Annotated in this window: 52 protein-coding genes and 2 pseudogenes (1 of these 54 cut by a window edge); 49 read left to right on the top strand and 5 right to left on the bottom strand. The window is 60.2% G+C overall.

Annotated features, from left to right (window positions below):
* The 15 genes from bamA to ispD all read left to right on the top strand — a co-directional run.
* On the top strand, positions 1 to 1,227 hold a 1,227-nt coding region (gene bamA / locus F7R20_RS24495), incomplete at its 5' end, for an outer membrane protein assembly factor BamA (RefSeq protein ID WP_151180617.1).
* A gap of 45 nt (positions 1,228 to 1,272) precedes the next feature.
* On the top strand, positions 1,273 to 1,776 hold the full coding sequence (locus tag F7R20_RS24490) for an OmpH family outer membrane protein (protein ID WP_003184901.1): 504 nt from the start codon (positions 1,273 to 1,275) through the stop codon (positions 1,774 to 1,776).
* A gap of 3 nt (positions 1,777 to 1,779) precedes the next feature.
* Positions 1,780 to 2,835 (top strand): UDP-3-O-(3-hydroxymyristoyl)glucosamine N-acyltransferase, encoded by a 1,056-nt coding sequence (gene lpxD, locus F7R20_RS24485; protein ID WP_003198250.1) that lies wholly within the window; start codon positions 1,780 to 1,782, stop codon positions 2,833 to 2,835.
* A gap of 105 nt (positions 2,836 to 2,940) precedes the next feature.
* Positions 2,941 to 3,381, top strand: coding sequence for a 3-hydroxyacyl-ACP dehydratase FabZ (fabZ, locus tag F7R20_RS24480; protein WP_003184897.1), 441 nt, complete (start codon positions 2,941 to 2,943; stop codon positions 3,379 to 3,381).
* Positions 3,378 to 4,154, top strand: a complete 777-nt coding sequence (gene lpxA, locus F7R20_RS24475) for an acyl-ACP--UDP-N-acetylglucosamine O-acyltransferase (RefSeq protein ID WP_003198252.1) — start codon at positions 3,378 to 3,380, stop codon at positions 4,152 to 4,154. Before fabZ ends, lpxA begins: the two co-directional genes overlap by 4 nt.
* Before the next feature lie 2 nt (positions 4,155 to 4,156).
* Positions 4,157 to 5,287 (top strand): lipid-A-disaccharide synthase, encoded by a 1,131-nt coding sequence (gene lpxB / locus F7R20_RS24470; protein ID WP_003198254.1) that lies wholly within the window; start codon positions 4,157 to 4,159, stop codon positions 5,285 to 5,287.
* Positions 5,284 to 5,928 carry a ribonuclease HII gene (gene rnhB, locus F7R20_RS24465; protein ID WP_081352617.1) on the top strand — a complete coding sequence of 215 codons (645 nt, stop codon included), beginning with the start codon at positions 5,284 to 5,286 and terminating at the stop codon, positions 5,926 to 5,928. The genes lpxB and rnhB overlap by 4 nt, the downstream gene beginning before the upstream one ends.
* 183 nt (positions 5,929 to 6,111) lie before the next feature.
* Complete coding sequence (dnaE, locus tag F7R20_RS24460; RefSeq protein WP_003198259.1) at positions 6,112 to 9,633, top strand: DNA polymerase III subunit alpha; 3,522 nt, start codon at positions 6,112 to 6,114, stop codon at positions 9,631 to 9,633.
* A gap of 149 nt (positions 9,634 to 9,782) precedes the next feature.
* Positions 9,783 to 10,730, top strand: a complete 948-nt coding sequence (locus tag F7R20_RS24455; RefSeq protein ID WP_003198261.1) for an acetyl-CoA carboxylase carboxyltransferase subunit alpha — start codon at positions 9,783 to 9,785, stop codon at positions 10,728 to 10,730.
* A 133-nt stretch (positions 10,731 to 10,863) separates the two neighbouring features.
* Positions 10,864 to 12,192 (top strand): tRNA lysidine(34) synthetase TilS, encoded by a 1,329-nt coding sequence (tilS, locus tag F7R20_RS24450; protein ID WP_003198262.1) that lies wholly within the window; start codon positions 10,864 to 10,866, stop codon positions 12,190 to 12,192.
* A 274-nt stretch (positions 12,193 to 12,466) separates the two neighbouring features.
* Positions 12,467 to 14,098: a CTP synthase gene (locus tag F7R20_RS24445; protein WP_003198266.1), complete on the top strand. Its 1,632-nt coding sequence runs from the start codon at positions 12,467 to 12,469 to the stop codon at positions 14,096 to 14,098.
* 4 nt (positions 14,099 to 14,102) lie between these two features.
* Positions 14,103 to 14,948 (top strand): 3-deoxy-8-phosphooctulonate synthase, encoded by an 846-nt coding sequence (gene kdsA / locus F7R20_RS24440; RefSeq protein WP_003198268.1) that lies wholly within the window; start codon positions 14,103 to 14,105, stop codon positions 14,946 to 14,948.
* A 162-nt stretch (positions 14,949 to 15,110) separates the two neighbouring features.
* Positions 15,111 to 16,400: a phosphopyruvate hydratase gene (eno, locus tag F7R20_RS24435; protein WP_013692387.1), complete on the top strand. Its 1,290-nt coding sequence runs from the start codon at positions 15,111 to 15,113 to the stop codon at positions 16,398 to 16,400.
* Between the two features lie 171 nt (positions 16,401 to 16,571).
* Positions 16,572 to 16,850 carry a cell division protein FtsB gene (ftsB, locus tag F7R20_RS24430; RefSeq protein ID WP_003184873.1) on the top strand — a complete coding sequence of 93 codons (279 nt, stop codon included), beginning with the start codon at positions 16,572 to 16,574 and terminating at the stop codon, positions 16,848 to 16,850.
* Positions 16,847 to 17,554 (top strand): 2-C-methyl-D-erythritol 4-phosphate cytidylyltransferase, encoded by a 708-nt coding sequence (gene ispD, locus F7R20_RS24425; RefSeq protein WP_003198271.1) that lies wholly within the window; start codon positions 16,847 to 16,849, stop codon positions 17,552 to 17,554. The genes ftsB and ispD overlap by 4 nt, the downstream gene beginning before the upstream one ends.
* 167 nt (positions 17,555 to 17,721) lie before the next feature.
* Here ispD and F7R20_RS24420 read toward each other — a convergent pair whose 3' ends face one another.
* Positions 17,722 to 18,618 (bottom strand): LysR substrate-binding domain-containing protein, encoded by an 897-nt coding sequence (locus tag F7R20_RS24420; protein ID WP_003198274.1) that lies wholly within the window; start codon positions 18,616 to 18,618, stop codon positions 17,722 to 17,724.
* Positions 18,619 to 18,725: 107 nt separating this feature from the next.
* Between F7R20_RS24420 and F7R20_RS24415 the strand changes: the two genes are divergently transcribed.
* The 8 genes from F7R20_RS24415 (at position 18,726) to rpoS (ending at position 25,849) form a co-directional block, all read left to right on the top strand.
* On the top strand, positions 18,726 to 19,838 hold the full coding sequence (locus tag F7R20_RS24415) for an S-(hydroxymethyl)glutathione dehydrogenase/class III alcohol dehydrogenase (RefSeq protein ID WP_003198276.1): 1,113 nt from the start codon (positions 18,726 to 18,728) through the stop codon (positions 19,836 to 19,838).
* An 8-nt stretch (positions 19,839 to 19,846) separates the two neighbouring features.
* A complete protein-coding gene (fghA, locus tag F7R20_RS24410) occupies positions 19,847 to 20,692 on the top strand; it encodes an S-formylglutathione hydrolase (protein WP_003198277.1) in 846 nt (281 codons plus the stop codon).
* Between the two features lie 43 nt (positions 20,693 to 20,735).
* Positions 20,736 to 21,209, top strand: coding sequence for a 2-C-methyl-D-erythritol 2,4-cyclodiphosphate synthase (gene ispF / locus F7R20_RS24405; protein ID WP_003184863.1), 474 nt, complete (start codon positions 20,736 to 20,738; stop codon positions 21,207 to 21,209).
* Positions 21,206 to 22,264 (top strand): tRNA pseudouridine(13) synthase TruD, encoded by a 1,059-nt coding sequence (gene truD, locus F7R20_RS24400; RefSeq protein WP_003198280.1) that lies wholly within the window; start codon positions 21,206 to 21,208, stop codon positions 22,262 to 22,264. The genes ispF and truD overlap by 4 nt, the downstream gene beginning before the upstream one ends.
* Complete coding sequence (gene surE / locus F7R20_RS24395) at positions 22,252 to 23,001, top strand: 5'/3'-nucleotidase SurE (protein ID WP_003198282.1); 750 nt, start codon at positions 22,252 to 22,254, stop codon at positions 22,999 to 23,001. Before truD ends, surE begins: the two co-directional genes overlap by 13 nt.
* A 41-nt stretch (positions 23,002 to 23,042) precedes the next feature.
* The gene (locus F7R20_RS24390) at positions 23,043 to 23,678 is read left to right on the top strand and encodes a protein-L-isoaspartate(D-aspartate) O-methyltransferase (RefSeq protein WP_170862085.1); all 636 of its coding nucleotides are present in this window, start codon (positions 23,043 to 23,045) and stop codon (positions 23,676 to 23,678) included.
* A 211-nt stretch (positions 23,679 to 23,889) separates the two neighbouring features.
* Complete coding sequence (locus tag F7R20_RS24385; protein ID WP_003198287.1) at positions 23,890 to 24,735, top strand: peptidoglycan DD-metalloendopeptidase family protein; 846 nt, start codon at positions 23,890 to 23,892, stop codon at positions 24,733 to 24,735.
* Between the two features lie 106 nt (positions 24,736 to 24,841).
* Entirely contained in the window at positions 24,842 to 25,849 is a 1,008-nt protein-coding gene (gene rpoS, locus F7R20_RS24380) for an RNA polymerase sigma factor RpoS (RefSeq protein ID WP_003198289.1), read from the top strand.
* 1,422 nt (positions 25,850 to 27,271) lie between these two features.
* Here rpoS and fdxA read toward each other — a convergent pair.
* From fdxA to F7R20_RS24355, 3 genes are all read right to left on the bottom strand, one after another.
* On the bottom strand, positions 27,272 to 27,595 hold the full coding sequence (gene fdxA, locus F7R20_RS24365; protein ID WP_003198291.1) for a ferredoxin FdxA: 324 nt from the start codon (positions 27,593 to 27,595) through the stop codon (positions 27,272 to 27,274).
* Positions 27,596 to 27,737: 142 nt separating this feature from the next.
* On the bottom strand, positions 27,738 to 30,305 hold the full coding sequence (mutS, locus tag F7R20_RS24360) for a DNA mismatch repair protein MutS (RefSeq protein ID WP_167331288.1): 2,568 nt from the start codon (positions 30,303 to 30,305) through the stop codon (positions 27,738 to 27,740).
* Positions 30,306 to 30,988: 683 nt separating this feature from the next.
* Positions 30,989 to 31,342: a DUF6124 family protein gene (locus F7R20_RS24355; RefSeq protein ID WP_003198296.1), complete on the bottom strand. Its 354-nt coding sequence runs from the start codon at positions 31,340 to 31,342 to the stop codon at positions 30,989 to 30,991.
* 548 nt (positions 31,343 to 31,890) lie between these two features.
* Between F7R20_RS24355 and F7R20_RS24350 the strand changes: the two genes are divergently transcribed.
* Positions 31,891 to 32,625, top strand: coding sequence for a LexA family transcriptional regulator (locus F7R20_RS24350; protein WP_003198297.1), 735 nt, complete (start codon positions 31,891 to 31,893; stop codon positions 32,623 to 32,625).
* Between the two features lie 376 nt (positions 32,626 to 33,001).
* On the opposite strand, the gene F7R20_RS32405 is transcribed toward F7R20_RS24350, so the two are convergent.
* Positions 33,002 to 33,190: a hypothetical protein gene (locus F7R20_RS32405; protein ID WP_377589016.1), complete on the bottom strand. Its 189-nt coding sequence runs from the start codon at positions 33,188 to 33,190 to the stop codon at positions 33,002 to 33,004.
* Between F7R20_RS32405 and F7R20_RS24345 the strand changes: the two genes are divergently transcribed.
* The 25 genes and pseudogenes from F7R20_RS24345 to F7R20_RS24215 all read left to right on the top strand — a co-directional run.
* Positions 33,134 to 33,268 carry a Com family DNA-binding transcriptional regulator gene (locus tag F7R20_RS24345; RefSeq protein ID WP_377589014.1) on the top strand — a complete coding sequence of 45 codons (135 nt, stop codon included), beginning with the start codon at positions 33,134 to 33,136 and terminating at the stop codon, positions 33,266 to 33,268. The genes F7R20_RS32405 and F7R20_RS24345 overlap by 57 nt on opposite strands.
* A gap of 20 nt (positions 33,269 to 33,288) precedes the next feature.
* Positions 33,289 to 33,933, top strand: a complete 645-nt coding sequence (locus F7R20_RS24340; RefSeq protein ID WP_003198300.1) for a hypothetical protein — start codon at positions 33,289 to 33,291, stop codon at positions 33,931 to 33,933.
* Positions 33,934 to 33,980: 47 nt separating this feature from the next.
* A complete protein-coding gene (locus tag F7R20_RS24335; RefSeq protein WP_003198302.1) occupies positions 33,981 to 34,331 on the top strand; it encodes a phage holin family protein in 351 nt (116 codons plus the stop codon).
* A 43-nt stretch (positions 34,332 to 34,374) separates the two neighbouring features.
* Complete coding sequence (locus F7R20_RS31990) at positions 34,375 to 34,554, top strand: Com family DNA-binding transcriptional regulator (protein WP_230494429.1); 180 nt, start codon at positions 34,375 to 34,377, stop codon at positions 34,552 to 34,554.
* Position 34,555: 1 nt separating this feature from the next.
* On the top strand, positions 34,556 to 35,371 hold the full coding sequence (locus F7R20_RS24325) for a lipid II-degrading bacteriocin (protein WP_003198305.1): 816 nt from the start codon (positions 34,556 to 34,558) through the stop codon (positions 35,369 to 35,371).
* A 140-nt stretch (positions 35,372 to 35,511) separates the two neighbouring features.
* On the top strand, positions 35,512 to 35,925 hold the full coding sequence (locus tag F7R20_RS24320) for a hypothetical protein (protein WP_147282110.1): 414 nt from the start codon (positions 35,512 to 35,514) through the stop codon (positions 35,923 to 35,925).
* A gap of 417 nt (positions 35,926 to 36,342) precedes the next feature.
* Positions 36,343 to 36,754 (top strand): annotated as a pseudogene (locus F7R20_RS24315) (group II intron maturase-specific domain-containing protein); the annotation flags it as partial.
* A 101-nt stretch (positions 36,755 to 36,855) separates the two neighbouring features.
* Positions 36,856 to 36,960 (top strand): annotated as a pseudogene (locus F7R20_RS24310) (phage late control D family protein); the annotation flags it as partial.
* Between the two features lie 269 nt (positions 36,961 to 37,229).
* The gene (locus tag F7R20_RS24300; protein WP_003198309.1) at positions 37,230 to 37,814 is read left to right on the top strand and encodes a phage tail terminator protein; all 585 of its coding nucleotides are present in this window, start codon (positions 37,230 to 37,232) and stop codon (positions 37,812 to 37,814) included.
* Complete coding sequence (locus F7R20_RS24295) at positions 37,811 to 37,993, top strand: DUF2635 domain-containing protein (RefSeq protein ID WP_003198311.1); 183 nt, start codon at positions 37,811 to 37,813, stop codon at positions 37,991 to 37,993. The genes F7R20_RS24300 and F7R20_RS24295 overlap by 4 nt, the downstream gene beginning before the upstream one ends.
* The gene (locus F7R20_RS24290; protein WP_003198312.1) at positions 37,993 to 39,489 is read left to right on the top strand and encodes a phage tail sheath subtilisin-like domain-containing protein; all 1,497 of its coding nucleotides are present in this window, start codon (positions 37,993 to 37,995) and stop codon (positions 39,487 to 39,489) included. Before F7R20_RS24295 ends, F7R20_RS24290 begins: the two co-directional genes overlap by 1 nt.
* Before the next feature lie 66 nt (positions 39,490 to 39,555).
* The gene (locus F7R20_RS24285) at positions 39,556 to 39,903 is read left to right on the top strand and encodes a phage tail tube protein (protein ID WP_003198314.1); all 348 of its coding nucleotides are present in this window, start codon (positions 39,556 to 39,558) and stop codon (positions 39,901 to 39,903) included.
* Positions 39,900 to 40,196 carry a phage tail assembly protein gene (locus F7R20_RS24280; protein WP_003198316.1) on the top strand — a complete coding sequence of 99 codons (297 nt, stop codon included), beginning with the start codon at positions 39,900 to 39,902 and terminating at the stop codon, positions 40,194 to 40,196. Before F7R20_RS24285 ends, F7R20_RS24280 begins: the two co-directional genes overlap by 4 nt.
* Before the next feature lie 130 nt (positions 40,197 to 40,326).
* The gene (locus F7R20_RS24275; protein ID WP_003198318.1) at positions 40,327 to 41,901 is read left to right on the top strand and encodes a phage tail tape measure protein; all 1,575 of its coding nucleotides are present in this window, start codon (positions 40,327 to 40,329) and stop codon (positions 41,899 to 41,901) included.
* The gene (locus F7R20_RS24270; RefSeq protein ID WP_003198319.1) at positions 41,888 to 43,126 is read left to right on the top strand and encodes a DNA circularization protein; all 1,239 of its coding nucleotides are present in this window, start codon (positions 41,888 to 41,890) and stop codon (positions 43,124 to 43,126) included. Before F7R20_RS24275 ends, F7R20_RS24270 begins: the two co-directional genes overlap by 14 nt.
* A 3-nt stretch (positions 43,127 to 43,129) precedes the next feature.
* Entirely contained in the window at positions 43,130 to 44,170 is a 1,041-nt protein-coding gene (locus tag F7R20_RS24265; protein ID WP_013692396.1) for a phage baseplate assembly protein, read from the top strand.
* Between the two features lie 399 nt (positions 44,171 to 44,569).
* Positions 44,570 to 45,079: a phage baseplate assembly protein V gene (locus tag F7R20_RS24255; protein WP_003198323.1), complete on the top strand. Its 510-nt coding sequence runs from the start codon at positions 44,570 to 44,572 to the stop codon at positions 45,077 to 45,079.
* Entirely contained in the window at positions 45,079 to 45,477 is a 399-nt protein-coding gene (locus F7R20_RS24250; RefSeq protein WP_003198324.1) for a phage GP46 family protein, read from the top strand. Before F7R20_RS24255 ends, F7R20_RS24250 begins: the two co-directional genes overlap by 1 nt.
* Positions 45,467 to 46,507, top strand: a complete 1,041-nt coding sequence (locus F7R20_RS24245) for a baseplate J/gp47 family protein (RefSeq protein ID WP_003198326.1) — start codon at positions 45,467 to 45,469, stop codon at positions 46,505 to 46,507. The genes F7R20_RS24250 and F7R20_RS24245 overlap by 11 nt, the downstream gene beginning before the upstream one ends.
* Entirely contained in the window at positions 46,495 to 47,094 is a 600-nt protein-coding gene (locus F7R20_RS24240) for a YmfQ family protein (RefSeq protein ID WP_003198328.1), read from the top strand. Before F7R20_RS24245 ends, F7R20_RS24240 begins: the two co-directional genes overlap by 13 nt.
* 11 nt (positions 47,095 to 47,105) lie before the next feature.
* Entirely contained in the window at positions 47,106 to 48,260 is a 1,155-nt protein-coding gene (locus F7R20_RS24235) for a hypothetical protein (protein ID WP_003198329.1), read from the top strand.
* A complete protein-coding gene (locus F7R20_RS24230) occupies positions 48,257 to 48,766 on the top strand; it encodes a hypothetical protein (protein ID WP_003198332.1) in 510 nt (169 codons plus the stop codon). The genes F7R20_RS24235 and F7R20_RS24230 overlap by 4 nt, the downstream gene beginning before the upstream one ends.
* Before the next feature lie 27 nt (positions 48,767 to 48,793).
* Entirely contained in the window at positions 48,794 to 49,888 is a 1,095-nt protein-coding gene (locus F7R20_RS24225) for a hypothetical protein (protein ID WP_003198334.1), read from the top strand.
* A gap of 7 nt (positions 49,889 to 49,895) precedes the next feature.
* The gene (locus F7R20_RS24220) at positions 49,896 to 50,456 is read left to right on the top strand and encodes a tail fiber assembly protein (protein ID WP_028237193.1); all 561 of its coding nucleotides are present in this window, start codon (positions 49,896 to 49,898) and stop codon (positions 50,454 to 50,456) included.
* 111 nt (positions 50,457 to 50,567) lie between these two features.
* Positions 50,568 to 50,720: the 5' end (the start) of a gp53-like domain-containing protein gene (locus F7R20_RS24215; protein ID WP_003198340.1), read on the top strand. The gene runs 759 nt beyond the window's last position; 153 of the gene's 912 nt are visible here — the first part of the coding sequence; it begins with the start codon at positions 50,568 to 50,570; its stop codon lies beyond the right edge, outside the window.

Here is a 50,720-nt window from a genome sequence, read left to right as displayed (position 1 = left end):
TCCAAGACCCGCCTGGAGCGCCTGGGCTTCTTCAAGGAAGTCAACGTCGAGACCCCGGCCGTACCGGGCGTCGATGACCAGGTCGATGTGAACTACAGCGTCGAAGAGCAGGCTTCCGGCTCGATCACCGCCAGCGTCGGTTTCGCCCAGAGCGCCGGTCTGATCCTCGGTGGCTCGATCACCCAGAACAACTTCCTGGGTACCGGTAACAAGGTCAGCATCGGCTTGACCCGCAGCGAATACCAGACTCGCTACAACTTCGGTTATGTGGACCCCTACTGGACCGCTGATGGTGTGAGCCTGGGCTACAACGCCTTCTACCGCACCACCGACTATGACGAGCTCGATTCCGATATCTCCAGCTATGCGGTGGACAGCTTCGGTGTTGGCGCCAACGTGGGTTACCCGATCAGCGAGACTTCGCGCCTGACCTTCGGCCTCACCGCCCAGCAGGACAAGATCAACACCGGTAAGTACACCGTTGACGAGATTTTTGACTTCGTTAAGAAGGAAGGCGATAGCTACCTGAACTTCAAGGCGTCTGCCGGTTGGTCCGAGTCGACCCTGAACAAGGGCGTACTGGCGACCCGTGGCCATTCCCAGAGCCTGGTTCTGGAAACGACGACGCCTGGCAGCGACCTGTCGTTCTTCAAGCTTGACTACCGTGGCCAGCTGTTCCAGCCGTTGACCGACAACTACACCATGCGCCTGCACACCGAGCTGGGCTACGGTGACGGCTACGGTTCGACCGACGGCCTGCCGTTCTACGAGAACTACTACGCTGGTGGTTTCAACTCGGTGCGTGGCTTCAAGGACAGTACTCTTGGTCCTCGCAGTACTCCAAGTAAAGGCACCAACCCGGGCACAATTGCCGACCCAGACCAGGATCCACTGCCATTTGGTGGCAACGTCCTGATCCAGGGCGGTGCCGAAATCCTGTTCCCGATGCCGTTCGTCAAGGATCAACGCTCCCTGCGTACCTCGGTATTCTGGGACGTGGGTAACGTATTCGACTCCTCGTGCAGTGACACCACCAACGCCAACGGTACTAGCTCCAACACCAAGTGCAACGACATCAGCCTGAGCAACATGGCCAGTTCCGTCGGCGTGGGTGTGACCTGGGTCACCGCGCTGGGTCCTTTGAGCTTCGCATTGGCGATGCCGATCAAGAAACCGGATGACGCTGAAACCCAAGTGTTCCAATTCTCCCTCGGCCAGACGTTCTAAGCGTCTGACCCATGACAACGACAATGGATTTTGTAGGAGTACATCGTGCGTAAGTTGACTCAATTGGTTCTCCTGGCGACCGTACTGGTCGCTGGTCCGGCTTTTGCCGACATGAAGATCGCCGTGCTGAATTATCAGATGGCCCTGCTGGAATCCGACGCGGCGAAGAAGTACGCCGTGGATGCCGAGAAAAAATTCGGCCCGCAACTGACCAAGCTCAAGGGCCTGGAAAGCAGCGCCAAGGGCATTCAGGATCGTCTGGTGGCCGGTGGCGACAAGATGGCCCAGGGCGAGCGCGAGCGTCTGGAGCTTGAATTCAAGCAAAAGGCCCGTGACTTCCAGTTCCAGTCCAAGGAACTGAACGAAGCGAAAGCTGTTGCCGACCGCGAAATGCTCAAGCAACTCAAGCCGAAACTCGACAGCGCCGTGGAAGAAGTCATCAAGAAAGGTGGTTTTGACCTGGTGTTCGAGCGTGGCGCAGTGATCGATGTCAAGCCTCAATACGACATCACGCGCCAAGTGATCGAGCGCATGAATCAGCTGAAGTAATCCATGACCGCGACCATCAAGCTCGGCCAATTGGCCGAGTTCCTCGGCGCCACCCTGCGTGGCGACCCGGAGAAGGCAATTACTGGGCTAGCCACTTTGCAAGAGGCTGGCCCAGCTCAGTTGAGCTTTCTGGCAAATCCTCAATACCGCAAGTACCTGGCCGACAGCCGGGCAGCCGCGCTGTTGCTCAAGGCTGCTGATGCCGATGGGTTTGCCGGCGATGCCCTGATCGTGCCCGATCCGTACTTGGCGTATGCCCGTATTTCCCATCTGTTCGATCCCAAGCCGAAAGCGGTTGCCGGTATTCATCCCAGCGCCGTGATCGCTGCTGATGCCGTGGTTGACCCCACGGCCAGCATCGGCCCATTCGTGGTCGTCGAAAGCGCGGCCCGAATCGGTGCCGGCGTCACGCTGGGTGCCCATTGTGTCATTGGCGCGCGCAGCGAGATCGGCGAAGGCGGTTGGCTGGCACCACGGGTCACCCTGTATCACGATGTGCGCATCGGCAAGCGGGTCGTGATTCAGTCTGGCGCAGTACTGGGCGGCGAAGGGTTCGGGTTTGCCAACGAGAAAGGCATCTGGCAGAAAATTGCCCAGATCGGCGGCGTCACCGTTGGTGATGACGTGGAGATTGGCGTCAACACCGCGATCGACCGTGGTGCCCTGGCCGACACGGTCATCGGCAATGGCGTCAAGCTCGACAACCAGATCCAGATCGCCCACAACGTCCAGGTCGGTGACCACACCGCCATGGCCGCCTGCGTGGGCATCTCCGGCAGCACCAAGATCGGCAAGCACTGCATGCTCGCCGGTGGCGTGGGGCTGGTGGGTCATATCGATATCTGTGACAACGTATTCCTGACCGGGATGACCATGGTGACCCACTCGATTACCGAGCCAGGTGCCTACTCTTCCGGTACGGCCATGCAGCCGGCAGCCGAATGGCGCAAGAGCGCGGCGCGTATCCGCCAGCTCGACGACATCGCGCGGCGCCTCAAGCAGGTGGAAAAGCGTGTAGGGGACGTGACCCCTGGCGGTAATGCTTCATCAGATGGCTGATACCATTTCCATATCAAGTGTGCACAGCCGTTAGGGCATCTTGATTTGCTAGCGGAGTGCGCGTCACTCGTGCGCTTCCAATCTTTACATAGGCTTCCCCCCGAAATGATGGACATCAACGAGATTCGCGAATACCTGCCTCACCGTTACCCGTTCCTGCTGGTGGATCGGGTGGTGGACCTGGACGTTGAAGGCAAGCGCATTCGCGCCTACAAGAATGTCAGCATCAACGAGCCGTTCTTCAATGGTCACTTCCCTGCGCATCCAATCATGCCGGGTGTATTGATCATCGAGGCAATGGCTCAGGCTGCCGGGATCCTTGGCTTCAAAATGCTCGACGTAAAACCTGCCGACGGCACGCTCTATTACTTCGTCGGTTCCGACAAGCTGCGTTTCCGCCAGCCAGTCACCCCGGGCGATCAGTTGATCCTCGAAGCCAAGTTCATCAGTTGCAAGCGCCAGATCTGGAAATTCGAATGCCAGGCTTCGGTCGACGGCAAGCCAGTCTGCTCCGCTGAAATCATCTGTGCGGAACGCAAACTATGAGTTTGATTGACCCTCGCGCAATCATCGATCCGACGGCCGTTCTGGCCGCCGATGTCGAGGTCGGCCCGTGGTCGATTGTCGGCGCAGGTGTGGAAATCGGCGAGGGTACGGTGATCGGTCCCCACGTAATTCTCAAGGGGCCGACCCGGATTGGTCGGCACAATCGCATCTACCAGTTTTCTTCGGTAGGCGAGGACACGCCCGATCTCAAGTACAAAGGTGAAGAAACCCGTCTGGTCATCGGCGATCACAACGTGATCCGCGAAGGCGTGACGATTCACCGTGGCACCGTTCAGGATCGTTCCGAAACGACCTTGGGCGACCACAACCTGATCATGGCCTACGCGCACATCGGCCATGACAGCGTGATTGGCAACCATTGCATCCTGGTCAACAACACCGCGCTGGCCGGTCATGTGCACGTGGATGATTGGGCGATCCTGTCCGGGTTTACCCTGGTGCACCAGTATTGCCATATCGGCGCCCACAGCTTCTCTGGCATGGGCACTGCCATTGGCAAGGACGTCCCGGCCTATGTCACGGTGTTTGGCAACCCGGCCGAAGCCCGCAGCATGAACTTCGAAGGCATGCGCCGTCGTGGCTTCAGCGAAGAGGCGATTACGGCGCTGCGTCGCGCCTACAAGGTCGTGTATCGCCAGGGCCTGACGGTCGAGCAGGCGCTCGCCGAATTGGCCGAGGCTTCGGCGCAACACCCGGAAGTCGCGATTTTCCGTGACTCCATCCAGTCTTCGACCCGCGGCATCACTCGCTGACCATGGCTAATTTGCGTATTGCACTGGTGGCGGGAGAGGCTTCCGGTGACATTCTGGGCGCCGGTCTGATGCGCGCGCTCAAGGTGCAGCATCCCGCTGTCGAATTCATTGGTGTTGGCGGGCCGTTGATGGAGGCCGAAGGCCTGGCGTCCTATTTCCCGATGGAACGCCTGTCGGTGATGGGCCTGGTGGAAGTACTCGGTCGCCTGCGCGAGCTGCTGGCCCGGCGCAAGAAGCTGATCCAGACCCTGATCGACGAAAAACCGGATGTGTTCATCGGCATTGATGCGCCGGATTTCACCCTCAATATCGAACTCAAGTTACGTCAGGCCGGTATCAAGACCGTGCATTACGTCAGCCCGTCGGTCTGGGCCTGGCGGCAGAAGCGGGTGCTCAAGATTCGCGAAGGTTGCGACCTGATGCTGACGCTGCTGCCGTTCGAAGCCCGGTTCTACGAAGAGAAGGGCGTGCCGGTGCGGTTTGTCGGGCACACCCTGGCCGATACCATTCCCCTGGAAGCCGATCGCGATGCGGCCCGCCAGGCGTTGGGCCTGCCCGAGGGGCCACTGGTGGCCTTGATGCCCGGCAGCCGGGGCGGCGAAGTGAGTCGCTTGGGCGGTCTGTTTTTCGACGCCGCCGAACGCCTTCGGGCGCTGCGACCCGGTGTACGTTTTGTCCTGCCGTGTGCCAGTGCGCAGCGTCGCGTCCAGTTGGAAGCGCTGCTGGTCGGCCGCGATTTGCCGGTGATGCTGCTCGACGGTCGTTCCCATGAAGCGTTGGCGGCCTGCGATGCCGTGTTGATTGCCTCCGGCACTGCTACCCTTGAGGCGCTGTTGTATAAGCGCCCGATGGTGGTCGCCTATCGCCTGGCGCCGCTGACGTTCTGGATTCTCAAGCGCATGGTCAAGAGCCCCTACGTGTCCTTGCCGAACCTGTTGGCCCAGCGCTTGCTGGTGCCGGAGCTGTTGCAGGACGATGCGACCGCCGAGGCGCTGGCTACCACGCTGTCGCCCTTGATCGATGGCGGCGAGGAACAGACCCGGGGCTTTGATGAAATCCATCGTACGTTGCGTCGTGATGCTTCCAACCAGGCGGCTGACGCGGTACTGACCCTGATTGGCGCAAAACCATGAGCAACTCAAAGCTACAGATGGGCCTGGACTTCAACCTGGTCGCCGAAGTGGAAGAGCTGGTGGCCGGTGTCGATGAAGTGGGGCGTGGCCCGTTGTGCGGCGCGGTGGTGACGGCGGCGGTGATTCTTGACCCGAAGCGGCCGATCCTTGGCCTCAACGATTCGAAGAAACTCACTGAAGCCCGTCGCGAAAAGCTCTACGACGAGATCTGCGAGAAAGCCTTGAGCTGGTGCATCGCCCGGGCCGAAGTCGAAGAAATCGATGAACTCAATATCCTGCACGCCACCATGCTTGCCATGCAGCGTGCCGTGCAGGGCCTGCACATCACGCCGAAACTGGCGATGATCGATGGCAATCGCTGCCCGAAACTGTCGATGCGCGCCAAAGCGGTGATCCAGGGCGACGGCAAAGTGCCGGCCATCGCGGCGGCCTCGATTCTGGCGAAGGTCAGCCGTGACCGGGAAATGGCCGCTTTCGAATTGATTTACCCGGGCTACGGCATCGGCGGCCACAAGGGTTATCCGACCCCCGTTCATCTCGAAGCCCTGGCGCGCCTTGGGCCAACGCCGATCCATCGGCGTTCGTTCGCCCCGGTGCGGCTGGCTTATGAAGCTCGTGATGGCTTGATCGAAAGGATCTAGCGAAAGCGTCGCAATGCCCCGTCGTGCCCTGTAGGAGCTGTCGAGCGAAGCGAGGCTGCGATCTTTCCACTGCCGATTGAGTCGAGAGTGAAAGATCGCAGGCTTCGCCAGCTCCTACATGTTTTACCCAAGGCCCGGTACAATCCGGGCCTTGTTGTTTTCATGACTTAACGCAGGATCACTATGCCGGCTTCATTCGTTCATCTACGCCTGCACACTGAATACTCCCTGGTCGACGGTCTGGTGCGGATCAAGCCCCTGGTCAAGACCCTGGTGGGCATGAACATGCCTGCCGTGGCGGTCACCGACCAGAACAACATGTGTTCGCTGGTCAAGTTCTACAAGGCCGCCATGGGCGCCGGGATCAAGCCGATCTGTGGTGCCGACCTGTGGCTGTCGAACAAGGATCCGGACGCTCCGCTGAGCCGTATCAGCCTGTTGGTGATGAACGCTCTGGGTTATCGCAACCTCACCGAGCTGATCTCCCGTGGTTTTATCGACGGCCAGCGCAACGGCTCGATCATCATCGAGCGCGAGTGGGTGGCCGAGGCCAGCGAAGGGCTGATCATGCTGTCGGCGGCCAAGGAAGGTGAAATCGGCCTGGCGCTGCTCAGTGGCAACCCCGAGGAAGCCGAGACCCTGGCTCGTGACTGGATGTCGGTGTTCCCGGATCGCTTCTACATCGAAGTGCAGCGCACCAATCGTCCGAATGACGAAGAGCACCTGCACGCCGCCGTGGCCCTGGCCGACAAGATCGGCGCGCCGCTGGTGGCGACCAACGATGTGCGGTTCATCAAGCAGGACGATTTCGAAGCTCACGAAACCCGCGTTTGCATCGGTGAGGGCCGTGCCCTCGATGATCCGCGGCGGTCGAAGAACTACAGTAACCAGCAATACCTCAAGAGCGCCGAGGAAATGGCCGAGTTGTTCAGCGACCTGCCCGAGGCGCTGGAAAACACCGTCGAGATCGCCAAGCGCTGCAACATCGACGTGAAGCTGGGCAAACACTTCCTGCCCAACTTCCCGATCCCCGATGGCATGACCATCGACGAGTATTTCCGCAAGGTGTCCTTCGACGGCCTTGAGGAGCGCCTCAGCGTCCTGTTGCCCAAGGACACCACCGAAGATTACGAAGCCAAGCGCCAGGTCTATGTCGACCGGTTGAATTTCGAGCTGGATATCATTATCCAGATGGGCTTTCCCGGCTATTTCCTGATCGTGATGGACTTTATCCAGTGGGCCAAGAACAACGGCGTGCCGGTGGGCCCAGGCCGTGGGTCGGGTGCCGGGTCGCTGGTGGCCTATGTGCAGAAGATCACCGACCTCGACCCGCTGGAATATGACCTGCTGTTCGAACGTTTCCTCAACCCGGAACGGGTATCCATGCCCGACTTCGACGTCGACTTCTGCATGGACGGTCGCGACCGGGTGATCGACTACGTGGCCGAGAAGTATGGCCGCAACGCGGTGAGCCAGATCATCACCTTCGGTTCCATGGCCGCCAAGGCTGTGGTGCGCGACGTGGCGCGGGTGCAGGGCAAGTCCTACGGCTTGGCGGATCGTCTGTCGAAGATGATTCCGTTCGAAGTCGGCATGACCCTGGAAAAAGCCTACGAGCAGGAAGAAATCCTGCGGGACTTCATCAAGGTCGATGAAGAAGCCGCGGAAATCTGGGAGATGGCCCGCAAGCTTGAAGGCGTGGTGCGTAACGTCGGCAAGCACGCCGGGGGCGTGGTGATCGCGCCGACCAAGCTGACTGACTTCTCGCCGATCTATTGCGACGAAGAAGGCGACGGCCTGGTGACCCAGTTCGACAAGGATGACGTCGAGGCGGCGGGCCTGGTGAAGTTCGACTTCCTCGGCCTGCGCACCCTGACCATCATCGACTGGGCGCTGAAAACCATCAACCGTGACCGGGCCAAGGTCGGTGAAGAACCGCTGGACATCGCCTTCATCCCGCTGGATGACAAGCCGACCTACAGCCTGTTGCAAAAAGCCGAAACCACGGCGGTGTTCCAGCTTGAATCCCGGGGCATGAAGGAGCTGATCAAAAAGCTCAAGCCCGACTGCCTGGAAGACCTGATCGCACTGGTGGCGCTGTTTCGTCCGGGCCCGTTGCAATCGGGCATGGTGGATGACTTCATCAACCGTAAGCATGGCCGCGCCGAGCTGGCGTACCCGCACTCGGACTATCAGTACGAAGGCTTGAAACCGGTGCTCGCACCGACCTACGGCATCATCCTGTATCAGGAACAGGTGATGCAGATTGCCCAGGTCATGGCCGGTTACACCCTCGGCGGCGCGGACATGCTGCGTCGGGCGATGGGTAAGAAAAAACCCGAGGAAATGGCCAAGCAGCGCGGCGGTTTCATCGAGGGTTGCGCCACCAACGGCATCGACCCTGACCTGGCCGGTAACATTTTCGACCTGGTGGAAAAGTTCGCCGGCTACGGCTTCAACAAATCCCACTCCGCCGCCTATGGCCTGGTGTCGTACCAGACCGCGTGGCTGAAGGCGCACTATCCGGCGCCGTTCATGGCCGCGGTACTGTCGGCGGATATGCACAACACCGACAAGGTCGTGACCTTGATCGAAGAAGTGCGGACCATGAAGTTGCGCCTCGACGCACCGGACGTGAACGCTTCGGAGTTCAAGTTCACGGTGAACGACGAAGGCCGCATCATTTACGGCCTGGGCGCGATCAAGGGTGTGGGCGAGGGGCCGGTGGAAGCCATTACCGAAGCGCGCCAGGACGGGCCATTCAAGGACCTGTTCGATTTCTGCGCCCGGGTTGACCTCAAGCGCATCAACAAGCGCACCCTCGACGGATTGATCCGCAGTGGTGCCCTGGACCGGCTGGGACCTTACTTCCAGGATGAGCCCAAGGCCTACCAGGCCAACATCGACCGCAACCGCGCGGTGTTGCTGGCGGCGATGGAGGAGGCGATCAAGGCCGCCGAACAGACCGCCCGTACCCATGACAGCGGCCACGCCGACCTGTTTGGCGGGCTGTTCGTCGAAGAAGACGCCGATGTCTATGGCAACCATCGCAAGGCCAAGGAGCTGACCCTCAAGGAACGCCTCAAGGGTGAGAAAGACACCTTGGGCCTGTACCTCACCGGTCACCCGATCGACGAATACGAAGGCGAGATCCGCCGCTTCGCCCGTCAGCGCATCATCGACCTCAAGCCGGCACGCGACACGCAGACCGTCGCCGGCATGATCATCGCCCTGCGGGTGATGAAGAACAAAAAGGGCGACAAGATGGGCTTCATCACCCTCGACGACCGCTCCGGGCGCATCGAGGCCTCATTGTTCGCCGATGCGTTCCACTCGGCGCAGTCGCTGTTGCAGACTGACGCGATGGTGGTGGTGGAAGGCGAGGTCAGCAACGATGACTTTTCCGGTGGCCTGCGCCTGCGGGTCAAGCGGGTGATGAGCATGGAAGATGCCCGTACCAACCTGGCTGAAAGCCTGCGCCTGAAGTTGCAGACCCAGGATCTCAAGGGCGATCAGCTACGCTGGTTGGGCGAATTGTTCAAGCGCCATCGCGGTGCCTGCCCGATCACCATGGAGTATGTACGCCCCGACGCCAAGGCTGTGTTGCAGTTCGGCGAAGGCTGGCGGATCGATCCGGCGGATGCGTTGATTCAAGCCTTGCGTGACCAGTTCGGCAAAGACAACGTCTTCCTCCAATACCGTTGACGGCCAGGGGCCATTCTCGAAACCGGAATACCCCTGATCTCGACCCGAATTTTTAATCTCGACCTGAACGCGCCTCTCCCTTAAGGTAGGCGCGAATAGACAACCGGCCGGCCCAAGCTCTCTTGGACGTCGACCCAAGACGGACGCCTATGAACCCGAATTTTCTAGATTTCGAACAGCCGATCGCCGACCTGCAAGCCAAGATCGAAGAGTTGCGCTTGGTCGGTAATGACAATTCGCTGAATATCGGCGATGAAATCTCTCGTCTGCAGGACAAAAGTCGCACGCTGACCGAAGACATCTTCGGCAAGCTGACCAGCTGGCAGATCGCCCGCCTGGCGCGTCATCCACGTCGTCCCTATACCCTGGACTACATCGACCACATCTTCACCGAGTTCGATGAGCTGCATGGCGACCGCCACTTCTCCGACGACGCCGCGATCGTCGGCGGTGTCGCCCGCCTGGACGACCAGCCGGTGATGGTTATCGGTCATCAGAAAGGCCGTGAAGTGCGCGAGAAGGTGCGCCGCAACTTCGGCATGCCGCGTCCGGAAGGCTACCGCAAGGCCTGCCGCCTGATGGAAATGGCCGAGCGCTTCAAGATGCCGATCCTGACCTTCATCGACACGCCGGGCGCCTACCCGGGCATCGACGCCGAAGAGCGCAACCAGAGCGAGGCGATTGCCTGGAACCTGCGCGTCATGGCGCGCCTGAAAACCCCGATCATCGCCACTGTAATTGGCGAAGGTGGTTCCGGCGGTGCACTGGCCATCGGTGTCTGCGACCAGTTGAACATGCTGCAATATTCCACCTATGCGGTGATCTCGCCGGAAGGCTGCGCCTCGATCCTGTGGAAAACCGCCGAGAAGGCGCCGGATGCCGCTGAGGCCATGGGCATTACCGCCGAACGTCTCAAAGGCCTGGGCATCGTCGACAAAGTGATCAACGAGCCAGTCGGCGGCGCTCACCGCGACCCGGCTGCGGCTGCGGCACTGATCCGCGCCGAGCTGAGCTCGCAATTGTCGATGCTCAAGAAGTTCGACAACGAAGCGCTGCTGGCTCGTCGCTACGAGCGGTTGATGAGCTACGGTCTCTGATTCAGCGCTGTACCCCTGTGTGGGAGCGAGCTTGCTCGCGATGACGGGTTAACATTCAACAGATAAGTTGACTGAGATACCGCTATCGCGAGCAAGCTCGCTCCCACATTTGATTTGTGTGAAGGCAGTTGCGATGAATCAGCCCACGATTGATCTGCCAACCCGGCTCCTCAAACACATGCTCCCCTGGCGCAACGCCGCCACCTGGCGCATCGCCTTCTCCGGCGGCCTCGACTCCACCGTCCTGCTGCACCTGCTCGTAACCCTTTCGCAACGCCAACCCTTGCCCGCGCTGAGCGCTATTCATGTGCATCACGGCCTCCAGGCTGTAGCTGAGGCGTGGCCGGACCATTGTCGTTCGGTCTGCGCGGCCCTGGGCGTGCCGCTGGACGTGGTAACTGTGCAAGTGCGCCCTGGCGCCAGTGTCGAGCGCGCCGCGCGGGAAGCGCGTTACGCGGCCTTTGTAGCGGCGATCCACAGCGATGAAGTGCTGCTTACCGCCCAGCATCGCGATGATCAGGCCGAAACCCTGCTGTTTCGCCTGCTAAGGGGGGCGGGGGTGAAGGGCTTGGCGGCGATGCCGCCGCAGCGTCCGTTGGGCCAAGGGCATTTGCTGCGGCCCTTGCTCGATGTGTCCCGTGTGGAGCTGGAAGCCTATGCGAGGCAGCAGGGCTTGAGCTGGATCGAAGATCCCTCCAACGACGATCACCGGCATGCGCGCAATTACCTGCGCCAGCGGGTTTTTCCAGTGTTGGCCGAGCAATGGCCCCAAGCTTCGACGACCCTGGCTCGCAGCGCTGCGCACATGGGTGAAGCCCAAACTTTGCTGGACGATTTGGCGCGGATCGACCTGGCCCGGGCCGCGACCCCGGGCGTGTTCGACTGGCTCGGGCTGCAATCCCTGGCGCTGGCGCCTTTGTGGGCGTTGTCGCCGGCCCGTCAGCGCAACGCCTTGAGCCACTGGCTGGCACCGATGACCCTGCTGCCCGACACCGATCACTGGTCGGGCTGGGACTCGTTGCGCGATGCCGCCGACGATGCCCGACCGATCTGGCGCCTGGCCGGTGGCGAGCTGCATCGGGCCGCCGGGCGGGTCTGGTGGTTATCCGACCACTGGCTATGTTCGCTGCCAGGCACCGTCGACTGGGCCGATCCGGCGGTTGCGCTGCGGCTGCCGGGCAATGGTCGGGTGGTGCTCGACGGCACGCCGCCTGCGGGGCCGCTCAGCGTGCGCTATCGTCAGGGCGGCGAGGTAATGGCGTTAGCGGGTCGTGGTCACCGTGACCTCAAGCGTTTGCTCAATGAAAAGGCAGTGCCGGCGTTCGTTCGAGGTCGATTGCCGCTGCTCTATCAGGGCGAGCAATTGCTGGCGGTAGCCAACCTGGCCGGGCTCGATGCACAGGCTGATGGCAGTTGGCAATTGATCTGGACGCCAGGAAGCCAAGATCTGGGTTTGAGCTGAAAGGGGCTTTCCGGTAGACTACGCTCCCTTCTTGATACAACTTCTGTGGATTCGCCTGAATTGCAGGAGTTGCCGATTACCAAGCAGTCTTTGCTGGGCGATTCCAAAAAATGTGTAGCGAGCAACGTACCGGTGATTTCACTTCCGGTCTGTCCCAACGCGGCGGTTTTTTTGAAAGGTGCACTGTGATTAATGCAGGTGATCGGGGGCTTCGGCCTTCCTTCGCTTTCCCCGGCGGCTCGGACCGCTTTAACGCAGACTTCTAGGGTTTTTCATGACGCGCTACATATTCGTCACGGGCGGTGTTGTTTCTTCATTGGGGAAAGGCATTGCCTCGGCTTCATTGGCGGCCATCCTGGAGGCGCGGGGACTTAAGGTCACCATGCTCAAGCTGGACCCGTACATCAACGTTGACCCGGGCACCATGAGCCCGTTCCAGCACGGTGAAGTGTTCGTCACCCACGACGGCGCCGAGACCGACCTGGACCTGGGCCACTACGAGCGGTTCATCCGCACGACCATGACCCAGAACAACAACTTCACCACCGGCCGTGTCTACGAACACGTGCTGCGCAAGGAGCGTCGTGGTGACTACCTGGGCGCGACCATCCAGGTCATCCCGCACATCACCGACGAAATCAAGCGTCGCATCATCAAGGGTGCGGGCGATGCCGACGTGGCGATGGTCGAAATCGGCGGCACCGTGGGCGACATCGAGTCCCAGCCGTTCCTCGAGGCCATCCGCCAGTTGCGTTTCGAAATCGGCGCCAAGCGCGCGATGCTGATGCACCTGACACTGGTGCCGTACATCGCCACGGCCGGCGAAACCAAGACCAAGCCCACCCAGCACTCGGTCAAGGAACTGCGTTCCATCGGCCTGCAGCCGGACGTGCTGATCTGCCGCTCCGATCACCCGATCGACATCTCGTCGCGTCGCAAGATCGCCCAGTTCACCAACGTTGAAGAGCGTGCGGTCATCGGCCTGGAAGACGCCGACACCATCTACAAGATCCCGGGCATCCTGCACTCCCAGGGCCTGGACGACTTCGTCGTCGAGCGCTTCGGCCTGCAATGCGCCAGCGCCGACCTGTCCGAATGGGAAGCCGTGGTCGATGCCAAGCTCAACCCGGAACACGAAGTCACCATTGCCATGGTCGGCAAGTACATGGAGCTGCTGGACGCCTACAAGTCTCTGATCGAGGCGATGAGTCACGCTGGCATCAGCAACCGTACCAAGGTCAACCTGCGCTACATCGATTCCGAAGACATCGAGAACCAGGGCACCGGCCTGCTCGAAGGCGCCGATGCGATCCTCGTGCCGGGCGGCTTCGGCCTGCGGGGCGTGGAAGGCAAGATCACTGCCGTGCAATACGCTCGCGAAAACAAGGTGCCTTACCTGGGTATCTGCCTGGGCATGCAAGTGGCGGTCATCGAGTTCGCCCGTAACGTGCTGGGCTGGAAAGACGCCAACTCCACCGAGTTCGATCGCGCCAGCGGCCATCCGGTCGTGGGCCTGATCACCGAGTGGGAAGATGCCACTGGTGCGGTGGAAGTGCGTACCGAAAGTTCGGACCTGGGCGGCACCATGCGTCTCGGTGCCCAGGAATGCCTGCTGGAAGCCGGCTCCAAGGTGCACGATTGCTACGCCAAGGATGTGATCGTCGAGCGTCACCGTCATCGCTATGAAGTGAACAACAACCTGCTGCCGCAGTTGATCGAAGCCGGCCTGAAAATCTCCGGTCGTTCCGGTGACGGCGCGCTGGTCGAAGTGGTCGAGGCCCCGGATCACCCATGGTTCGTCGCTTGCCAATTCCACCCCGAGTTCACCTCGACGCCACGGGACGGTCATCCGCTGTTCAGCGGTTTCGTGAAAGCCGCTTTGGCTCAACACCAGAAAAAGGCATAAGACGATGGCCCAGAAGATCATTCGTGTCGGCGACATCGAGATTGCCAACGACAAGCCCATGGTGCTGTTTGGCGGCATGAACGTGCTGGAAAGCCGCGACATGGCGATGCAGGTCTGCGAGGAGTACGTGAAGGTCACCCAGAAGTTGGGTATCCCTTACGTGTTCAAGGCCAGCTTCGACAAGGCCAACCGTTCGTCCGTGACCTCCTACCGTGGCCCGGGCCTGGAAGAAGGCATGCGGATCTTCCAGGACATCAAGCAAGCCTTTGGCGTGCCGATCATCACCGACGTCCACGAGCCGGCCCAGGCCGCGGTCGTCGCCGAGGTCTGCGACATCATCCAGTTGCCGGCTTTCCTGTCGCGCCAGACCGACCTGGTGGTCGCGATGGCCAAGACCGGCGCGGTGATCAATATCAAGAAAGCCCAGTTCCTCGCGCCCCAGGAAATGAAACACATCCTGAGCAAGTGCGAAGAGGCTGGGAATGACCAGTTGATCCTCTGCGAGCGCGGTTCGAGCTTCGGTTACAACAACCTGGTAGTCGACATGCTCGGCTTCGGCATCATGAAGCAGTTCGAATACCCGGTATTCTTCGACGTGACGCACGCCTTGCAGATGCCGGGCGGTCGTTCCGACTCCGCCGGCGGTCGTCGCGCCCAGGTGACCGACCTGGCCAAGGCTGGCATCAGCCAATCCCTGGCTGGCCTGTTCCTTGAAGCCCACCCGGATCCGGACAATGCCAAGTGCGACGGCCCTTGTGCCTTGCGCTTGAACAAGCTGGAACCTTTCCTGTCTCAGCTCAAGGCGTTGGACGAGCTGGTCAAGAGTTTTCCGACGATAGAAACCGCGTAACGCGGTTTTCTCCGGTAAAGTACCGCTCGATTATCGCTCTGGCCCGCTGGCCGCACTGCTCTTGTGGGAGCATGGCTTGCCAGCGATGGCGTCCTTGAGGCCCCCATCGCCGGCAAGCCGTGCTCCCACAGCGTTTTCGTCAACTTTGGAGTGTTTACAACAATGGCAAAAATCGTCGACATCAAAGGTCGTGAAGTTCTCGACTCCCGTGGCAACCCCACTGTTGAAGCGGACGTGCTTCTCGACAACGGTATCATCGGCAGCGCCTGCGCGCCGTCCGGTGCTTCCACTGGCTCGCGCGAAGCGCTGGAGCTGCGTGATGGCGACAAGAGCCGTTACCTGGGCAAGGGCGTGCTCAAAGCCGTCGCCAACATCAACGGTCCGATCCGCGAGCTGTTGCTGGGCAAGGATCCTGCCGACCAGAAAGCCCTCGATCACGCGATGATCAAGCTCGACGGTACCGAAAACAAAGCCACCCTGGGCGCCAACGCGATCCTCGCCGTGTCCCTGGCCGCTGCCAAGGCCGCTGCCCAGGACCAGGACCTGCCGCTGTACGCCCACATCGCCAACCTCAACGGTACTCCGGGTGTCTACTCGATGCCGGTGCCGATGATGAACATCATCAACGGCGGCGAGCATGCCGATAACAACGTCGACATCCAGGAATTCATGGTGCAGCCGGTTGGCGCCAAGACCTTCTCCGAAGGCCTGCGCATGGGCACCGAGATTTTCCATCACCTCAAGGCTGTGCTCAAAGCCCGTGGCCTGAGCACCGCGGTTGGCGACGAAGGCGGTTTCGCACCGAACCTGGCGTCCAACGAAGACGCGCTGAAAGTGATCTCCGAAGCCGTGGCCAATGCTGGCTACAAGCTGGGCACCGACGTGACCCTGGCCCTGGACTGCGCCGCCAGTGAATTCTACGAAGACGGCAAGTACAACCTGTCCGGCGAAGGCCAGGTGTTCACCGCCGAAGGTTTCGCTGACTACCTCAAGGGCCTGACCGAACGCTATCCGATCATCTCCATCGAAGACGGCCTGGACGAGTCCGACTGGGCTGGCTGGAAAATCCTCACCGACAAGATCGGCGAGAAAACCCAGCTGGTGGGTGACGACCTGTTCGTGACCAACACCAAGATCCTGAAAGAAGGCATCGACAAGAAGATCGCCAACTCGATCCTGATCAAGTTCAACCAGATCGGTACCCTGACCGAAACCCTGGAAGCCATCCAGATGGCCAAGGCGGCCGGCTACACCGCCGTGATCTCCCACCGCTCCGGTGAAACCGAAGACTCGACCATTGCCGACCTGGCCGTGGGCACTGCGGCAGGCCAGATCAAGACCGGTTCGCTGTGCCGTTCCGACCGCGTTTCCAAGTACAACCAGCTGCTGCGTATCGAAGAGCAGTTGAACGGCAAGGCCAAGTACAACGGTCGCGCCGAGTTTCGCGGTTAAGCGGTAAATGGTAAAAAGACAGCGGATTAGGTCGCAAAAGTCGCCATGGCGGCGGTTTTGCCTCTAATCTGATGCCTTATCAAGCACAAGCCTGGGTTTTCCAGGCTTCGTGCTATCAGACGCTTCAAAGTTTGGCATGGCGGTCTTTTTTCACTGGATACCTGATATTCGATGCGCAGTCCCAATTGGTTGTTTCTTGTCTTGCTCCTGTTGCTGGCCGGCCTGCAGTACCGCCTGTGGGTGGGCAATGGCAGCTTGGCGCAAGTGGCCGACCTGACTCAGCAAATTGCCGACCAACACGCCGAGAACGAGGCGCTGCTTGAGCGTAATCGGGTGATGGACGCCGAAGTGACAGAGCTGAAAAAAGGCATGGAGACCGTTGAAGAACGGGCTCGACATGAACTGGGCATGGTCAAGGAGGGCGAAACCCTCTACCAGTTGGCCCAATGAGTATTCGTTTGCCGGCCTTCTGGGCCGTGATTCCTGCCGCGGGCGTTGGCGCTCGTATGGCCGCGGACCGTCCCAAGCAATACCTGCAGTTGGGCGGACGCACAATTCTTGAACACAGCCTCGGCTGTTTCCTCGACCATCCCACCGTCAAGGGCGTGGTGGTCAGCCTTGCACACGATGATCCTTACTGGCCGACCCTGGCCTGTGCCAACGACACACGCATCCAGCGCGTCGACGGTGGCGAGCAACGTTCGGATTCAGTGCTCAATGCCTTGCTGTACCTGCACGAGCAGGGCGCCGACGATCACGACTGGGTGCTGGTGCACGACGCCGCCCGGCCCAATCTGGCCCGGGATGATCTGGACACACTGCTCAGCGAGTTGGCGACCGATCCAGTCGGCGGCCTGCTGGCCGTCCCGGCGCGCGACACCCTCAAGCGCGTCGACAAACACGGCCGCGTGCTGGAGACCGTTGATCGCAGCGTGATCTGGCAAGCCTACACGCCACAGATGTTCCGCCTCGGCGCCTTGCATCGGGCCTTGGCCGACAGCCTGGTTGCAGATGCGCTGATTACCGACGAAGCGTCCGCCATGGAATGGGCCGGGCAGGCGCCGCGGCTGATCGAAGGGCGGGCCGATAACATCAAGGTCACCCGGCCGGAAGATCTGGAGTGGTTGCGCCAGCGCTGGGCGAATCGGCATTAAACCGGATATGTTTCCTCGTTAGATCTTCATCGTCTGGGCCGGCGCCATCGCGAGCAAGCTCGCTCCCACAGTGGGTTGGTGTGAACACTTGACCGTCATTCGACGATAACCCTGTGGGAGCGAGCTTGCTCGCGATGGCGTCACCCCCAGACGACAAAAAACCACTGTCATCCCCGATATTCCGGCCGCCCAGCCAACCCTTCCTTCAAAAAATCCACCAACTTGCGCACCTTCGGCGACAGGTGCCGCTGCTGCGGGTACAACGCCCACACCGCCGTATTCGGTGGCTGATGAGCCTCCAGCAGCGAGATCAATGCACCGCTGTGCAAATGCTCCAATACGTAATAATCCGGCAGTTGGCACAACCCCACCCCTTGCAGCGCCGCGTCCAACACCGCTTGCCCACTGTTGCAGCGCCAGTTTCCCTGTACCCGTTGGGAAAATTCCCGCCCGTTCTGCTCCAGTTGCCAGACGTCGGAGCTGCCGATCAGGCAATTGTGGCGGCTCAGTTCCGACAAGCTATGGGGCCGCCCGTAGCGTTCCAGGTAAGAGGGTGAAGCGCACAGGTACATGCGCCGCGGTGCCAGGCGCGTGGCGACCAGGCGGGAGTCCTGCAGGCGACCCAGGCGAATCGCCAGGTCGAGGCCTTCGTGCACCAGGTCCAGAGGACGGTTGCTCAGCTCGATGTCTACCCGCAACTGCGGGTACAGCCCCATGAACCGCGTTACCAGAGGCACGATGAACCGTTCGCCATAGGCCACGGCGCAGGTCATGCGCAGCATGCCCTTGGGTTCGCTGGTGAGATCGCCCACCGCCCGCAGTGCTTCCTCGCGCCCGTCCTGCAGGCGTTGGCAATGCTGCAAAAATGTCTGGCCGGCCTCGGTCAGGGTGACCCGCCGGGTACTGCGGTAGAGCAAACGTGTCTGCAAACGCTCTTCAAGCCGTACGATTTGTCGACTGATGTGGGAAGACGAAACCCCGAGACGTTCAGCGGCGGCGGTGAATTGACTGCATTCGGCCACGGCGACGAACTCGTCGATCCCTTCCCAGCGGTTATCGGACATGAAGGATTATCCCTGTACAGCAATAATGTTTTGCTTTTGGTTGGATTATTCATCGTCCGGCGGAGGATTACACTCCCGGTCTTGTTTTTATTTGCTGGAGAGTCCGGATGATCAAGTCGCGCGCTGCCGTTGCCTTCGAGGCCAAGAAACCCCTGGAAATCGTTGAAGTCGACGTCGCCATGCCCAAGGCGGGCGAAGTGCTGTTGCGCGTGGTGGCTTCCGGTGTCTGCCACACCGACGCCTATACCTTGTCGGGCGCCGACCCGGAAGGGATCTTCCCGTCGATCCTCGGTCACGAAGGCGGTGCGATTGTCGAAGCCATCGGCGAAGGCGTGACCTCGGTCGCGGTGGGCGACCATGTGATCCCGCTGTACACGCCGGAATGCGGTCAGTGCAAATTCTGTAAGTCAGGCAAGACCAACCTCTGCCAGGCGATTCGCGCCACCCAGGGCAAAGGCCTGATGCCGGACGGCACCTCGCGTTTTTCCTACAAGGGCGAGACGATTTTCCACTACATGGGCACCTCGACGTTCTCTGAGTACACCGTGCTGCCGGAAATCTCCGTCGCGAAGATTCAAAAAGAAGCCCCGCTGGAAAAGGTCTGCCTGCTGGGTTGCGGCGTCACCACCGGTATCGGCGCGGTCCTCAACACCGCCAAGGTCAAGCCGGGTGACACCGTGGCGATCTTCGGCCTGGGCGGCATCGGCCTGTCGGCAGTGATTGGCGCGGTGAAGGCCAAGGCTTCGCGCATCATCGCCATCGACATCAACCCGGCCAAGTTCGAAATCGCCAAGCAACTGGGTGCCACCGATTGCGTCAACCCGAAAGACTTCGACCGTCCGATCCAGGAAGTCATCGTCGATATGACTGACGGCGGCGTGGACTTTTCCTTCGAGTGCATCGGCAATGTCCAGTTGATGCGTGCCGCGCTGGAGTGCTGCCACAAAGGCTGGGGCGAGTCGGTGATCATCGGTGTGGCCGGCGCCGGCCAGGAAATCGCCACCCGTCCCTTCCAGTTGGTGACCGGGCGCGTCTGGCGCGGTTCGGCCTTTGGTGGCGTGCGCGGTCGCAGCGAGTTGCCAAGCTATGTGGCAATGGCCGAGACGGGCGAGATCCCGCTGGATACGTTCATTACCCACACCATGGGCCTGGAAGATATCAACAAGGCGTTCGACCTGATGCATGAAGGCAAGAGCATCCGCACCGTTATCCATTTCTGAGGTCGGTCATGAGTCTGGAAAACATCTCCTGCCAGAAAAGCTTCGGCGGCTGGCACAAACGTTACCGGCACCGTTCCGACGTGCTCGGTTGTGACATGGTGTTTGCCGTGTACCTGCCGCCGCAAGCCGAGCAGGGCGGCAAGTTGCCTGTCCTGTATTGGTTGTCCGGGCTGACCTGCACCGACGAGAACTTCATGCAAAAGGCCGGTGCCCAGCGCATGGCCGCCGAGTTGGGCCTGATCATCGTCGCGCCGGACACCAGCCCTCGTGGCGCCGACGTGCCGGGCGATCCGGACGGTGCCTGGGACTTCGGCCTGGGGGCGGGTTTTTATCTGAACGCCACGCAGGATCCGTGGGCACGGCACTATCGGATGCATGACTACGTGGTGCAGGAATTGCCGACACTCGTCGAAGCGCATTTCCCGGCCTCGGACAAACGCGGCATCAGTGGTCATTCCATGGGCGGTCATGGCGCGCTGGTCTGCGCCTTGCGCAACCCGGGGCGTTACCGCTCGGTGTCGGCCTTTTCGCCGATCAACAATCCGATGGATTGCCCATGGGGCCAGAAGGCTTTCTCTCGTTACCTGGGGGAAGACCGTTCGAAATGGCGTGAATGGGATGCCTGTGCATTGATTGCCGAGGCGCAGGAGAAGCTGCCACTGCTGGTGGACCAGGGCGATCGCGATGATTTCCTGGCCAACCAGCTCAAGCCCGAAGCCCTGCAACAGGCGGCCAAGGCTGCCGACCATCCGCTGGAACTGCGCCTGCAACCGGGCTACGACCACAGCTATTTCTTCATCGCCAGCTTCATTGATGACCACTTGCAGCATCATGCGCGCGCTCTAAAGGCCTAATGCAGGTAGAATCACGCCCTGACAAAAATCGGGGCGTTTTTTTATGCGTATTGGCCACGGCTACGATGTTCACCGTTTCGCTGAAGGCGATTTCATTACCCTGGGCGGCGTGCGGATCGCACACGGCTTCGGGCTGCTCGCGCATTCTGACGGTGATGTCCTGCTGCACGCCTTGAGCGATGCATTGCTCGGCGCGGCTGCCCTGGGTGACATCGGCAAGCACTTCCCCGACACCGACCCGCAATTCAAGGGCGCCGACAGCCGCGTGCTGCTGCGCCATGTGGTCTCGCTGATCCACGCCAAGGGCTGGAAAGTCGGCAATGTCGATAACACCATCGTTGCCCAGGCCCCCAAGATGGCGCCGCACATCGAAGCGATGCGCCAATTGATTGCCGAGGATCTTCAAGTTGAGTTGGACCAAGTGAACGTGAAAGCCACCACCACCGAGAAGCTTGGCTTCGTCGGTCGCGAAGAAGGCATTGCCGTCCACTCCGTTGCCTTGTTGCTGCGCCCATGACTGAACTGGAACTGTTGGGGCCGCGGGCCTACGGCGAACCGCTGGGCAGCGCGGTACTCAAGGCCACCGCTGAAGATTTCCAGGTCGATGAAGTGCTCGACATCCCGTTGACCGGCGATGGCGAGCACTTGTGGATCTGGGTTGAAAAACGTGGCTTGAACACCGAAGAAGCGGCCCGGCGAATCGCCAAGGCTGCCGGCGTGCCGCTGCGCACCGTCAGCTACGCCGGGCTCAAGGACCGTCAGGCCCTGACCCGCCAGTGGTTCAGCGTCCAATTGCCGGGCAAGGCCGATCCGGACCTGTCGGCGGCGGAGAACGACACGCTGAAAATCCTCAAGACCGCACGCCACAGGCGCAAGCTGCAACGCGGCGCGCACTCGGCCAATGGCTTTACCTTGCGCCTGACCCAATTCAAGGGCGATACGGCGGCGATCGATGCGCGCCTGCAACGGATTGTCCGCCAGGGCATCCCCAACTATTTTGGCGCCCAGCGTTTCGGCCATGACGGCGGCAACGTCGTCGATGCTCGGGCCTGGGCGGTGCGCAAGGCGTTGCCGGAACAGCGCAATGTGCGCTCGCGGCTGTTGTCCACCGCCCGCAGTTTCCTGTTCAACCGGGTGCTGGCGGCGCGGGTCGCCGACGGTACCTGGCAAAAAGCCCAGGTGGGCGATTTGCTTGCCTTCACCGACAGCCGCAGTTTTTTCCCGGCCGGCGAGGCTGAATGCAGCGACCCGCGCCTGGCCATTCTCGACCTGCACCCGACCGGGCCGCAGTGGGGCGAGGGACCTTCGCCTGCCGCTGGTGCGACGTTCGAGCTGGAACAAGCCATCGCCGCGGGCGAGGCCGATTTGCGGGACTGGTTGATAAACGCGGGAATGAGTCACGAACGTCGCATCCTGCGACTGCCCATTGGCGGGCTGTCGTGGCATTATCCCTCGCTGGACATTCTGCAACTGGAATTCGTCCTGCCGGCCGGATGTTTCGCCACTGTCTTGGTGCGCGAACTCGTCGATCTGGTGCCGGTGGGGCAGACGGACAGCCCATGCGTATTCTGATTTCTAACGACGACGGGGTGACTGCACCCGGTCTTGCCGCGCTTTATGCTGCGCTGGCGGATTTTGCCGAGTGCGTGGTCATCGCCCCGGACCAGGACAAAAGCGGCGCCAGCAGCTCGCTGACGCTCGACCGTCCGTTGCACCCCTGCTATCTGGATAACGGTTTCATCAGCCTCAACGGCACTCCGACCGATTGCGTGCACCTGGGCCTCAACGGCTTGCTGGAGCGTGAGCCGGACATGGTGGTGTCGGGTATCAACCTGGGCGCCAACCTGGGGGACGACGTGCTTTATTCCGGCACGGTTGCCGCCGCCCTGGAAGGTCGCTTCCTGGAAAAGCCATCGTTTGCCTTTTCGTTTGTTTCGCGGCAGGTCGATAATTTGCCGACCGCCGCCTACTTCGCCCGTAAACTGGTCGAAGCCCACGGCGAGCTGGAGCTGCCGCCACGCACGGTGCTGAACGTGAATATCCCCAACCTGCCGCTCGATCACATCCGTGGCATCCAGCTCACTCGCCTGGGCCACCGTGCCCGCGCCGCCAAACCGATGCATGTCGTCGACCCGCGCGGCAAGGCCGGTTACTGGATCGCCGCCGCCGGTGATGCCGAGGACGGCGGGCCGGGCACTGATTTCCATGCGGTGATGCAAGGTTATGTCTCGATCACGCCGTTGCAGTTGGACCGTACCTTCAACGACGCCTTTCGAAATCTCGATGGCTGGCTGGAGGGGCTGCGCTGATGGCTCGTGAGCAAGACGATATGCTGCGCCGCGGAATCGGCATGACCTCCCAGCGCACCCGTGAACGACTGATCCAGCGTCTCTACGAAGAAGGTCTCTCCAACGCCCAGGTGTTGGAAGTCATTCGCCGCACGCCGCGCCATCTGTTCGTCGATGAGGCCCTGGCCCATCGCGCCTATGAAGATACGGCGTTGCCGATCGGCCACAACCAGACCATTTCCCAGCCATACATGGTGGCCCGCATGAGCGAGTTGCTGCTGGAGGCGGGACCGCTGGACAAGGTGATGGAGATCGGTACCGGCTCGGGTTACCAGACGGCGGTGTTGTCGCAACTGGTCGAGCGGGTGTTTTCCGTAGAGCGGATCAAGGTACTGCAGGATCGCGCCAAGGAACGCCTGGTTGAGTTGAACCTGCGCAACGTGGTGTTTCGCTGGGGCGATGGCTGGGAGGGGTGGCCGGCCCTGGCACCGTACAACGGCATCATCGTGACTGCGGTGGCCACCGATGTTCCCCAGGCCCTGCTGGATCAGCTTGCTCCCGGCGGGCGACTGGTCATTCCGGTGGGTGCCGGTGAAGTCCAGCAACTGATGCTGATCGTGCGCGAAGAACACGGTTTTTCGCGACACGTCCTGGGGGCGGTGCGGTTCGTGCCGTTACTCAATGGGCCGTTGGCCTGAGCATTTATAAACAGACGCTGAATTCCGTGGCCCAGCCTGTGTCTTACAGCGGCACCGATTTGCTGAACAGAGTCCAACGGCGTCGAGCAAACGTGTGCGGCGACACATTGCGCTTCATTAATAGAGGCGCAGTCGTTGCCAGCTATATTTATATGAGTTCTGCCTGGACAGGCAGTTTCCAATTTTTCTGCCACCACAAAGGGAGCGGCGGGTGAGTCTCACAGTCATTGCGCAGCGTATGGGTATCACAAGCTTTCAGCGCCTGGTGACTGGCCTTGTCTTGAGCACTTTGCTGGTCGGATGTTCCAGTACGCCGTCGGGTAATGTCCGGGTTGTCGATCGCAACAATGCAACACCTCAACGTCCTACAGTAACGACCGGCCAATATGTAGTCCGTCGCGGCGATACGCTGTTTTCCATCGCTTTCCGCTACGGCTGGGACTACAAAGCCCTTGCGGCGCGTAACAACATTCCTGCGCCTTATACGATTCACCCAGGTCAGACGATTCGCTTCGATGGCCGTAGCGGTTCAACGCCTACCGCGGTGGTTACGCAGTCGGGTTCGACGCCTTCTTCCTCGAGTAAAACCACGGTTATTCGCCGGCCGACGGGGGCTGAAGCGGCGACAGTACCGTCCGTCGCGAGCAAACCGACCCCCGTTCCGATGCCTCCGGCAGGCCCCGCCCCGACAGGCTGGGGATGGCCTTCTAGTGGCGTTCTCATTGGAAAATTCTCTTCAAACGGTAGTTTGAATAAAGGAATTGATATCGCCGGGGATTTGGGACAGCCTGTTTTAGCCGCGTCTGATGGCACGGTTGTGTACGCCGGGAGTGGTTTGAGGGGCTACGGCGAACTCGTGATCATCAAACACAGCGATACCTACGTCAGTGCCTACGGTCACAACCGCAGGCTGTTGGTTCGGGAGGGGCAGCAGGTCAAGGTCGGACAGACAATTGCCGAAATGGGATCAACGGGAACAGACCGGGTGAAACTGCATTTTGAGATTCGCCGACAAGGTAAACCAGTCGATCCGCTGCAATTCCTGCCACGGCGTTGATTTGATTGTCAGCCTGTTCCGTCACGTAGAGGGAACAGGCTCCAGCGTTGCCAAGGATAAAGGCGTCGCTTGAGCTTGAGGTCGAACTCACCAAAGGACTATAACAATGGCTCTCAGTAAAGAAGTGCCGGAGTTTGACATCGACGATGAGGTTCTCCTTATGGAGACCGGCATCGCTATGGATTCGATGTCGAATGATGAAGGGGCGACTCCACCTTCCGTTCGTGCCAAATCCAAACACTCCGCTTCGCTTAAACAACATAAGTACATCGATTACACCCGGGCGCTGGACGCCACTCAGCTGTATCTCAACGAAATCGGTTTTTCGCCACTGCTCTCCCCCGAGGAAGAAGTTCATTTTGCGCGGCTGTCGCAAAGTGGCGACCCGGCCGGTCGAAAACGCATGATTGAAAGCAACCTGCGCCTGGTGGTGAAAATCGCCCGACGCTATGTCAATCGTGGGCTTTCACTGCTGGACCTGATCGAAGAGGGCAACCTGGGCCTGATTCGCGCCGTCGAGAAATTCGACCCCGAACGCGGCTTCCGTTTCTCGACCTACGCCACCTGGTGGATCCGCCAGACCATCGAACGGGCGATCATGAACCAGACCCGGACCATCCGGTTGCCGATTCATGTGGTCAAGGAGCTGAACGTCTACCTGCGGGCCGCCCGTGAGTTGACCCAAAAACTCGACCATGAACCTTCACCCGAAGAAATCGCCAACCTGCTGGAAAAACCGGTAGGTGAGGTCAAGCGCATGCTTGGGCTCAACGAGCGGGTCTCTTCGGTAGACGTCTCGCTGGGGCCGGACTCGGATAAGACCCTGCTGGATACCCTGACCGACGATCGTCCGACCGATCCGTGCGAGTTGCTCCAGGACGATGACTTGTCCCAGAGCATCGACCAGTGGCTTTCGGAACTTACGGACAAGCAACGGGAAGTGGTGATTCGCCGCTTCGGCTTGCGCGGTCATGAAAGCAGCACGCTTGAAGATGTGGGCCTGGAGATTGGTTTGACCCGTGAGCGGGTGAGGCAGATCCAGGTTGAAGGTCTCAAGCGTCTGCGAGAGATCCTGGAGAAGAACGGCTTGTCGAGCGAGTCGTTGTTTCAATAACCCAAGGCGAGTGCAGCAGAAAGGCCCTGATTGGCTGTGATGCTGTTCACTTGGAAAAAACGGTGCTTCTTTCAGAAATGAAAAGTGCCGTTTTTTTTGGCTTGGGTTTGGGGGTATATCCGTTTCTTCGGTCACGGCTACTTATGGTTCCGCCCTTACGGCGAGTCACTTTTGGAAAGAGCGCCAAAAGTAACCAAAAACGCTCTGCCCCACCACTCGACACCTCGCTTAGGCTCGGTGTGCCCTCACTCCGGCATTGCTCCGTGGGCCCGCCGCGAAGGGCCATTCATGGCCCAGCGCGGCTACCTCGGCATCCATGCCGAGGTGCCGCCTGCGTTCGGCCAGCGTGGTTTAACGGGGCGCCCAGATCAAAAGCCAGGGCGAGGCGGCCTTATAGCCGACCTGACTCCGGGTGGGACCGCGTTTCCCTTGTGGGAGCGGGCTTGCTCGCGAAGGCGGCGTTACAGTCGATGAAGATGTTGGATGTGCTGACCTCTTCGCGAGCAAGCGCTCCCACAGTGGGACTGTGTTGGATATGAATTTTGTGTCCGCTGAAGATTGAATGCGGGAGCGAGCCTGCTCGCGATGACGGTGGTTCAGTCACATGGATGTTGGGTTTGCTGGCCTCATCGCGAGCAAGCTTTGCTCCCACAGATCTGATGGGTGTAAGACCGGGAGAGCCAGGTCGGCTGTTAGGCCGCCTCGCGGTGGACGTTGATCTCGGACGCCCCCGTTAACCACGCTGGCCGAACGCAGGCATTGCGCAGTGGGCATCTCGGCATGGATGCCGAGGTAGCCGCGCTGGGCCATGGATGGCCTTTCGCGGCGGGCCCATGGTTACTTTTGGCGCTCTTCCAAAAGTGACCCGCTGTAAGAGCGGAACCATAAGCCGCCGTTACCGCAGAAACGGATATACACACCACTCCTGAAACCCCCGCTCGTAAAACTATAGAACATCGCGACTGGTTCGAATCTTCTGCGTATCTGAAGAGTCGCTTTTCCAACCCCAACTCCATTTGTAGGTTCAGCGTGTAAGCCTTTGCCTAGTGTTACGTAAGCGATCAGTTCCCCATCGGCCGGACAGACCGCTATAAATACCGTGATCTTTTTGTATTTGACTGATTTATAACGAAAATTTGTTGATGAACGTAGCGTGACAGAGCAAGCCACCTGTATCAGTCGCGTTGCACTCGCCTGGGAAAATACTAATATCAGTCCTGTGTCGACGGACAGACACACCCGTCAAGGACGATGGGAAGGAAGGACATCGCAGGACGCGATTCATCAGGATGATGAAAAGGATTAAAGGGATTAGGGAAAAAATGTGGGCGGGTCAAACCGCCCCTTTTTTTTGCCTGCGATTTCTTGACCCGAAAAAGCAAAAAGGCCCGCAAGGGGCCTTTTCCACGAAAGCAGCAACGATCAGCGTTCCAGATCCTTGAGCTTGCCTTCCTTGCCATCCCACTCTTCGGCGTCCGGCAGCGCATCTTTCTTCTCGGTGATGTTCGGCCAGATGTCCGCCAGTTCTGCGTTCAGCTCGATGAAGTTCTCCATGCCGGCCGGCACTTCGTCTTCCGAGAAAATGGCGTTCGCCGGGCATTCCGGTTCACACAGGGCGCAGTCGATGCACTCGTCCGGGTGAATGACCAGGAAATTCGGCCCTTCGTAAAAGCAGTCCACCGGACACACTTCTACGCAGTCGGTGTACTTGCACTTGATGCAGTTGTCGGTGACGACGAAGGTCATTTCTAATTCTCTCCTCAGGCGGCGGCAGCGAAGCCCCTTCACGGTAGGGTCGCCAGGTTTGGGAGCGATAGTCTGCGAACCAGGCTAATAGTCCGCAGCATCCCAAACCGCGCGCGATTCTAACAGCTTGAAAGCCTGTGTGTTAGATCCGTGTCTTCAATGTATAGAGTAAATCCAGTGCCCGACGAGGTGTCAGGTCGTCCAGATCGAGCTTGGCCAGTTCATCGAGCACCGGATGCGGCAGGCTGGCGAACAGGTCGCTTTGCTGCGGTGCGGCCGGTTTGCCTTTGGTCGGGCGCGGCGCTTCGTGGGGCAGGCTGGTGGTTTCCAGGCGGCTCAGGTGCTCGCGGGCACGGGTAATGACTTCACTTGGCACGCCGGCCAGTTGCGCCACCGCCAGGCCGTAGCTCTGGCTGGCCGGGCCGGGCAGCACGTGGTGCAGGAAGACGATGCGTTCGTTGTGCTCGGTTGCATTGAGGTGGACGTTGGCCACCAAAGGCTGGCTTTCCGGCAACACGGTGAGTTCGAAGTAATGGGTGGCGAACAGCGTGTAGGCCCGCAGGTGCGCGAGGCGTTCGGCCGCTGCCCAGGCCAGGGACAAGCCGTCGAAGGTGCTGGTGCCGCGTCCGACTTCGTCCATCAGCACCAGGCTGCGTTCGGTGGCGTTGTGCAGAATGTTCGCGGTTTCGCTCATTTCCACCATGAACGTCGAACGTCCACCGGCCAGGTCGTCGCTGGAGCCGATGCGGGTGAAGATCCGGTCCACCAAGGACAATTCGCAGCTGGCCGCCGGAACGAAGCTGCCAATATGGGCCAGCAGCACGATCAACGCGGTTTGGCGCATGTAGGTGGATTTACCGCCCATGTTCGGGCCGGTGATCACCAGCATGCGGGTGTTGTCGTCCAGGCTCAGGTCGTTGGCCACGAACGGCGTGGTCAGTACTTGCTCGACCACCGGGTGACGACCCTGGCTGATGCGCATGCACGGCTCACTGACGAAGCGCGGGCAATTGAGGTCCAGGTTCAGCGCGCGTTCGGCCAGGTTGCTCAGCACATCCAGTTCCGCTAGGGCGCCAGCAGTGTCCTGTAACGGCGGCAGTTGGCTGATCAGGTCTTCGAGCAACGCTTCATAGAGCATCTTTTCCCGGGCCAGGGCGCGGCTCTTGGCCGACAGCGCCTTGTCTTCGAACGCCTTGAGTTCCGGGGTGATGAAACGCTCGGCGCCCTTGAGGGTCTGGCGGCGAACATAATCGGCTGGTGCCTGTTCGGCCTGCTTGCTCGGCAATTCGATGAAATAACCGTGGATACGGTTGTAGCCGACCTTGAGGTTGGCAAGGCCGGTACGGGCTTTTTCCCGGGCTTCGAGGTCGATCAGGAACTGGCCGGCGTTCTCGCTCAGCGCTTGCAGCTCGTCGAGTTCGGCGTCGTAGCCGGTTTTCAGCACGCCACCGTCACGGATCACCGCGGGTGGGTTATCGATAATGGCTTTTTCCAGCAGCGCGGCCAGCTCCGGGTAGGTGCTGGTGGTGCGCGCCAGTTGCTGCAGGTGTGGCGCTTCGAGGTCGGTCATCGCCACCTGCAATTCGGGCAACGCGCCGAGGGCATCGCGCAGGCGCGCCAGGTCGCGGGGACGGGCGTTGCGCAAACCGATGCGGGCGAGAATCCGCTCGATGTCACCGATTTCCTTGAGCTGCGGTTGCAACTGCTCGAAGCGATAACGATCCAGCAGGCAGGTAATGGAGGACTGGCGCGCCAGCAGCACGGTCAAGTCCCGCAGCGGCCGATTCAACCAGCGTGTCAGCAGGCGGCTGCCCATGGCGGTCTGGCAGCGATCGACCACCGATTGCAAGGTGTTGTCGCGCCCGCCGGCCAGGTTGGTGTCCAGTTCCAGGTTGCGGCGGCTCGCGCCGTCCAGCACCACGGTGTCATCCAGGCGTTCGTGCCGCAGGCTGCGCAAGTGGGGCAGGGCGGTGCGCTGGGTTTCCTTGGCGTAGGCCAGCAGGCAACCGGCAGCGCCGATGGCCAGGGTCAGGTTCTCGCAACCGAAGCCCTTGAGGTCCTGGGTGGAAAACTGCTGGCAGAGACTTTTCAGCGCCGAATCACGCTCAAAATCCCACGGCGCCCGACGACGCACGCCACGGCGTTTTTCTGCCGGCAGGTCTTTGGGCCAGTCATCAGGAATTAAAAGCTCTACTGGATTGACCCGTTCCAGTTCCGCCAGCAGGTTTTCCCAGCCCTTGATTTCCAGTACCGAGAAGTTACCGCTGGTGATGTCCAGCACCGCCAGGCCGAACAGGCGTTCATCGCCCAGCACTGCGGCGATCAGGTTGTCCCGGCGTTCATCCAGCAAGGCTTCGTCACTGACCGTGCCTGGGGTGATGATCCGCACGACTTGGCGTTCCACCGGGCCCTTGCTGGTGGCCGGGTCGCCGACTTGTTCGCAGATCACCACGGATTCGCCGAGCTTGACCAGCTTCGCCAGGTAACCTTCTGCCGCGTGGTAAGGAATCCCGCACATCGGAATGGCCATGCCCGCCGATTGCCCACGTGCCGTCAGGGTGATGTCCAACAGCTTGGCGGCCTTCTTTGCGTCCTCGTAGAAGATTTCGTAGAAGTCGCCCATGCGGTAGAACATCAGCTGATCGGGGTGCTGGTTCTTCAGGCGCCAGTATTGCTGCATCATCGGCGTGTGGCTGGAGAGGTCGTTCACGGCGGTATTCATGGGTGTCAGGCAAGCTCGTTGAAAGGTGTGGGGCAAAAGGAGGGGCATTGGCCCGGCTTTTCCGCGATGGGCGCAAGGTTAACATGGGTGGTCTGTGCTACCCATATGTGAGTGGTTTTTGGGATTGGGGACTTATCCGTTTTTTCGGTAACGGCTGCTTAGGGTTCCGCCCTGACGGCGGCTCACTTTTGAAAAGCCCGGAAGCCGGCCCAGTCAAAAGTAAGCAAAACGCTTTTGCCCCACCACTTGGTGCCTCGCCTAGGCTCGGCATCCTTGCCGGGTTGCCCACTGCGCAATACCTTCGTTCAGCCAGCGTGGTTAACGGGGCGCCCGAGATCAACGTCCACCGCGAGGCGGCCTGATAGCCGACCTGGCTCTCCCGGTCGTACACCCATCAGAACTGTGGGAGCAAAGCTTGCTCGCGATGGCGGTGGCTCAGTCACATGGATGTTGGGTTTGCTGGCCTCATCGCGAGCAAGCTTTGCTCCCACAGGTGATCCTGGGTGTCCATGAGTTCTGTGTTCACTGCGGCCCATTGTGGGAGCGAGCTTGCTCGCGATGACGGCAGCCAATACAACTTAGCTGTAACTGAACTACCGCTATCGCGAGCAAGCTCGCTCCCACATTGATTGCTCGGGCTTCTCTTAGGTCTCGGCTTGCATCATGGATGCCTACCTCGGTTCAACCACATCCAGCGCCCGATTCGCCAGCAACTGGCTCAGCTCGATCATCTGTTGAACCCCCAGCAAGATATTCCGTCGCGAGCCCTTCAGGTCGAATGCCAGGTCGCTGACCATGGCGTTGGCCGAGGCCAGGGTTTCGCTGAGGTTGGCGAGCAGGCATTCGGCGTCGATGTTGGGGGCGATGATGAAAAGGGTGTCGGGTGTGTCGCAGGTTTCTTTGTCGGCTTTCGGCTTGAGGTAATAGTCCAGGGCGCGGGTGGCCGCGTCGTCGAGTTTCTTGGCGTTGGCCGATTGGCTGCGGGAGACGTGATCGTCTGGGGGATTTGGAGTGTTCTTCGGCATTCTATGGATCCTTGAAGTTGAGCCACCACTCACTCGCGACTAAACGAGGGGCGGCAGCTGTACGCAGGTTAGTCGACCGGGGATCCAAGAAACCGGCGCGCCCGAGGGCGCCCTGCGCACAGCTACCATCAAGTGCAGGAATAGAAGTACCTGACTGAATGGAGCAATGAGCGCCTTGGAATACCGAGCGACTAAACCCGATCACTGATGGGCAGTGACAGGATCAAAAGTACCGAGGGGCTCCAAGGCGCACAAGCCGGCGGATTCTGGCGTAGTTGTAGGCAGAGGCGCAAGAAAACGTAGCCTTGCGTCGCACATTTGGGGGACGGGGTTGGAGCCTTTTCTTAGGGACGTGTAGGGCAAATCCCGGGTGAGGGGGGTTGGCTTTTGTAGGAGCTGGCGAAGCCTGCGATCTTTTGATCTTTCGCTTGAGATTCAAGTGTCTGGGGAAAGATCGCAGCCTCGTTGCACTCGACAGCTCCTACACATTGCATATTTATGCAAAACAGCATTTGTCTTCTACGAAAAGAACAAGCATTATGCGCGTTATGCAAAAACGCAACGTTTCTACCGTATTAAGAGCATTGCTCGATCAGCACGGGATCTCCCCCACGGAGCTTCACCGGCGTACCGGCGTGCCTCAGTCCACCCTCTCGCGGATCCTCAGCGGCAAGATCGTCGATCCTTCGGATAAACACATCTCGAAGATCGCCGAATATTTTGCCGTGAGCACCGATCAGTTGCGCGGGCGCGCGGACGTTGTGCCCGCCGGCAATGCCCGCCGCGATGAGCCGCATTCCGAACTCAAGGACATAAGCCTGTGGGACGACGAAACACCCGTCGAAGAAGACGAAGTGTCGGTCCCTTTTCTGCGCGAGGTTGAATTGGCTGCTGGATCAGGAAGATTCGTCATCGAGGAAAGCGAGCGCTCAAGCCTGCGCTTTGGCAAGCGCAGCCTGCGCCACAACGGCGTACAGTTTGATCAGGCCAAGTGCGTGACGGTGCGCGGCAACAGTATGTTGCCGGTGCTGCGCGACGGGGCCACGGTTGGGGTGAACGCAGGCAAGTGTGGGATCGGCGACATTGTCGACGGTGACCTCTACGCCATCAATCACAACGGCCAATTGCGGGTGAAGCAGCTTTATCGCCTGCCCACCGGCATCCGCCTGCGCAGCTTCAACCGTGATGAGCATCCGGATGAGGACTACACCTTCCAGGAAATGCAGGACGAGCAAATCGTCATCCTCGGTCACGTCTTCTGGTGGGGCATGTACGCCCGTTAACCCCTCCGCTGTCAGATAAAACCCGCCGCCGTGCGGGTTTTTTTTCGCCTCCTGAAAAGCCGCAACCCCCGTGTTCCCAAGGGTTTCATGCATTTGCGCATTGGTCGCGCATAAATAAATGCATTTACGCATTGACTGTATATGCATCCATGCATATTCTGTGTCCAAGCCGCTCGACAAAGCGGCTGGCAACGAAGCTCTTTAGTTCCACCAACAGGCAGCGATGAACCGGCCTTAACGGTTCAGAGGGTTGGCAACTGACCCGGGTGTGCAGCGTAAAGCACCAGAAGCAGTTATCCGGCGGGCAGGGACCGCGGTCGGAGGAACAATTTGAATGGATCCGTACCGCGCCAGTCGCGCCGAAAGATCAAGCGCATTACTGAAAAGCCTGGGCAACCGGGCTTTTTGGAATGCCTGTGCCGCGAGGCACTTCAAACCGCCGCCAATGGGAGGGCTTTCGATGCTGAAGGATTTCAGATGCGGTCACTGCAAAAGACTTCTGGCCCGCATGGGCGAGAACACCGAACTCCAGATCAAATGTTCCCGATGCGGAACGTTGAATCATGTGAAGGCCGTTGAGCCTCGAGTGAACGCCGGCGAGCGAACAGCGTGCGGAATAGACCCTGCACGCCGTACTCAATGACATCCATCGAGGTAAGAAAAATGGAATTGCTTAAAAAAATCCTGCTGGCGACTGCGTTTCTGTCGTCCTTCGTATCCCTGAACAGTTGGGCTGATACGGCCCTGTCGTGGAACCTGGCCCGGGACATGTACCTCATGACCGAAGCGGCGCCGGCCGGTTCGCCCTGGTCGTTCATGCAAAACAAATCGGGGGTGAATGCCTCGGCCAACTACACGCTCTTTCCGACGTTCCAGGCCGGGGTATGCAATGGCAAGCCAACCACCTGCTGGCGTGACGACCTGACGGGTGCTTGGATCTCCATTCCCAACGCAAGCTTCACCTTCACCGGCTCGGGCACCAGTTTCGTGTTCAAGCAGGGCGACGTGGCCACGCATCCAGGCACCAACAGCCAGAGCATTTTCCGCTGGGCCAGTCCTGTCACCGGCAATATCAACGTGCTGGGCCGGGTCAATGACCTGCATAACGCTTGCGGGGACGGTGTCGGCTGGTCGCTCAACCTGGGCGACACCGTGCTCCAGTCCGGGAGCCTGGCAAACGGCGGCAGCGCCACGTTCATGCTGAACAGCATCGCCGTCACGCCGACGTCTTCGCTTTATCTGGTCATCGACAGGAAAGCCAACAACTCCTGCGACGCGACCAGTCTCGACATGCTCATCACTCGATAGCTTATCGATTCTCTCGTTCTTAACCATCACCCCCCAGGAAGCGTGACATGACAAACGAGCAACAAGCGTTGCTGGACATGCCGATCTGGCTGGTCATCGTGCTCGCCCTGGTGGGCGGGGTGTCCGGCGAGATGTGGCGCGCAGACAAGGAGGGCGCCCGTGGCTGGTCGTTATTGCGGCGCCTGGCCTTGCGCTCCGGTGCCTGCGTGGTCTGCGGCGTATCGGCAACCATGCTTTTGTACGCCCTCGGCATGTCGATCTGGAGCGCTTGCGCCCTGGGTTGCCTGACCGCCATGGCTGGCGCCGATGTGGCGATCGGTCTTTACGAGCGCTGGGTCGCCAAGCGGCTCGGCGTATGCGAAGTGCCGCCGCGGGACGTTCCTCCCGATCAGCAGTGAAGCGATACCGCGGACCTGCGTGTGTTTTTGCAGATGCTTAAAGATTGCATATGGAAAGTGCAACAGACTACTGGTCCGAGTGGGCGAGTATGCCCAGCTCCAGATCAAATGTTCCCGGTGCGGGACGTTGAATCATGTGAAGGCCGCGAGCCTCAAGCCATCGCCTTTGAGCGACATGAAAGCGGAATTCTCCGCGACTAATCATTCGACTCAAAGGAACTAATATGGAATTCGAGCTTCCAGCTACTTATGTATATCCCGACGAATACGGTACTTCACGCAGTACCGGTTTCACCGTTCCCTCACCTGGTGCAATCGTCAATCGCATGGTTCAGGAGCGAAGTGCCGCGTACGCTCGAGGTGATTGGGCTCCCATGCTGGAGCGTCATCTGCATGCGATGCATAGCAACAAGCCTGCTTATGGTCTGGATGGCTTTATCATGGGTGATTTGAAAGTTGCCCATGGGGCAGATCTCTTATTGCTAAAGAACCCTAAACTCAGCACAGCTGATGCTTGGAATCAGGGTATTAAAGAAGGTTCTAAGATCCAGAACAATGCCCAGTTAGCGGTTCCGACCGAGTTTTCAGGTGGGACGTTTACACCTTTCAAAGCTATTCAGCATTGGCTGCTGGGCAATGGTAACACTGCGAGTGTGCAAATCAGTCGTATTGGTATTAACCCGACTCCGGAGAAAATTCCAGATTTGATGGCCATCATCAATACTGCCCGTATTGGGGAAACGACTGTCAATTTCAATACGTCTTACTACACGGGCCAAGATTCGGTTATTCCCCGTATTTATCTCGGAACCATTACCCTGAACATCACGGGTAAAATCACCCGGAATACCTCAGGAACAGTTTCGTTTTCCGGAGTGGTAAAGGCGTTTTCTGATCGGTACGACGCGAATGCTAGCAGCCATCGTACCGGATTTGATGAGGCAGCTACGACAGCGCTTCGTGAGGTAGGTCGGGTTGCCAATGCGAAGGACTATGCGATTCAAATCAATGGGGAGCTCCCTATTAGCTACGCCCGATAGGTGAGCAGTCGGCAGGCCGAGCTTTTCGAGCCTGCCGATGTAAATCGATTGGTCTTGACTGGTTGAGAATGGTTCTTATTTTGTGTTAAGGTTTTTGCAATAATATCGCTAGGATGATGGGGTTTATGAAGCATAGAGGGATGAAGCTTGGCGCAGCGGCGATCGTATTTGCTCTAATGGCGTGTGTGTTTTTGTTATTCGCAATAGACGGTGTCCCAGAAAATCCTGGTAACCCAAGTGATACATCTGGCCTACCACCCGTGGCTATGTATGTCGTTATACTTTTCTCATTGGTAGGGGTTTCGTCATTCCTAAGCTGTTTGGGAGGGGTGGGGCTGATTGTAATGAGGTATAAGGCATACAAGCTTCGTTTGTTTATTTATGCTTTGGCGAATCTTGTTTTTATGCTTACCGCTATTCTTGGGGTGCTTGTATCCGGCGCTTATACTTACGACACTTTTTTAGGTATTTTGGGATTGATTTTCTACGCATTGACGTTGGTTTTGTTGGTGCTTGCCGCTCCCAAGAAGCAGGAATCGATTATCAGGCTGTAGCTCCTCAGACATCATGCGCATGACTGCGCAGGATGATGCTCGAGAAAGCTGCACCGGTTTGCCGGTTCGAGTCCGGACGGAACCTCGTATATTGGAATCATTTCCGCTCATCCGCACCTATCTCTAGGGCCTCGACATTGATCGGGGCCTTTTAGTTTGTGCGCCAGGCATGGCGCGTTGCGCGTAAGCGCAACCAGCTTGGCTGTTGTGGCCACGCTGGTGACTTGGAGGTGCAAGTCCTCTACACACCCGGCAAGGGGAAGTGTTAGCCAAAGGCAAGAGTGTCACGGGTGACTGCGAATCTGAAGGAAGCCCGAGGCAAAATGCTGGCCTGACGAACAGGAAGCGGATAGAGGCGGCACAGTGGGGTAAGGGGGCAAACTTCATCAAGCCCAATACTTGCACGGAGTGCTGTGACTCAGGGAACTGCTGCGCAGAATGCGGGGCCACAAGATGACTGGTGTCATCGAACGGATAAACCCCGTACTGCGTGGCTGGGCAGGTTACTTCAGGAGAAGCCAGAGCAAGCGACCACTTGAAAAGATTGATGGTTGGGTGCGTCGCAAGCTGCGTTGTGCCATCTAGCGTAAATGGAAACGACTCTCAACAAGGGCGCGTAACTGGATACGTCTGGGGGCTTGGCAGACGCCTTGCCTGTACATCGGCGTTCAATGGTCGTGGACCATGGTGGACCATGGTGGACCATGGTGGACCATGGTGGAGCTCAGGAGCAGCGCATTTGAATCAGGCGCTACTGAAGAAACTGTGGGATCGGCTTGGGCTGTTCTCAATATTGGATACGATCACTCGGCTTAATCGCATAACTTGAACCGCCGTATACAGGTCCGTACGTACGGTGGTGTGAGAGGACGGCGGCTATGAAGCCGCCTCCTACTCGATTCGAGCAATATTCAGGTCAACGCAGGCCATTTCATGCGCGGTCGCTGGTCGATCGACAAGGTCACCGCCAGTGGCGATCGGGAAAAAAGCTATCGCTGCTTGATCAATGCAACCTGCCTGGATGCCAAGGCCTGACCCCAATCCCCTGTGGGAGCTTGCTCGCGATTGCGCTCTGACATTCAACATTTGCACTGACTGACACGCCGCCATCGCGAGCAAGCTCGCTCCCACAGATTTGTTCAGCGTTGCACGTACCTCTGCGCCCAACCGAGTCCTCCTGTGGGAGCGAGCTTGCTCGCGAAGACGCCAGCACATCCAACATCAATGCTGCCTGACCTACCGCTTTTGCGAGCGAGCCCGCTCCCACAGGGATGACTCGCACCTTCAGATACTGGAGTCCCCCCATGAAGATCACACCGATCCTCACGCAGTTGCGTGAGCAATGTCCGACGCTCGCCCATCGCGTGGCCGCAGGCTTTGACCTCGCCACACTGCAAGCCGAGACCCCGCTGCAGACCCCTTGCGCCTATGTCCTGCCTACCGCCGACATTGCCAGCAAGAACGCAGCTCAGAACGTCACGCTGCAAGCGGTGCGTGATCGCTTCGATGCCGTGCTGGTGCTCGACGCCACTGATGCGACAAAAGCGCTGGATCTGTTGCACGACCTGCGGGCCGAACTGTGGCGCGCACTGGTGGGGTTCAAGCCGGGCGCCGAGTACACCGGCGTCGAGTACGACGGCAGTGAACTGGTTTCCATCAATAGCAGCCGTGTGTTGTACCGGCTGCGCTTTTTCGTCGAGTTCCAGCTGGGCCGCAATCTGGCGAGCCAGCCTGCCGAAAGCTGGCACGAACGTGAACTGGACGGCTTGTCGTCCTTTACCGGGGCCACCGTGCGGGTCGATGCCATCGACCCGGCGGACCCCAACCTGAAACGTCCCGGCCCCGACGGGCGCGTGGAACTGACTTTCTCTGGAGACGTAACCCCATGAGCAAACGCATCACCGTGCTGCCGGCCCCGGGCCGTGCCGTACCGGACCCGGAAGCGGGCGATCTGTTGCCCCTCGAAGGCCGTGAAGTGCCAGACAACGCCTGGTGGCGTCGACGTCTGGCCGATGGCGATATCACTACCAAAGCCGTGAAAGCGGCAAAACCACAGGGAGCCAAATAATGGCGATCGGATTCAGCAATATTCCCGCGGACATTCGTGTGCCGCTGTTCTACGCCGAAATGGACAACTCGGCCGCCAATAGCGCGTCATCGGCCATGCGCCGGTTGATCGTCGCCCAGGTCAACGACAACGTCGCCCCGGCGGAAGTCGGCAAACTGGTGCTGGTGTCCAGCGTCGCGCTGGCCAAGAACATTGGCGGGCAGGGCTCGATGCTCGCCTCGATGTACGAGACCTGGCGCAAGACCGACCCGCTCGGTGAAGTCTGGTGCCTGCCGCTGCACAACGTCGAAGGCGCCATCGCCCAGGGCGTGCTGACCTTCACCGGCGCCGCGACTGAAAGTGGTGTGCTCAACCTGTACGTTGGCGGTGTGCGCGTCCAGGCCGCCATCGTCAACGGCGCCACTGCAGCCCAGGCCGCCTCTGCGCTGGCCTTGAAAATCAACGCGGCCGCCGACTTGCCGGTGACTGCTGCGTCCGCCGAAGGTGTCGTAACCCTGCGCGCCAAATGGACCGGTGACAGCGGCAACGACATCAGCCTGCAATTCAATCGCCTGGGCAAGAGCAATGGCGAAAACACCCCGGCGGGGCTGACCACCGCCATTACTGCGATGACCGGCGGCGCCGGTGTGCCGGACCAGACCGCTGCCGTTGCGGCCCTGGGTGACGAACCGTTCGAGTTCATCGCCATGCCCTGGTCCGATGTGGCGAGCCTCAACACCTGGCAAGCGGTCATGGACGACAACACCGGTCGCTGGTCCTGGGCCAAGCAGTTGTTCGGCCATGTCTACAGCGCCAAGCGCGGCACTATTGGCACCCTGGTTGCTGCCGGTCAGGCACGCAACGACCAGCACATGACCATCCAGGCCCTGGAACTGGGCGTACCGCAACCGTTCTGGGTCCAGGCCGCTGCGTTGGCTGCGCGCACGGCGGTGTTCATCTCCGCCGACGCCAGCCGTCCGACCCAGAGCGGCAGCCTGCCAGGCTTGGACCCGGCACCGGCCAGCGAACGTTTCACCCTGACCGAGCGCCAGTCACTGCTCAACTACGGCATCGCGACCGCGTATTACGAAGGTGGCTACGTGCGCATCCAGCGTTCCATCACCACCTATCAGAAGAACGCCTTCGGCCAGGCTGACAATTCCTACCTGGACAGCGAAACCATGCACCAGTCGGCGTTCATCGTCCGTCGCCTGCAAAGCGTGATCACCAGCAAGTACGGTCGCCACAAACTGGCCGCCGACGGCACCCGTTTCGGCGCCGGCCAGCCCATCGTGACCCCGAGCACGATTCGCGGCGAGCTGATTGCTCAATACGCCAAGCTCGAACTGGAAGGCCATGTGGAAAACGCCGAGCTGTTCGCCGAGCACCTGGTGGTCGAGCGTGACAGTCAGGACCCGAGCCGGGTCAATGTGCTGTTCCCGCCGGATTACATCAACGGCCTGCGGGTGTTCGCGCTGCTCAACCAGTTCCGTCTGCAATACGACGACGCCGCCTGAAGGTCGCGTTCAATCGCATGAATTCAGCCCACTTCGCGTGGGCTTTTTATTGAAGGGAGAAACACCATGGGTCAACTGATTGCGGGCACCTGCTACGTCAAAGTGGACGGCGCTCAACTGACCATCAACGGTGGCTGCGAAGCGCCACTGATGTTCACTAAACGCGAAACCGTCGTACCGGGTTTCTACAAGGAAACCGACATTGCCCCGTCCTTCAAGGTGACGGCGCTGCACACCGCGGACTTCCCGCTCAAGCAACTGGTTGCGGGCACCGACATGACCGTCACCTGCGAATTCAACAACGGCAAGGTCTACGTGCTGGCCGGCGCCTACCTGGTGGAAGAGCCTGTGTCCAAGGGTGACGACGCCACCATCGAGCTGAAATTCGAAGGCATCAAGGGGACCTGGCAATGAGCGATGTTGTGACGCTGCGCGTGGCCATCGAGGCCCACGGCGAGCCTGTGAGCGAACTGACCCTGCGCCGTCCGACGGTGCAGGAAGTCCGGGCGATCAAGGCGCTGCCGTACAAGATCGACAAGAGCGAGGAGGTGAGCCTGGACATGGACGTCGCGGCCAAATACATCGCGGTGTGCGCCGGTATCCCGCCGTCGTCGGTCAACCAGTTGGACCTGGCTGACCTCAATGCCCTGAGCTGGGCCGTCGCGAGTTTTTTCATGAGTGCGGCGTCGCAGCCATCGGCGACCTGATCGCCGCCGCCTATGACCTGGCCTGGTTCTGGAAGGTTGACCCCGAACAGATGATGGCCAGGCCACTGGATGTGCTCCGCGAATCCCTGGAGCACGCGCAACGGATCAATGCGATGCAGCAGGTGCAGTGATGGCAGACACACAGAAGGTAGAGAAAAAGGCGGTGCTGCTCACGGGCATCGATGAGCTGTCACCCAAGCTCGCCGGCCTTCGTGCGAAGGTCGCGAGTTTCAAGCAGAACCTCGACGCCACGGGCCTGGGCAGCCTGGACATTTCCGGTCTGCTGCCCAGCGGCGGCCTGGCCCAACCGTTTATGGACGGGCTCAAGTCGGCGCTGGCCTTCAAGGACGAAGCGGGCGCAGCGAGCGCGGCGGCCAGCGCCGTCCAGGCGCCTGACGCGCCCCGTGTAGCGGCACAGAACCTGGATGGATTGAAGACTTCCATCAGCAACGTGTCGGTGCAGTTCGGCTCGGCCTTGGGGCCTGCGGTCAACGCGGTGGCGGTCAGTTTGCAGCCCATGGTCAGCGGCGTGGCCCAGGTACTGCAGGACAACCCTCAACTGGTACAGGGCCTGGCAAATGGCGTCGTAGCGTTCAACGCGATCCAGATGGCGGTCAGCGGCGCAAGCCAGGCGTTCGAGGTGGTGAACCTGGCCTTGAAGATGAATCCCATCGGCTTGATTGCCATGGGCATCGCCTTGGCGGCAGGAATGATCATCGCCCACTGGACGCCGATTTCGGCGTTCTTCGCCGGGCTCTGGCAGCGGCTTGCGCCCATCGTGCTGCCGATGGTCGAGTTCTTCAAGACGATGTTCGCCTTCACCCCGATGGGGCTGGTGATCAGTAATTGGGGCCCGATCAGCAGCTTTTTAGGCGAGCTCTGGAATGTGATCGTGGCGGCGGCAACGCCGATCATCGGTTTCATGCAGACGCTGTTCGCCTGGTCACCCTTGGGTTTGATTGTTGCCAATTGGACGCCCCTGACCGGGTTGTTCGCGGCGATCTGGGACCTGCTCAAGGCCTTGACCGTGCCGGTAACGGACGCTCTGAAAGGCCTGTTCGACTGGACGCCGTTGGGACTGATCATGGCCAACTGGGGCACGATCGGTGAAGTCTTCGCCGGGATCTGGGAGGGCATCAGCAATCAGGTGTCGACCATGCTGGCGGTGTTCAGCGGCCTGTTCGATTGGTCACCCATTGAGGGCCTCACCAAGCAGTGGGGGCCGGTGGGCGAGTGGTTCAGCCAGTGGTGGAACGAGTTGCAGGAGGTGATCGCGCCGATCAAGGCTTTTTTCAACGGCGGCTTCGGCGAGATGATCACCTCGTTCACCGGCAAGGTCGAAGGCCTGACCGAGGCGCAGCGACAGACCAACGCCGAAGGCAAGGGAGAGCTGGCGCCGGCGTTTTTTGGCGGGGCCAGCGAGCAGCCTCTGGGCCTGTCGTCCAGCCTGGCGCCAGCGTCCGCCAACGGGCCAGCGAAAACCTCGCTGGCGCCGGGTGCGTTGCCGCAAACCTCCAGTGCCCTGGTGCAACAAAGTGCCGCCAACAACCGCACGCAACTCGAAGGCGGCCTGACCGTGCGTTTCGAAAACGCCCCGGCCGGGTTGCGCGCCGATCCGCCCCAGACCAATCAACCGGCCCTGGCGGTGAGTTCGCGCATCGGCTATCGCTCACTTTCCACAGGAGGCTCCAATGAGCTGGCGTGATCGTTTGTTGCCGGCGTCGTTTCGTAGCGTCGGGTTCTGGGTCGATCAGGCGAAAACCCCGGTCGGCCACAAAGGCCAGTTGCATGAATATCCACAGCGCGACCAGCCGTTTTTCGAGGGGCTCGGCCAGCAGGCGAAGATTCATGAGTTGACCGCGTTCATCGTCGGCCCCGATTGCCTGGAGCAGCGCGACAAGCTGCTCAAGGCTTTGGAGCAGGGCAGCGGTGAACTGGTGCATCCATGGCTGGGGCGCCTGCAGGTCAAGGTCGGTGAGTGCGACATGACCCAGACCCGCCAGGACGGTGGGCTGGTGACGTTCGCCCTGAAGTTCTACCCCGACCAGCCACTGCAATTCCCTTCGGCCGCGATCAATAGTCAGAAACTGCTGCTGGTCTCTGCCGACAGCTTCCTCGGTTCGGCGGTGCGGCGCTTTGAAGATGCCATGACGTTGATCAAGGCCGCGCGGATCGGTATCGCGGATCTGCGCAACAGCCTCAAGGACATCTACGGCGTGATCGAGCAGGAGCTCAAGCCGTTGATCGAGACCTATCGGCAACTCAGCGATCTGGTCAAGGCGGTGAAAGAGCTGCCCAAGGACGTGGTGGCCGAGTTCAAGGGGTTGCTGGGCGACATCCGCGAGCTAAAGAACTTTGCCCGTGACGGCTATCGCGGCGTGATTGCCAGCGTGTCGCAACAGGTGGAGGCCATTCGCAAGGCCGACGCGCCCAAACTCACCACCGGCAAGGACACCACAGCGGCGGCCCAGGCCGTGGCCGATCTGGTGCAGGACACGCTGCTGGTGCAGGCCGCGCAATGGATTGCGGCGATGCCGGTGGCGGCGCCTGTGGTCAAGTTGGGCGCCACGCCGTCGGTGGCGCAACAGGCCGTGCAACCGGTCCAGCGCCGGGACGTGCCGGTGGCCGACGATGTGCTGGCCCTGCGCGATGCGCTTAACGATGCGATCTGGCAAGCCTCCCTCAAGGCTGATCCGGAGCACTACCAGGCGATGAACAACCTGCGCCAGCAAATGGCCGCGCACTTGACGGCGGTGGCGTCGTCGGGTGTCAGGCTGATCAACCTGTCGTTCAAGCAAAGCCTGCCAGCGCTGGTGGTGGCGTATCAGCAATTTGCCGATGCCACCCGGGTGACTGAAGTGACCCAGCGTAACGGTGTAGCCCATCCTGGTTTCCTGCCGCCCAATGACCTGAAAGTCTCCGGGGAGTAAGCCATGAACGAGCTCGACTATGCTGTCTCACTTACCGTCGGCGGGCTGGATTACGGCGGCTGGAAAAGTGTGGAAATCAGTGCGGACCTGGAGCGTCAGTTCCGCACCTTCAAACTCGACATCACCTGGCAATGGCCGGGGCAGACGCAAGCGGTGCCGATCCGTCCGGGCGATGAATGCCAGGTGCGCATTGGTGCCGACCTGGTCCTCAGTGGTTATGTGTTCAAGGCACCGGTCAGCTATGACGGTCGGCAGATCAGCCTGAGCATTGAAGGCGGTTCCAAGACCCAGGATCTGGTGGACTGCGCGGCGATCAACCGTCCGACTCAATGGCGTGGGCAAACGGTGTTGAGCATCGTCCAGGCCCTGGCGTCGCAATACGGCGTGGGGGTCATCAGTGAAATCCCTGAAACCGCGCGGTTGAGCGAACACAGCATCGTGCCAGGGGAAACGGTCTTTCAATCCATCGACCGTTTGCTGACATTGTTCCGGGTGTTCTCCACCGATGACGCGCAAGGGCGCGTGCTACTGGCCAAACCCGGCAGCGGCGGACGGGCCAGTGATGTGCTGGAGCTGGGCAAGAACATTCTCTCCGGTAACGCACCGATGGACTACAGCCAGGTGTTCTCTGAATACCGGGTCATTGGCCAGCACAAGGGCAGTGATCAGCAGAGCGGGGCGGCGGTGAGTGAAGTCTCCGGCACCGCCACGGACCTGAGCTTCAAGCGCAAGCGGGTGACGGTGATCAGCGAAAGCGCGCAGTTGACCTTCGAACTGGCCCAGCAACGGGCCGACTGGGAAAGCGCCATCCGTACCGGCAAGGCCCTGACCACCACCTACCGCGTGCAGGGTTGGCGCCAGGCCAATGGCGACTTGTGGCGGCATAACACCTTGGTGCGAGTGATCGACCCGGTGCTGGGGTTCGACGGTGACATGCTGATTTCCAAAGTGACGTACTCGCTGTCGGCACAAGGCTCCGTCACCACCCTGCAAGTCGCGCCGCCGCATACCTTCGACGCCAACCCGGTACCGCCCAAAACCTGAGCCCGGAACCGATGCCTGCCCACCACAGATCCCCTGTGGGAGCGAGCTTGCTCTCAAAAGCGGTGGGTCAGCTTGCATCGATGTTGGATGTGCTGCCGCCATCGCGAGCAGGCTCGCTCCCACAGTATTTCGAGACCGCCTCCAAGTTTCTGCCCACCCGCAAATCCCTTGTGGGAGCGGGCTTGCTCGCGAAAGCGGTGGGTCAGCTTGCATCGATGTTGGATGTGCTACCGCCATCGCGAGCAAGCTCGCTCCCACAGTATTTCGAGACCGTCTCCAAGTTTCTGCCCACCGCAAATCCCTTGTGGGAGCGAGCCCGCTCGCGATGGCGGCGGCGCAGCCAATAGAGGTGTTGATCCGAACACCGCGTTCAAGTCCCCGATTCTCAAGGAAACCTCAATGAGCCTACTGACCCGCCTCCTGGCGCGCGGCACTGTCGTGCTCGCCAATTCGGCCACCAAGTTGCAGTCGCTGCAAATGCGCCTCACCGCCGGCGAAGTGAACGACGACATGGAGCACTTCGAACCCTACGGCTTCACCAGCAACCCGTTGGCCGGTGCCGAGGGCATTGCCACATTCCTGGGGGGGGACCGTTCCCATGCGGTGGTGCTGGTGGTCGCCGATCGCCGTTTTCGCCTCCAGGCCCTGGCCCCTGGCGAAGTGGCGCTCTACACCGACGAAGGCGACAAGCTCCACTTCAAGCGTGGTCGTGTCATCGACATCCAGACCGTAACCCTGAACATCCGCGCCAGCAGTGCGGTGAACATCGACAGCCCGGTCATCAACCACACCGGCAAGATCGTTTCCCAGGGCGACCAGATCGCCGGCGGCATTAGCCAGATCAAACACGTGCATGTCGGTGTACAGGCCGGCAACGGTCAGACCGGCGCGCCGGCGGGAGGTCAATGATGTTCATCAGCCAGAACCTGCACGCCGCACTGACCCGCTCGGTGCTGATCAGCCTGTTCACCTGGCGCCGCGCCGCTGACGACGATGCTGTCGATGATGAAGAACGTTTCGGCTGGTGGGGCGACACCTTTCCGACCGTTGCCGACGACCGCATCGGCTCGCGACTGTGGCTGTTGCGCCGGGTCAAGCTGACTCGCCAGACCCAGCTCGACGCCGAATTTTATGCTCGCGAAGCCTTGCAATGGCTGATCGATGACGGGCACTGCAGCGCCATCGACATCCTCAGCGAACGCCTCGACGCCCAGCGCCTGAACCTGCGCACGGTCCTGACCCTGGCTGACGGCGAGCGCCTGGACATCAACCCCGATAACAGTTGGCAGGTGACCTATGCCGTTTGAAACCCCTTCGCTGCCGGTGCTGATCAAACGCGCCCAAAGCGACCTGGCCAGCGATTCGCTGCGCCAGTCCGATGCCCAAGTGCTGGCCCGCACCCTGGGTGGCGCCGCCTATGGCCTGTATGGCTACCTGGACTGGATCGCCGAGCAGATCCTGCCGGACAAGGCCGATGAATCCACCCTTGAACGCATCGCTGCCCTGCGCCTGAACCAGGCGCGCAAAGCGGCCCAGGTGGCCAGCGGCAGTGTCAGTTTCAGCGCTACCGCTGGCGCGGTACTGGATGTCGACACGCTGTTGCAATCCACCGATGGCCGCACATTCAAAGTGACCACCGCCCGCACCACCAGCAACGGTCTGAACAACACCACCGTCGCCGCACTGGACGCAGGCAGCCTGGGCAACGCCGACGCCGGCCTGGTGCTGACGCCAGTCCAACCGATCCTCGGCATCGGCAGCAGCTTTACCGTGCTGGCGCCGGGGCTGACCGGTGGTGTTGCCCGGGAAAGCCTCGAATCGCTACGGGCCCGGGTGATCCGCTCCTACCGCATCATCCCTCACGGCGGCTCGGCCCAGGACTATGAAACCTGGGCCCTGGAGTGCCCCGGCATTACCCGCGCCTGGTGTCGCGGCAGCTACCTGGGACCCGGCACTGTCGGCTTGTTCGTCATGCGTGACGACGATTTGCAGCCGATTCCCAATGCCGAGCAATTGGAGGAGGTGCGGGCCTACATCGAGCCCTTGCGTCCGGTGACCGCCGAGTTGCACGTGCTGGCGCCAACGCAGGTGCCGGTGAGTTACAGGCTGCGCATCACCCCGGACACCAGCGCCGTGCGCGCGGCCGTCGAGGCGCAACTGCGCGACCTGCACAACCGCGAAGCCGGCCTCGGCGAAACGCTGTTGCTAAGCCATATCACTGAAGCCATCAGCAGCGCTACCGGCGAAACCGACCACAAACTCTCCGCACCCGTCACCGATGTCGCCGCCGCCAGCAACCAGTTGCTGACCTTCGGAGGCTGCACATGGCTGGAATAAGAACCGCCGAGCAGTACCAGGCCCAACTGCGCAGCCTGCTGCCCAGCGGCCCGGCGTGGGATCCGGAGCGCGTGCCGGAACTTGAGCATGTGCTTGAAGGCATCGCCCAGGAGCTGGCCCGCCTCGACGCCCGTGCCGCCGACTTGCTCAACGAAATGGACCCGGCGGGAGTGAGTGAACTGGTGCCGGATTGGGAGCGGGTGATGAACCTGCCCGATCCGTGCCTGGGCGCCACGCCGTTGTATGACGATCGTCGCTTGGCGGTGCGTCGGCGGTTGTTGGCGGTCGGTAGCCAGGCCATTGCCTATTACGTGGAAATCGCCAAGAGCCAGGGTTACCCCAACGCAACGATCACTGAACTGAAGGCCCCGCGCATGGGCCGCGCACGATTCGGCGAGGCTCACTTTGGCACTTGGCAGGCGCAATTCATGTGGACCCTCAACACCGGCGGTCGCCTGCTGTTGGGCCGACGTTTTGGCGCCAGCTATTGGGGTGAACGTTTTGGCGTCAACCCGGGCTCGGCCCTTGAGTGTCTGATCCACCGCAGTGCGCCGGCGCATACCAAGGTTCACATCAATTATGACTAGGGAGTAAACGGATGGATTATCCGAAGAGTGTGCCCAGCGCCGGCTTGGTGAATGGGAAGTTCGTGGATGAAAACCCATTGACCGGAACGCCGGGGTCGTTGATTCCGGCAGCGTGGGGAAATGGTGTAACGCAAGAGATTGTGAATGTCATCAAGGCGGGGGATCTGACCCCAGATGAAACCCAAAACGATCAACTGCTCGAGGCGATTCAGTCCGTCACCGCCAAGGGCTGGAACCAGGATCTCGCGCTTCCGATCGCCGCTTTGCCGCTGCCAACGATTGCAACGGCAGACGCCCGTCTGGCAGTAACGCCAACGGCACTCTCAACCAGCGGCGGTCGCGTCTCGATTCCGGCGGGTGTGTACATCAGCATTGGACAAGAGGTGGTAAGTGGGCGGTTGGGTCGATCCCGTACTTACGTGACGGCGGCCTGGAGCAGCACCGATTTGTTGCCCAGCGCCAGCTATTTTCTTAGAGCGCAGGTCATAGGCGGCGCGCTGACGTTCTATATGCAGCGTGGAAGCCTGTATGACCTCTCGCCGGAATCCTTGAAGGGGACTGTCAACGGAGCGTCCGGCGGCGGGTTTGCGTCCACGCCCCTGGACATGTGCCTGGCCTGGGTGATGACCGGGGCGCCGGGCTCCTTGCCGACGATTCGCACGATCTACAACCGTGCTCAATTGACCTGGACTCAAACGGTGAATGGCACGGGGGTGGTTTATCTGCCGCTGGATCCGCATGCACGTGCGGCGCGACTTGTGGCGGGCAATCCAACACCCTCTCCCAGTGCCGTGACTTCGCTGGCGTTTGTTCAGGCCGGGTGGGTTGGGGGCAACTACAGCTATCTGTCACCCGCCTTACAAAGTATCGGTAACAATGCGGTGGGCTGGAGCGGCCCATACATGTGTGTGCTGTTTTCCAATAACGTTGTCAACGACGTTACGGTTTCTACCGTCACAGCCAGCTTTGATCACTCTCAATCTCGCTCGCTTTGGCAGTGCTTTCAGGCCGAGCACACATTGGGCGCCACCAATGCCGATAGTGACGAACTGTTGCTGAGCATGGGAATCAAGGGGCACCAGGCATTGACCGATTACAGCGTGGGTATCGGCGTCAATTTTACCAACGCAATCAATGTTCACCTGTCCTGGGAGCTGATCCGATGAAAGTCATTCAAGAACTGCACCAGTACGAAGATGGACTTCGCCCGCCTGCACCTTCTTTCGCCCATGCCTGGGAGGACGGCACCTGGGTGCTGACTGAAGAGAATGCTGCTGAGCTGTTGCGCCAGGAAGCCGAACGCTTGTGCACCAAGGTCGATGCCGCTGCTGACAGCGCACGTCGCACGCTGGCCGGTGATCCACTACGCGCCCTGGAATACCAACAAGCCGCCCTGGAGGCACAGGCCTTCAAGGATCAGGGCTACCCGAAAAAAGCCGTTCCACTGGCCGTTTCGGCGTGGGTTGTCAAAGGGCGCACAGCCAGGCAGGCGGCGGATCAGATTCTCGCCAAGGCCGCCGAATTCGAAGCGAACCTGCTGGCACTTCGCGAACTGCGCCTCAAGGCCAAGACACAGATCCGCGCGCACATGGCCAAAGGCAAGGCGGATCTCGCCAGTCAAGCCGCTGATGACGTGCTCGCGACTATCCGAGCACTACCTCTTCACGCTTGAGCCCCGCCTCATAGAGAGAAATAGAACATGGATTATCCAAAAAGTGTTCCCAGCGTCGGGCTGGTGAACGGCCGGTTCGTGGATGAAAACCCCGTCGAAGGCACGCCGGGATCCTTGATTCCCGCCGTGTGGGGCAACAGCGTCACACAGGAGATTCTGGGGGTGATTGCCGGCGCCGACATGGCGCCATCCGAAGCGGACACCAATCAGCTTTTCAAGGCTGTTCAGAAGATCATTGGTACCACGACCCCTACACGCTCGGTGGTTACACGGCTGACCCTGTCGAAAGCGCTGACGGCAAATGAACTTGGTCTTGTATTGATTGACGCCAACGCCGGCGCCACCTCGATCGGGTTGCCCCCGGCCAACGTTGGGATGGGTGTTCGAGACGTCATCATTCGACGCTTGGACAACAGTGGCAATCGACTCGTGGTCCAGGCGGCCGGCACTGATCGAATCAAGTTCCACACCCATCTTTCGGCCGTTGGCTATCCGTTTCTGGTTTTGATGGGCAGTGGTGACTGGTGGCATTTGCGCAGTGACGGCGCCGGGAGTTGGTGGCCCATGGGAAGGTTTGACAACACGCCTTTGGGCCGCCCGACTTTTGAGACGACTATCCAACTGAGCCCGGGAGGTTACGGTGCGCTAAATGGCACGGTCATGAAGCGTGCTGAATGGCCTTGGCTCTGGGATCACGCCCAACAGTCAGGAATGCTCGGTACCGAGGCTACTCGGGAAGGCAATGAAGGCAAATGGAGTTCCGGTGATGGCGCACTCACGTTTCGTGCGCCGGAAGGGCGGGGAGAGTTCCTGCGGATCCTGGACGAAGGGCGCTCTGTGGATTCTGGACGGGCAATGGGGACCTTTCAACCCGGCACTGTTCACTCCCATGCGCTAGGGGCACAAGGGGCTGGTGCGGTTGGATCAAGATGGTCCGATAGCCTTTCCACAGTCGGTGCCAATACCCGCGAGGAAATCAAAATCATCGGAGATCTGGTAAACGGCGGTCCGACTTTCCCTGCCGGGACCACTTACCAGATGGATACGGCCAATACGCTGCTTTACTCTTTCAAATCCCGCCCGCGCAACATCGCCTATCCTGCGCGTATAAAACTAATCTGAGGTGTCTGTGTTTTATTATCTATTCGATAAAGCCGGCGCATTGTCCGGGCCCGTGGAGTTTTCCGTAACGCCGGGTATTGGCGTTCAGATCCCCAGTAATGCTGTTGGAATTTCGTTTGAGCTCCCCCCGCCTGAAAAGGGCCGTACGTGGGCCCTGGTGAATAATGTTCCTCGAGAGGTGGTTGATCATCGTGGTTTGGTTTATCGCAAGGAGGATGGCGGCCAGCAGATCTGGGGCGAACTTGGGGAGTTACCGGATGCGTTCACTAGGGAACCCTGGCCGGGCAATTACCATATCTGGAAAGACCCTACCTGGCAGTTCGACGCTGAGTCACAACTGAGCGACGTCAAGGCCCAGGTTTTCGCCGAACGGGATGCTCTTCTTCGCGATGCAGTTCTGCGTATAGCCCCCCTGCAATACGCCGAAGACATCGGCGACGCCAGCGACCAGGAACAACTGGCGCTGATGGAGTGGAAACTCTATAGCGTTGAATTGAATCGTATCCAGCATCAGATCGGTTTTCCTACCGATATCAACTGGCCTGTCATGCCTGAGCCTGCCGCTTAAGCAACCCACGGCAAAACATCAGAATTCCCTTAATTTATCGTGCCACTGCGTATTAACGGTGAGGCTTTATATCGCCTTCATTTTGATCGCTGGTCAGTCAGGAGCGAAAAATTGGATTATCCAAAAAGTGTGCCCAGCGCAGGCCTGTCGAACGGCAGGTTCGTGGATGAGGATCCCTTGGCGGGTACGCCGGGTTCCTTGATTCCCGCCAGTTGGGGCAATGGTGTGACGCAGGAACTGCTCAATGTCATTCAGGTGGCGGGG

This window comes from Pseudomonas brassicacearum subsp. brassicacearum (assembly GCF_008801605.1).
Taxonomy (GTDB): domain Bacteria; phylum Pseudomonadota; class Gammaproteobacteria; order Pseudomonadales; family Pseudomonadaceae; genus Aquipseudomonas; species Aquipseudomonas brassicacearum.
The sequence above is the reverse complement of the archived record's forward strand: the minus strand, read 5'-3'. Positions and strand labels throughout refer to the sequence as shown.

Bases quoted from the DNA above. Each gene is read 5' to 3' on its own strand.
- F7R20_RS24320 (WP_147282110.1), top strand. From the start codon at position 35,512: ATGAAGCTTGGCGCAGCGGCGATCGTATTTGCTCTAATGGCGTGTGTG.
- F7R20_RS24300 (WP_003198309.1), top strand. From the start codon at position 37,230: ATGAAGATCACACCGATCCTCACGCAGTTGCGTGAGCAATGTCCGACG.
- F7R20_RS24255 (WP_003198323.1), top strand. From the start codon at position 44,570: ATGAGCCTACTGACCCGCCTCCTGGCGCGCGGCACTGTCGTGCTCGCC.
- F7R20_RS24280 (WP_003198316.1), top strand. From the start codon at position 39,900: ATGAGCGATGTTGTGACGCTGCGCGTGGCCATCGAGGCCCACGGCGAG.
- tilS (WP_003198262.1), top strand. From the start codon at position 10,864: ATGAATCAGCCCACGATTGATCTGCCAACCCGGCTCCTCAAACACATG.
- eno (WP_013692387.1), top strand. From the start codon at position 15,111: ATGGCAAAAATCGTCGACATCAAAGGTCGTGAAGTTCTCGACTCCCGT.
- truD (WP_003198280.1), top strand. From the start codon at position 21,206: ATGACTGAACTGGAACTGTTGGGGCCGCGGGCCTACGGCGAACCGCTG.
- F7R20_RS24415 (WP_003198276.1), top strand. From the start codon at position 18,726: ATGATCAAGTCGCGCGCTGCCGTTGCCTTCGAGGCCAAGAAACCCCTG.
- F7R20_RS24325 (WP_003198305.1), top strand. From the start codon at position 34,556: ATGGAATTCGAGCTTCCAGCTACTTATGTATATCCCGACGAATACGGT.
- lpxB (WP_003198254.1), top strand. From the start codon at position 4,157: ATGGCTAATTTGCGTATTGCACTGGTGGCGGGAGAGGCTTCCGGTGAC.
- fghA (WP_003198277.1), top strand. From the start codon at position 19,847: ATGAGTCTGGAAAACATCTCCTGCCAGAAAAGCTTCGGCGGCTGGCAC.
- F7R20_RS24235 (WP_003198329.1), top strand. From the start codon at position 47,106: ATGGATTATCCGAAGAGTGTGCCCAGCGCCGGCTTGGTGAATGGGAAG.
- lpxD (WP_003198250.1), top strand. From the start codon at position 1,780: ATGACCGCGACCATCAAGCTCGGCCAATTGGCCGAGTTCCTCGGCGCC.
- rpoS (WP_003198289.1), top strand. From the start codon at position 24,842: ATGGCTCTCAGTAAAGAAGTGCCGGAGTTTGACATCGACGATGAGGTT.
- fabZ (WP_003184897.1), top strand. From the start codon at position 2,941: ATGATGGACATCAACGAGATTCGCGAATACCTGCCTCACCGTTACCCG.
- F7R20_RS24420 (WP_003198274.1), bottom strand. From the start codon at position 18,618: ATGTCCGATAACCGCTGGGAAGGGATCGACGAGTTCGTCGCCGTGGCC.
- fdxA (WP_003198291.1), bottom strand. From the start codon at position 27,595: ATGACCTTCGTCGTCACCGACAACTGCATCAAGTGCAAGTACACCGAC.
- F7R20_RS24345 (WP_377589014.1), top strand. From the start codon at position 33,134: ATGGGCGAGAACACCGAACTCCAGATCAAATGTTCCCGATGCGGAACG.
- surE (WP_003198282.1), top strand. From the start codon at position 22,252: ATGCGTATTCTGATTTCTAACGACGACGGGGTGACTGCACCCGGTCTT.
- ispF (WP_003184863.1), top strand. From the start codon at position 20,736: ATGCGTATTGGCCACGGCTACGATGTTCACCGTTTCGCTGAAGGCGAT.
- F7R20_RS24390 (WP_170862085.1), top strand. From the start codon at position 23,043: ATGACCTCCCAGCGCACCCGTGAACGACTGATCCAGCGTCTCTACGAA.
- F7R20_RS24240 (WP_003198328.1), top strand. From the start codon at position 46,495: ATGGCTGGAATAAGAACCGCCGAGCAGTACCAGGCCCAACTGCGCAGC.
- F7R20_RS24355 (WP_003198296.1), bottom strand. From the start codon at position 31,342: ATGCCGAAGAACACTCCAAATCCCCCAGACGATCACGTCTCCCGCAGC.
- F7R20_RS24230 (WP_003198332.1), top strand. From the start codon at position 48,257: ATGAAAGTCATTCAAGAACTGCACCAGTACGAAGATGGACTTCGCCCG.
- F7R20_RS24350 (WP_003198297.1), top strand. From the start codon at position 31,891: ATGCAAAAACGCAACGTTTCTACCGTATTAAGAGCATTGCTCGATCAG.
- F7R20_RS24275 (WP_003198318.1), top strand. From the start codon at position 40,327: ATGGCAGACACACAGAAGGTAGAGAAAAAGGCGGTGCTGCTCACGGGC.
- F7R20_RS24225 (WP_003198334.1), top strand. From the start codon at position 48,794: ATGGATTATCCAAAAAGTGTTCCCAGCGTCGGGCTGGTGAACGGCCGG.
- F7R20_RS24455 (WP_003198261.1), top strand. From the start codon at position 9,783: ATGAACCCGAATTTTCTAGATTTCGAACAGCCGATCGCCGACCTGCAA.
- ispD (WP_003198271.1), top strand. From the start codon at position 16,847: ATGAGTATTCGTTTGCCGGCCTTCTGGGCCGTGATTCCTGCCGCGGGC.
- ftsB (WP_003184873.1), top strand. From the start codon at position 16,572: ATGCGCAGTCCCAATTGGTTGTTTCTTGTCTTGCTCCTGTTGCTGGCC.
- F7R20_RS32405 (WP_377589016.1), bottom strand. From the start codon at position 33,190: ATGATTCAACGTTCCGCATCGGGAACATTTGATCTGGAGTTCGGTGTT.
- F7R20_RS24270 (WP_003198319.1), top strand. From the start codon at position 41,888: ATGAGCTGGCGTGATCGTTTGTTGCCGGCGTCGTTTCGTAGCGTCGGG.
- rnhB (WP_081352617.1), top strand. From the start codon at position 5,284: ATGAGCAACTCAAAGCTACAGATGGGCCTGGACTTCAACCTGGTCGCC.
- kdsA (WP_003198268.1), top strand. From the start codon at position 14,103: ATGGCCCAGAAGATCATTCGTGTCGGCGACATCGAGATTGCCAACGAC.
- F7R20_RS24340 (WP_003198300.1), top strand. From the start codon at position 33,289: ATGGAATTGCTTAAAAAAATCCTGCTGGCGACTGCGTTTCTGTCGTCC.
- F7R20_RS24335 (WP_003198302.1), top strand. From the start codon at position 33,981: ATGACAAACGAGCAACAAGCGTTGCTGGACATGCCGATCTGGCTGGTC.
- F7R20_RS24250 (WP_003198324.1), top strand. From the start codon at position 45,079: ATGTTCATCAGCCAGAACCTGCACGCCGCACTGACCCGCTCGGTGCTG.
- F7R20_RS24265 (WP_013692396.1), top strand. From the start codon at position 43,130: ATGAACGAGCTCGACTATGCTGTCTCACTTACCGTCGGCGGGCTGGAT.
- F7R20_RS24445 (WP_003198266.1), top strand. From the start codon at position 12,467: ATGACGCGCTACATATTCGTCACGGGCGGTGTTGTTTCTTCATTGGGG.
- F7R20_RS24295 (WP_003198311.1), top strand. From the start codon at position 37,811: ATGAGCAAACGCATCACCGTGCTGCCGGCCCCGGGCCGTGCCGTACCG.
- lpxA (WP_003198252.1), top strand. From the start codon at position 3,378: ATGAGTTTGATTGACCCTCGCGCAATCATCGATCCGACGGCCGTTCTG.
- dnaE (WP_003198259.1), top strand. From the start codon at position 6,112: ATGCCGGCTTCATTCGTTCATCTACGCCTGCACACTGAATACTCCCTG.
- F7R20_RS24245 (WP_003198326.1), top strand. From the start codon at position 45,467: ATGCCGTTTGAAACCCCTTCGCTGCCGGTGCTGATCAAACGCGCCCAA.
- F7R20_RS24290 (WP_003198312.1), top strand. From the start codon at position 37,993: ATGGCGATCGGATTCAGCAATATTCCCGCGGACATTCGTGTGCCGCTG.
- F7R20_RS24285 (WP_003198314.1), top strand. From the start codon at position 39,556: ATGGGTCAACTGATTGCGGGCACCTGCTACGTCAAAGTGGACGGCGCT.